This is a genomic window from Methylobacterium sp. WL64 (assembly GCF_008039945.1).
Taxonomy (GTDB): Bacteria; Pseudomonadota; Alphaproteobacteria; order Rhizobiales; family Beijerinckiaceae; genus Methylobacterium.
Genome location: NZ_VRVA01000042.1, coordinates 1 through 41,598 on the forward strand (window position 1 = coordinate 1; position 41,598 = coordinate 41,598).

The window sequence follows — 41,598 nt, forward strand, 5'->3', positions numbered from 1 at the left end:
TCCCCGTCCCGTTCCCCTCCCGACCCCGTCGCAACGCCGCAGGCGGGATAGCTTTCGCGACTGCGGTGGTTTGCGGGACGACAGCATGGGGGCAGAATGGACGCCACCAGTCCTAGACTGGCGCCCGAGACCGCGCCAAAGACCGAGACCGGGCCGAAAACCTCGACCGCTCAGGCGCATCAGGCGGAGTTGACCCTGCGCGGCATCGTGCTCGGGGCCGCCATCACGATCGTCTTCATGGCGGCCAACCTCTACATGGGGTTGAAGACCGGGATGACGTTCTCGTCCTCGATCCCGGCCGCAATGCTGTCGATGGGCGCGTTCCGGCTGATGGGCGGCGCCGGCATCCTCGAGAACAACATCGTCCAGACCCAGGCCTCGGCGGCCGGCACCCTGTGCAACGTGATCCTGGTCCTGCCGGGTCTCGTCCTGATCGGGCATTGGCACGGCTTCCCGTTCTGGCAGACCACGGCGGTCTGCGCCCTGGGCGGCCTGCTCGGCGTGGCGTTCTCGATCCCGTTGCGGCGGGCGCTGGTCTCGGGCAGCGACCTGCCCTACCCGGAGGGCATCGCCGCAGCCGAGGTGCTCAAGACCGGCCACGAGGAGGAGGGCGGCCACGGCCTGCGCGACCTGCTGGCCGCCGCCGGGGCGGCCGGAATCGTCGGGCTCGCCACCACGGGGCTGAAGCTCCTGGGCGAGGGGCTCTCCGGCGCGATCAGCCTCGGGGGCGCCGCCTTCCGCACCGGGACCGGGTTCTCCCTGGCGCTGGTCGGCGTCGGCTATCTCGTGGGCATCGGGGCGTGCCTCGCGCTGCTGACCGGCGTGCTGATCGCCTGGGGCATCGCCGTCCCGATCCTGACCGCGCTCTCGCCCGATCCGGGCAAGACCGCCGGGCAGGCCGCCGAGGCGGTCTGGTCGGAGCAGGTACGCCTGATGGGGGCCGGGATCATCGCGGTGGGCGGCCTGTGGACGGTGGCCTCGCTCGCCCGCCCGATCGCGGCCAGCATCCGCACGGCCCTGTCGTCGGCCGGCGGCGGCCTCGGCGCCGACCACCCGCGCGAGGAGCGGGACCTGCCGATCACCTGGGTCGCGGGCGGGGCGCTGGCCCTGTGCGTGCCGCTGGCGCTGCTGTTTGCCGACTTCGCTCAGCCGGCCGGGCTGGGCGGCACGCTGATCGTCTTCGCGGTCGCGGCGACGCTGTTCATGGTGCTGTTCGGCTTCCTCATGGCCGCCGCCTGCGGCTACCTCGCGGGCCTGCTCGGCTCCTCGTCGAGCCCGATCTCCGGGATCGGGATCCTCACCACCATGGCGACCGCGCTGCTGCTGCCGCTGCTGCTGGGCCACGCGACCGGCCCCGAGGGCGACCGGTTCGTCACCGGCATGGCGCTGCTGCTCACCGCCGTCATCGTGACGACCGCGTCGATCGCCAACGACAACCTGCAGGACCTCAAGACCGGACAGGTGGTGGGTGCCACCCCGTGGCACCAGCAGGTCGCGCTGGTCATCGGCGTCGGGGTCGGCGCCCTGGTGATCGCGCCGCTGCTGTCGCTGCTCTACCAGGCCTACGGCTTCGTCGGCGCACCCTCGCGGGAGGGGCTCGACCCGGCGAGCGCCCTGCCGGCGCCTCAGGCCGCCCTGATGACCCAGATCGCGCAGGGCATCACGCACGGCGCGCTGCCCTGGACCATGGTGCTGATCGGCGCCGGGCTCGGCATCGTCCTGGTGGCGGCCGAGGCGTGGCTGAAGCGCCGCAACCTCACCTTCCCGGCGCTCACCGTGGGGATCGGCATGTACCTGCCGCTCTCCGTCGAGGTGACGATCGCCATCGGCGGCATCCTGGGCTGGCTCGCCGAGCGCCGCCTGCGCCGCCGGGTCCGGGGCGACCGGCGGGATACCGTGCTCGCCGCCGCCCGCCGCCGGGGCGTGCTCCTGGCCTCGGGGTTCCTGGTCGGGGAAAGCTGCGTCGGCGTGCTGCTGGCCGGCGCCGACCTCATCGCCGGGCACAGCGCGGCGCTGGCGATCATGGGGCCGGGCTTCGCCGCCACGGCGACCTGGCTGGGGCTGGCGGTGTTCCTGGGGGGGCTGGGCCTCTATTTCCGGCTGGTGTCCACGGCCGATGACGACGCGCCCGGGACCGCCGCCCGCTCCTCGGCCGTGTCATGACGGCGGCGGCATCCGAAATCCGCTCGTTTCCGCTCAGCGCCGGGATCCTGTTCGGGCTGGGGCTCGGCGGCTTCTTCGACGGGATCGTGCTGCACCAGATCCTGCAATGGCACCACATGGTGAGCAGCTGGTACCCGATCGATTCGATCCCGAACCTCGAGCTCAACACCCGCTGGGACGGGATCTTCCACAGCGCCACCTACGTGTTCGTGGTGCTCGGGCTGTTCATCCTGTGGCGCGCCGCCCACCGGGAGCACCTGGCCTGGTCGAACAGGTTGCTGGCCGGCTCGCTGCTGATCGGCTGGGGCCTGTTCAACCTCGTCGAGGGCGTGATCGACCACGAGATCCTCGGCGCCCACCACGTCAACGAGACGATGCCCCGGGACCAGTGGATCTTCTGGGATGTCGGGTTCCTGGTCTGGGGCGTCGCCATGCTGGTCGCCGGCTGGCTGCTGGTCCGGGCGGGCCGCCGGGAGGGGGCGGCGTGAGGCGTCGGCGCAGTGCTCTGACGACCCGGGCCCGGCCGTCCCTGGTTCCCTGGCTCGTGCTCGGGGCCGGCCTGGTCCTGGCGACGATGCCGGCCTGGCGGCCGCTGGTGTTCGGCACCGCACTCACCCTCGACGACCTGCTGAGCCTGCGCTGCCTGTCCGGCTGAGCCTCAGGCGCCGGCCTCGCCGAGCAGGGTCTGGACGAAGCGGCGGGTGCGCGGGTCGGCGGGCCGGGCGAACAGCTCGGCCGGCGGTCCCTGCTCCACCAGCGCGCCGCCGTCGAGGAACACCACCGTGTCGGCGACCCGCCGGGCGAGGCGCAGGTCGTGGGTCGCCATCAGCATGGTCATGCCCTCGCGGGCGAGGCCGGCCAGCACGTCCACCACCTCGGCGGCGAGTTCGGGATCGAGGGCGGAGGTCGGCTCGTCGCACAGCAGCAGGCGCGGGGAGGGGGCGAGCGCCCGGGCGATCGCCACCCGCTGCTGCTGGCCGCCCGACAGGCTCGCCGGCCACGCCTCGGCCTTGTGGGCGAGGCCGACCCGCGCCAGCAATTCCAGCGCCCGGACCCGGGCCGCGGCCCGGGGCCATTTGCCGACCGTGATCAGCCCCTCGGTGATGTTCTCGATCACCGTGCGGTGGGGAAACAGCTGGAAGTTCTGGAACACCATGCCGGTCTGGCGCCGCACCGCCAGCAGGTCCCGCCGGGCCGGCGCCGTGCCGGGCCGGAAGGTGAGGCGCTGGTCGCCGAGCACCAGCGTGCCGGCCTGCGGGATCTCGAGCAGGTTCACGCAGCGCAGCAGGGTCGACTTGCCCGAGCCCGACGGGCCGATCAGCGCGGTGACCTTCCCCTCCGGGACCGTCAGGTCGATGCCGCGCAGGATCGGGGTGTCGCCGAAGCGCTTCTCGATGGCCTGGAGGGCGATCACGCGCGCGCCTCCAGGTAGCCGCCGTAGCGCCCGAGGCGCCGCTCCAGCCCGCCCTGCAGCCAGGACAGGCCCGAGCACAGCACGAGGTAGATCAGCGCCGCCTCGGCGTAGAGGATCAGCGGCTCGTAGGTCACCGCCACGATGCGCTGGGCCGCCTGGAACATCTCCGGCACGGTGATCGCGGCGGCGAGCGAGGTGTCCTTCACGAGCGCGATGAAGCTGTTGGACAGGGACGGCACCGCCACCCGCCCCGCCTGGGGCAGGATCGTGCGGCGCAGGGCCTGGGCGGGGGTCATCCCGGTGGCGTAGGCGGCCTCCCACTGGCCCTTCGGGATCGACGCGATGGCGGCGCGCACGATCTCGGACGCGTAGGCGCCGACGTTGAGCGTGAAGCCGATCACCGCGGCCGGGAAGGCGTCGATCAGGATGCCGGCGCTCGGCAGGCCGTAGAAGATCACGAACAGCTGCACCAGCAGCGGCGTGCCCCGGAAGATCCAGACATAGGTCCAGGCGAGCGCCGCCACCGGGCGCGGGCCGAACAGGCGCGCGAGCGCCACCGCCAGGCCGAGGCTCAGCCCGAGCCCGAAGGCGATGAGCGTCAGCGGCACGGTGAACCGGAGACAGGCTCCGAGCAGCGGCCCGAGCGACTGGAGCATGAGGTCGAGCCAGTGCGGCACGGGACGGTGTTTCCTGCGGGATCGGGCGACGGTCTATACGGGTTTGCGCCGCGGATCGCGCGGGGGATTTTTCGGGTCGGTTTCGGATCGCCCGCGCCTGTCGGGGGAATACGGTTCGGTGACCGAACCCGCCCGGCGGGGGCTGACGGGCTCACACCTGTCCGGACAAGGCGCGGGTCCGCTCTCCCGTGCGGGCTACGATGTTCGGACATCGTAGCCGGATGAAGCGACGGCTGGACCCAGGCGCGTCTCCCTCCCCCGCAAAGGGGGGAGAGAGGGGGCGTGTCTGCCTCGAAAGGGACTTCTCTTCCCGCCGCCGACGGTCCGAATTGCGATGTGCGAACATCGTAGCCCGGTGAGGGCGCGTGTTCAGCCGCGCCCTTCAGGCGATGACCCGCCTATCGAGACACGTCCGCCCCGAAATATTTCTGCGCGATCGCCGCGTAGCTGCCGTCGGCCTTGATCTCGGCCAGCGCCTTGTCGAGGGCGGCCTTCAGGTCGGGGTTGTTCTTGCGCAGGAGGATGCCGGACGCGTCGGCGTCGTCCTTCTGGGCGACGATCTTCACGGGGGCGTTCGGCTTCTGCTTGTGGAAGTCGAGGAAGGACAGGTTGTCGTTGATGGTCGCGTCGGCGCGGCCGGTGATGACCAGCTGGATCGACTGGTCGAACCCGTCGGTGCCGACCAATTCGGCCCCGGATTCGGTGGCGAGCCGCGCGAAGTTGCTGCTCAGGCTCTGGGCGGATTTCTTGCCCTTGAGGTCGGCGAACCCCTTGATCGTGCCGGTGTCGGCGCGGGTGATCAGCACCGCCCGGGAGCGGATATAGGGCTCGGAGAAATCGAACTTCGCCTGGCGCTCCTTGGTGATGCCGACCTGGTTGATCACCACGTCGTAGCGCTTGGCGTCGAGCCCGGCGATCAGGCCGTCCCACTTGCCTTCGAGGAATTGCGGCGCGACGCCGAGTTTGTCCGCCACCTTGCGGCCGATCTCCACGTCGAACCCGGCCAGCGCCCCGGAGGCGTCGTGGAAGGAGAACGGCGCGTAGGTCCCCTCGGTGCCGATCCGCAGGGTCTTGGCGGCTCGGATCGCGTCGAGGTCGTCGGCCCGCGCGGAGACGCCGAGGAGCAGGGCGGCCGCGGCGAAGACGGCCGCGCGGGCGGCGGGGACAAGACGCATCACGACGAACTCCAGAGCGAAAGCGTTGAAACCACGGACCCGGATCCCCGCCGCCCGTCCGGCAAGATCGTCCAGGACGGTTCTGTCGCGACACGCGGATTGGAAAACCGGGGTGGCTCGTCGCCGCTTCGTCGCCGACCGGGCCGGGCCGAGAGCCCTATACCAAGCGGGGCGCGCGGCGCCTACGCCGAGTCGGGGCGGCTCCGTCGCCTGAAAGCAGAGTCTTCCAGTGGGCCGCACGGTTCCAGGTGTTTGGTTCTTCGGGGGGCGCGCCGCCCCGGACGGCCCGGATCGGCGGGAACACGGGGCCTCGACGGCGCAAGACCTTGATCGACTGATGTTCTCGGATCCCGGACCCCGCCGCGCGGCTCCCGCATGACCGGGTGATGATCAATCCCATGCGCTGTGGGTAGGGAATAAGATTTCTTGCGGCCGGACCGGGTTGTCGCCGTCGCCCAAGGCTTGCGCGGCCGGCCCGGGCACATCGCAAACAGAGCGCGGCTTTTGTCGAGCCGGCGCCGGGACGGGCGTTGATCTTGGATGATCCTTCGGCACAGTGCCGGCGTGGTGTCGATCCGGGGCTGGCCTCTCGTCCCGGTGGCGGCACGCAATGGTCTATCGCTGTGAGCCGGGGGCCGCCTCGGCGGAGGATCGCGCATGAGCTCGCCTGCCCAGCCCTACCGGGGCGTCTTCCCGGTCGCCCCCACGGTGTTCGACGCCGCGGGCGCCCTCGATCTCGACGGACAGCGCCGGGCGATCGACTTCATGATCGAGGCCGGGAGCCACGGGATCTGCATCCTGGCCAACTTCTCCGAGCAGTTCGTCCTCACCGACGCCGAGCGCGAGACCGTGATGGACGCGGTGCTCGACCACGTCGCCGGCCGGGTGCCGGTGATCGTGACGACCACGCACTTCGCCACCCAGGTCTGCGCCGAGCGCTCGCGCCGGGCGCAAGAGGCGGGGGCCGCCATGGTGATGGTCATGCCGCCCTATCACGGCGCCACGATCCGGGTGCCGGACATCGGCGTCTACGACTTCTTCCGCGGCGTCTCGGACGCGATCGCGATCCCGATCATGATCCAGGACGCGCCGGTGGCCGGCACGCCGCTCTCGGCCGCGTTCCTGGCCCGCATGGCCCGGGAGATCGAGCACGTCTCCTACTTCAAGATCGAGACCCCCGGAGCCGCCGGCAAGCTGCGCGAGCTGATCGCGCAGGGCGGCGACGCGGTAATCGGCCCCTGGGACGGCGAGGAGGCGATCACCCTGATGGCCGACCTCGATGCCGGCGCCACCGGGGCGATGACCGGCGGCGCCTATCCGGACGGCATCCGCCAGATCACCGACGCCTACGCGGCCGGCCGCCGGAGCGAGGCGCTCGACGCCTATGCGCGCTGGCTGCCGCTGATCAACCACGAGAACCGGCAATGCGGCCTGTTGGCCTGCAAGGCGCTGATGGCAGAGGGCGGCGTCATCGCCCACGAGACCGCCCGCCTGCCGCTCCAGCCGCTCCACCCGGATACCCGCACGGCGCTGATCGAATTGGCCCGGCGCAACGATGCGCTGGTGCTGCGCTGGGGGCGGTGAGGGTTATTTGCTAGCGGCGGGCCGCGGTCCGACGGACGCGCGGCTTTCCCTCCCCCCTCTGCGGGGGAGGGTGGCCCGCGAAGCGGGTCGGGAGAGGGGAGCGACGCGGCCGGAGAAAGCTCTGGCTCGCACGCCCGCTCTGCCTCTTCCGGACACCGGGTTCCCCTCTCCCGACCCCTGCTGATGCAGGGGCCACCCTCCCCCGCAGAGGGGGGAGGGTGGATGCGGTGGTTCAGGCGCCTAAGGCCGAACCCCGTCCCAACACCCCCGACAACCGCCGCACCGCCTCCCGCGCCAAGTCCGGGCTGATGGCGAAGCAGATGCGGATCAGGCCCTCGCCCGCGGGGCCGAAGGCGGTGCCCGGGGCGACGCCGACCTTGGCGTCGCGCAGCAGTCGGAACGCCAGGTCGAGGCTCGGCTCGTCGCCGGCGATCCGGGGCATGAGGTAGAAGGCGCCCTCCGGCGGCGCCACCGTGACCCCGGGCAGGCGCGCCAGCCCCTCCACCAGGATCCCCCTCGCCTCGGCGCAGCGGTCGACCATCGTGCGGATGAAGCCGTCGCCCTCGTCGAGCGCCGCGACGCAGGCGTGCTGGATGAAGGTCGGGATCGAGGTGGTGCTGTACTGGCCGAGCTTGGCGAAGGTCGGCGCCAGGCCCCGGGGGAAGATCACCCAGCCGGCGCGCCAGCCGGTCATCGCCCAGTTCTTCGAGAAGGTGTTGGTCACGATCAGCCGGTCGTCCTCCGTGCAGATCTGCAGGAAGGACGGCGCGATCTGGTTGCCGTAGGTGAAGTGTGCGTAGACCTCGTCCGACAGGATCCACAGGCCGCGCGCGCGGGCGAGGTCGCGAAGCGCCGTCATCTCCGAAAGCGGCATGGTCCAGCCCGTGGGGTTCGAGGGCGAGTTGACCATGATCACCCGGGTGCGCGGCGTCAGCGCCGCCACGATGTCGGCGAGCGGCAGCGTGAAGCGCCCGTCCGGCTGGATCCGGTAGGGCACCGTCACCGGCACCCCGCCGGTGATGCGGACCGCCTCGGCGAGGTTCGGCCAGGCCGGGGAAGGGATGATGATCTCGTCGCCCGGCTCCAGCAGCGCCTGCGCGGCCTGCATGATCGCGTTCATGCCGCCGGCCGTGACAGCGAACCTGTCCGCCGGGACGTCCACCCCCCAGTGCCGGGCGTGGTAGGTGCCGAGCGCCGCCCGCAGGGCCGGCAGGCCGAGCGAGGTGGTGTAGCGGGTGTGCCCGGCCTGCATCGCCCGGTGCGCCGCCTCGACGATGAACGGCGGCGTCGGCAGGTCGCCCTCGCCGATCCAGAGCTTGACCACGTCCGGGTCGTCCCGGCCGCGATCCGCCACCAGGCCGATCTGGCTCGTGCCGATGCCGCGGATGCGCTCCGAGAGCGCGGCGGACAGGTCGAGGGGCATGTCGAGGGCGGCGGCAGCGGGTTCGAGCATGGAGCGAGGGGTCTCCTGGTGTCCGGGGAGCGGCGCAGCGCGGCGCGCGGGTGGGCACCCGACTTGCAAGCGCCCGGCCGTTTTGGGGAATCGCGCCGAGCCTGCCGCGTCGGAGCGCGCGCGTCCAGGCCCGGCGTCGCCGCGATGGCTGTCCTGTCATGATCGACATTTCAGAAATTTCTGAAAATGCTATAAGCCGAGTCGCAGATCCCGAGCCGGGAGACCCATCGTGCTCGACACCCTCGATCCCCTGATTCTCGCCCGCATCCAGTTCGGCTTCACGGTGGCGTTCCACATCGTGTTCCCGGCCTTCTCGATCGGGCTGGCGAGCTTTCTGGCCGTGCTGGAGGGCCTGTGGCTCGCCACCGGCCGGCAGGTCTTCATGGACCTGTTCAAGTACTGGCTGAAGATCTTCGCCATCGCGTTCGCCATGGGCGTCGTCTCCGGCCTGGTGATGTCCTACCAGTTCGGCACCAACTGGTCGGTCTTCTCCGACAAGACCGGCCCGGTGCTCGGCCCGATGATGGCCTACGAGGTGCTGTCGGCCTTCTTCCTGGAGGCGGGCTTCCTGGGGGTGATGCTGTTCGGCATGCGCAAGGTCGGCCCACGCCTGCACTTCGCCGCGACCCTGATGGTGGCGTTCGGGACCTTCTTCTCGGCGTTCTGGATCCTGTCGGTGAACTCGTGGATGCAGACGCCGGCGGGGTACGGCACCAACGCCGAGGGCCAGTTCGTGCCGCTGGACTGGTGGGCGATCGTGTTCAACCCGTCCTTCCCGTACCGGCTCGTCCACATGGTGCTGGCGGCCTACCTGACCACCGCGCTCGTGGTCGGCGCGGTCGGCGCCTGGCACCTGCTGCGCGACCGGGCCAACCCGGCGGCCCGGACGATGTTCTCGATGGCGATGTGGATGGCCGCCCTGGTGGCGCCGGCCCAGATCCTCGCCGGCGACGCCCACGGCCTCAACACGCTGGAGCACCAGCCCGCCAAGGTCATGGCCATGGAGGGCCACTTCCAGAGCCATCCGGACGGGGCGCCCCTGGTGCTGTTCGGCCTGCCCGACCAGGAGGCCGGCACGGTCCGCTACGCGGTGGAGATCCCGAAGCTGTCCTCGCTGGTGCTCAAGCACAGCCTGGACGCGCCGCTGGCCGGCCTCGACAGCCTGCCCCGGACGGACTGGCCGCCGGTGCCGATCGTGTTCTGGTCGTTCCGCATCATGGTCGGGCTCGGCATGCTGATGCTGCTTCTCGGGGCCCTGAGCCTGCTCGCGCGCTGGCGCGGGGCGCTCTACCGGTGGAGCCCGCTGCATCGCTTCGCGCTCGCCATGGGCCCGGCGGGCTTCGTGGCGGTGCTGGCCGGCTGGATCACCACCGAGGTCGGGCGCCAGCCCTACACGGTCTACGGCCTGCTGCGGACCGCCCAATCCGCCTCGCCGCTCCACGGCCCGGCCGTGGCCGCCTCGCTCACCGCCTTCGTGGTGATCTATTTTTCCGTCTTCGCCATGGGGGTTCTGTACATCCTGCGCCTGATGGCCCAGCCGCCCCATGCCGGCGAGACCGGAATCGAGCCCGGCACGCCGATCCGCACCGCGGGCATCACCCCCGCCCCGGCGGTCGATCCCGACCGCCACCTCCAGCCGGCCGCGTGAGGCACCAGCCATGGTCTACAGCGTCGATCTCACCGTGATCTGGGCGTTCGTGATCGCCTTCGCGGTCTTCGCCTACATCGTCATGGACGGCTTCGATCTCGGCATCGGGATCCTGTTCCCGGCCCTGCGGCCCGGGCCGGAGCGCGACACCGCGATGAACTCGGTCGCCCCGGTCTGGGACGGCAACGAGACCTGGCTGGTGCTGGGCGGCGGCGGGCTGTTCGCGGCCTTCCCGCTGGCCTACGCGGTGATCCTGCCGGCGCTCTACGCGCCGATCATCGCCATGCTGCTCGGGCTGATCTTCCGGGGCGTGGCGTTTGAGTTCCGCTGGCGCGATCCCGGCCACCGGGCGGCCTGGGATGTCGCCTTCACGGGCGGCTCGCTGGTGGCGGCGCTCGCCCAGGGGATCGCGCTCGGCGCGCTGCTGCAGGGCATCGCGGTCGAGGGCCGGGCCTATGCCGGCGGCTGGTGGGACTGGCTGACGCCGTTCAGCCTGCTGGTCGGCGCGAGCCTGGTGATCGCGTACGCGCTCCTCGGGGCGACCTGGCTGGTGATGCGCACGGAGGGGCTGCTCCAGCTCCAGGCCCGCCGCCTGGCCCTGCGCCTCACCGTCGCCACGGTGGCGGCGATCGCCCTGGTCAGCGCCGCGACGCCGTTCCTGCAGGGCCGCTACTTCGAGCGCTGGCTGGCGATGCCGAACGTGCTCGTCACCGCGCAGGTGCCGCTGCTCGTGGCGCTGGCCGCCGTCGCCCTGTGGCGGACCCTGCGGGGCTGCGGCGAGCGGGCCCCGTTCCTGATCGCGCTCGGCCTGTTCGCCCTCTCGTTCCTGGGGCTGGGGATCAGCATCTTCCCCGACGTGGTGCCGGGCCGGATCACGATCTGGCAGGCCGCCGCCCCCGCGTCGAGCCAGATGTTCATGCTGGTCGGCGCCTCGGTCCTGATCCCGATCATCCTGATCTACACCGCGTATTCGTACTGGGTGTTCCGCGGCAAGGTCGACGCGCACGGGTATCACTGATGGAGCCTGCGCCCCCGCCGCCCCTGTGGACGCGCCTCGCCTGGTTCGTCGCGCTCTGGGCCGGGAGCATCCTCGGCCTCGGGGCCGTCGCGACGCTCCTCCGGTTCTGGCTCAAGAGCTGATAAGCCGGCCTCACGCCTCCATCGAACGCGCTCGCCTCCGTCGAACCGGTCTCCACGTCGGCGGCGCGCGCTCCGAACCCCCGCCTCGAACCCCCGCCCGCTTTGGGGGCTCACCGTCCGACGGATCGCCGCCGTGCACCTGCCTCCCCTGGTCCAGACCTTCGTGCTGCATTTCGGCGAGATGGGGTCTCGCTGGGGCATCAACCGGACCGTGGGGCAGATCTACGCCCTGCTGTTCGTGGCCGAGCGCCCGCTCAACGCCGACGAGATGGTGGAGCGGCTGGGCGTCTCCCGCTCCAACGTCAGCATGGGGCTCAAGGAGCTGCAGGCCTGGAACCTGGTACGGCTGCTGCACGTGCCCGGCGACCGGCGGGACTATTTCGCCACCCCGGAGGACATCTGGCAGATCGTCCGCACCCTGGTCGAGGAGCGCAAGAAGCGCGAGATCGACCCGACCCTGACCCTGCTGCGCGAGCTTCTGATGCAGGAGGCCGAATCCGAGGTCGAGCGCCACGCGCAAGGCCGGCTCCGGGAGATGCACGACCTGTTCGAGCTCTTCGCGGGCTGGTACGCCGACGTCCGCCGCCTCGACACCGAGCGCCTGGTGCAACTCCTCACCCTCGGCGCCAAGGTGCAGAAGGTGCTGGCCATGAAGGACCGCCTGACCGGCCTCCCCGGCCGCCTCGGGGGGCGGGGCGGCCGGGTGGAGTGAGGGGGCGTTCCGAGCGGAGCCTGAAGGGTCCCGCGCTCGGCGAACGGTGCGCCGCGAGGGCACGGCAGGCGATACGGGAGCGGTATCGCAATCCCTCGGGAGCGGGCTGTACCGCCGCATAGCGAGCTGCCGCCTGCCGCGCGCTCGCGTGATCCCCGCCGCGCGTAGGCCTGTTCAGAACCGGACCGTGAAGGCGCCCTTTGCGGCGTGGTCCTGGGCTCTGGCGCCGATCTGGCCGGTGTAGGACACGCCGAGCGAGGCCGCCGGGGTGAGCAGCACCGACAGGCCGGCCTCGGCGACCAGGGCGTCGCGGTCGATCGGCAGGCCCGCGCTCACGAACCGGGCGCCGGTGCCCCGGAACGCCAGCACCGCGCTCGGCACGACGTCGCCGAAGGTGCGCCGGTAGCCGGCGAGCGCGTGCACCGACACCGGCAGCGCCGCCTCCGGATCGAGCTGGCCTTCCGCGCGCACCCCCGCGGTCGCGCTCGGCAGCAGGCTGGCGCGGGCCGCGCCCATGAGCGCGGCCGCCCCGCCCTGCTCGGCGAAGCGGTCGCGCCCCAGCGCCACGGCGCCCGCGCCCACGAACGGCTCCAGCACCGTGCCGGCGCCGAGCGCCATCCGGTAGCCGGCCTCGCCAAAACCCTGGACGCTGCGCCCGCCGGTGCGCGCGCTCGGCGTGTCGGTCAGGCCCGGGAACGCCACCACCCGGCGCAGCCGCGCCGGCTCGTCGGCCGCCAGCGCGCCGAACCGCACCACCGCCGGACCCGCCTCCAGGCTGCCGTAGATGCCGCCGAACGTGCTCGCCAGCGTCCCGGTCTGGACCTGGCCGGGGCTGGCGAGATCGGTCTCGACATGGCCGCCGACCACGCCGAGCCGCAGCCCGCCGAGGCCGAGCGCGTCCAGGCGCGCGTCCACGCCCATCACGAAGCCGGCGCTCCGGCGCGACAGGGCGGCGGCGTTGGCGTCGGCCCGGACGTGGCCGAGGCTGCCCAGCCCCTGGCCCCACAGGCTCACGACCCGCGGGTCGAACACCCGCGCCGGGACCGCCACCGGCTCCACCGGCTCCCCGGGCCGGTCGGCGGTGTAGGCGGCCGGCAGGGCGCCGTAATCGCGCGCCTCGGAGGCGCCCCAGCGCAGCCGGTCGAACACCGCCTCGCGGCTGAGCCCGGCCACCGCGAAGGCGGTGGAGGCCAGCCCAGCATGGCCGTCGCCCGCCAGCCCGGCGAACGCCGCCCGGGCCTGGGGCGCCGACAGGGTCGCGACCGCGTCGTACAGGGTCGAGCCCACCGCCCCGGCCTGCACGGCGGCGGCCGCCGCGCGCTGGTTGCGGGTGTGCGCCACCGCGGCGAAGTCGAGGTCGTTGCGCGCGAGCGTCAGGGTCACGGCGTTCGGCTCGTAGCCGAGGAACGGGGTCAGGAACGCGAAGCTGCTCGACACCCCGGCGAACCGGCCCTGGACGCCGCCGGCGGCGCTCAGGATGGTGTAGCGGGTGCGCGGGGCCCAAGCGCCGGCGCCGGCCACCGCCTCGACCCGGGCGCCCGCCACCGTGGCGCTGCCGCCGACCGCGACGCGGTCGGCGCGGCCGTCGGCGGTGGCGTCGACCCGGTAGACCGAGCCGGGCGCCAGGGTGAGGCTGCCGGCGACGGTGATGCGCCCGAGGGGGCTCGATCCGGTACCGGGGCTGAGGAGGCTGCCGGCGCCGAGGCTCAGGCTGCCGAACCAGCCGTCGCCGGTGAGCCGGCTGCCCGAACCGACCGTGAGCGCGGCGTTGGGCAGGGCGCCGGTGACCGCGAGGTCGCCGCCCAGCACGCTGATCGGCCCCGAGAGGGTGTTGAGCCCGGACAGCGTCAGGGTGCCGGCGCCGACCTTGGTCAGGCTGGTCGGGCTGCCGCCGTCGACGATCTGCCCGGCATAGTCGGACGCGCTGCCGTCGGTGCCGACGGTGAGCCGGCCGTTGCCGAGCGTGGCGGTGGCGGTGGTGCCGGCGAGCGAGCCGACGGTGAGGGCGGTGCCGCCGAGGTCGAACGCGCCGTCGTTGGCGAGCCGGGTGATGCCGGTGGTGGGGCCGGTGAGCGCGATCACCGCGCCGGGGGCGTTGCTCACCGGCCCGGCGAGCACGCCGGCGGCCTGGACGGCGCCGGTGTTGGTGAGCCCGCCGGTGAGGCTGCCGGTGGTGACCAGGGTGCCGGCGTTGGCGAACGGGGCCGAGACGGTGGTGAAGCGGCCGGTGTTGATCAGGGTGCCGCCCGGGGCGTTGACCGCGTCGGCGGTGTAGGCGCCGGCGTTGACCAGGCGGCCGGTGTTGAGGAGGTCGTCGACGACGCTGGCCTGGGCCGCGACGGTGAGCAGGCCGGCATTGGCGACGCGGCCGGCGACGAGGCGGCCGCCGTCGGCGATCGCGACGGTGCCGGCGTTGTCGAGGCCGCCGGCCAGGGCGTAGCGGCCGGAGATGGTCAGGCTGGCGCCGGCGGCGTTGGCGAAGCCGGCATCCGAGGAGACCGGCCCGGTGACGGCGAGCTGCCCGGCGTTGCGGATGGCGCCGTCGAGCGTGCCCCCGGTGGCGGTGAGGCTGCCGGTGTTGGTGATCCCGCCCGCGATCGTGCCGCTGGTGAGCGCGGAGCCGGCGTTGGTGAGGCCGCCCGTGAGGCTGCCGGCATGGGTGAGCGTGGTGCCGGCCAGGGTGACCACCGGCGAGACCAAGCTGGCGCTGGCGGTGAGGTTGAGCCCGCCGGCGGCCACGGTGGTCAGGCCGGTGAAGCTGTGGGCCCCGGTGAGCGTGAGGGTGCCCGCGCCGCGCTGGACCAGGTCGCCGGTGCCCGAGACGGTGCCCGCGAAGGTGACGGCGTCGGCGCGGTCGAACGCCAGGGTGCCGGCGTTGGCGACGTCGCCGACGAGGCTGCCCGTGGTGCCGCCGGCGCCGACCTGCAGGGTCCCGGCCGCGATGGTGGTGCCGCCGGTGTAGCTGTTGGCGCCCGCCAGGGTGAGCGTGCCGGCGCCGGCCTTGGTCAGTCCGCCGGTGCCGTCGAGGGTCCCGGCGAAGGTGGTGGAGGAGCCGTCGCCGCCGGCGGTGAGGCGGGCGGATCCGAGCGCGACGCGGCCCTGACCGGCGAGCGAGCCGACGGTCTCGCCGTCGGCGAGCGCCAGGGTGGCGCCGGCGCCGATGAGCACCGCGCTGCGGTCGCCGATGGCCTGGCCGCCGCGGGCCAGGAGGGTGCCGGCCGCGATGGTGGTGGCGCCCGCGTAGGTGTTGGTGCCCGAGAGCGCGAGGGTTCCGGCGCCGAGCTTGGCCAGGCCGCCGGCTCCGGTGAGCGATTGGGTGAGGGTGAAGGTGTTGGCCGGGTCGGCGATGTCGAGCCCGCCGCCGCCGTTCGCCCAGGTGATCGGGCGTGAGGTGGCGGTGAAGCCGGTGCCGGTCACCTGCAGGACGCCGCCGTCGAAGCTGAGCGGGGCGGCGGCGGCGCCGAGGCTGGCGTCGCGGGCGACCGAGAGCGTGCCGCCGGCCAGGGTGGTGCCGCCGGAATAGGTGTTGGTGCCGGTGAGCGTGAGCGTGCCGCCGCCGCGCTTGATCAGGCTGCCGCGGGTCGGGATCGACGCGAAGGAGGCGACTCGCGTGGTCTCAACCTGGACCTCGGTCTGCCAATCTGTGGCGATACCGGCGGCGACCTTGGTGAAGTCGGCGCGGCTCAGCCCCACGATATAGCGGGCCAAGCGGTTGCCGATGTTGACGCGCGCGTAAGCTAAGTTCGGATCGGAGAGCGGCCAGGCCCAGCCGATCCCGTTCGTCTCGACGAAGGCGGTCACGACTTTGCTGCCGACGGGGCTCGCGTCGCTCGCCTTGAGGGCGTCGAGGATGGCCGGCAGACTGCCGCTGCGGAACGCCTCGACGACGCCGACGAGGGCGGACCAGGTCTCCGGCAGGGAGGCCTGCAGGGCGGGAAGCGTGAGCTTCGGATCCATGGCGGCCTTGCGCGCCGGCCAAGCCGCGGCCTCGGCGTCGTTCTCCTGCTTGCGCTGGATCAGCGCGTCCTCGGAGATGTCGTTGGACCACGTGTCGCTGGTGCCGGTGGGAAGGTTGGCAGCGACGGGACCGAGGAACTGCCCAGGTCCTTTCATGGCCTTGTTCAGGTCGATCACGCCCCAGCCCCAGATCGCGTTGGGAGCGTTGGGGTTGGCGTCCGCGACGCCGTCGACCGCATTGCGATGGTAGGCGGTGGTGAGCAGGACGTCGCGGTTCTGCTGGTTGGTCATGTACGGGTAGCGCTGCATGATCACCGCGAGCGCGCCGGTGGCATGCGGCGCGGCCATCGAGGTGCCGCTTACCGTCGTATAGCCAGTCTGGTGCCGAGCATTGACACCCCATTGGCTGGGGTTCCATGCGGCACCCTGCGTATAGGGAGGTGTCGCACTAGTTATCCCACTTCCTGGCGCCACAACGTACCAATATTTATCGACGCCGGCTTTGTTTGAGTACCAAGCAATAGATAGACTGTTTGGATCATATTTATTTCTGTCAGATTGCTGCAACGCTCCAACGGCTAACCAGCGGCTTTCCAGCGCCGGCCTAAAGTAGGGTAACGAGGCTCGAATATCAGAATTTGTGAAGGATGTATTTCCTGCGATCACAACTTGTATAACATTATATCTCTGCGTAACCTCGTCCATTGCGTCGAGGAGAGATTTCCCCCCTGCAAACGTCGCGTAGGCACGCATCATTCCGGCTGTCGTATTATAGTTGTCTTGTAGAGGCGGGTCGCCCCAGGATGTATTTATAGCGCGGGCTCCCGTAAGTGCCACAGATTCGTAAGCGTTTTTAAAATAACTGTAATCGATATTAAAGCCATGCCTTGTGAAATCGATTGTGGCTGTGTCAGCAACATAAACTTTGGCATCGAACGCAACGCCGTGCATTCCAACGCCGTCGCGGGAAGCCGCGATCGTGCCGCTCACATGCGTTCCATGCGGATCGTTGTAGACGGGGTTGTACGTGCCCGGAACGGTGTAAGGCTGCCCCTTCGTAAAGGTATTCCACGATGGTGAATTGGCTTGCGGTCGCCCGTAAACATCCATGAGGTAGAAGCCGCTCGACCCGAATGTTCCTGTCAATGTGACAGGTTTGACCCGGCCATCCGCGAATTCAGGGTGTGCATTGTAGATACCTGAATCGACCACCCCGACGGTGACGCCCAGGCCGGTATAGCCCGCCGCGTAGGCATCGGCCGCATGGATCGCCTCCAAGCCCCAATCCGCCCGGTACTCCGTCGTGCGCCAGCTCGCCGGGTCGGTGCTGGCCAAGCTCTGGGCGAGGGCATGGTGCGAGACCGAGGCACCCAAGGCCGTGAGACCGAGGGTTGAACGGTATAGTGCAGTCGCGATCAAGCGCCGACACTTAGATCCGTTCCGTGAAGTGCTATCGACGTACGTGTGTCTACGCATCTTGACCGCTCAGTGTCCGGTGCAAAAGGGAAACAACGTCGCTTATTTTCCGCCGCAGATCGTCTTTGTCGAAAGTTAAGGCGTTAAAATGAGCGAATCCACGCAAGTTAGTTTCGAAAAAAACGGATGCAAGTGGAGCGTTGTTTTCGAAAAAGGTGCGACGCGTGATCAATTGCCGTATTGATACAGAATGATCGTCGAAATTTATTTGGTATGTCGCGAATGGTGTCGCCGGCAAAATTTATAAATTGGCATGCTTATTGCTTGTATCTGCGGGCATGGCGGGGCGCGCCGGGCGCTTCCGTCCGTTGAACAGATGCGGTTTTCGAGCGCCGTGTGACCCGAATGCCACGGCGTGGCGCACCGGTGGGCGGGCGATGCATGTGCGCGTGCCGGGGCAACCCGATGGCTCCCGCTGCTGGACGGCGGCACGGGACCGCTCGGCGGACAACGCGAGGGGGCCGCTCCGACGATCCGGCAGCCGTCGGCATGACGAAACACGGTCGCGGTGTGAGGCCCGGAGCGCGGAAGCGCCCCAATCGGCAACGCGTCGAGCATGGGTCAGCCGGGGGCTGGCGCCGTCACGGCGTCCGTAGCGCCCGAAGAGGGGCCAGGGCGGCGAGCGCCGACATGAAGACCGGCATCGGGTCGGTCGAAGGTTCTGCCCTGGTCGCGGTGTCGCCGACGAGCCCCGCTTCAGCCTGCGATCAGATGCGGCACGAACCGTGCCCGGTCCGTGGTGATGCGGCGTGGCCCCTCGCGCAGACAGAGGCCGGAGGGCTCGTCCCCGACGATCCAACTGCCGACGAGCGCGTGGCGGCCATCGAAGGCGGGGAGTTCCGCCAGCGCCTGCCGCACGAAGCCTTCGCGTCCGTAGGGGCCCGCGTCGCGCTCCAGGAGCACGCCGTCGCGCACGAGCAGGATGTTGGCGCCCTCGCGCGAGACGAGCGGTTTCTTCGCGAAGGAGGTGCCCAGGGCCGCCTTGCCGGGATCGTCCTCGAAGTAGGTCGGAAGCAGGTTCGGGTGGCCGGGCGCCATCGCCCACAGATGGGCGAGCAGGCCCTTGTTGGAGAGCACGGCCTTCCACGGCGGTTCGACGAAGCGGGTGGGCGAAGCGCCGATTGCCGGGCCGAACGCGTCGGCGAGCAGCCATTCCCAGGGGTAGAGCTTGAACAGGGCGGCCAGCGGCCGGCCTGCGGCGTCGAGGAACCGCCCGTCCTCGGACAGGCCGACCGCCTCCAGCGGCACGAACGGCGCCGCGAGCCCGGCCTGCACGGCGCAATCCTGCAGGTAGGCCACCGTGCCCCTGTCCTCCGGCGCGTCGGGATAGCACGTGAACGCCAGGGTGCCGGGGAGCCCCATGGCGGCGAGGCGGGCGATCAGCCGCTCGTGGAGCGCGTTGAACTGGTCCGCCCCCGCGGGCAGGCGTCCCTGCGCGAGACCGTCCTCCAGCCAGAGCCACTGGAACACGGCGCTCTCGTAGAGGGCGGTCGGCGTGTCGGCGTTGTATTCGAGGAGCTTGGCCGGTCCGGTGCCAGCCCCGCCGTAACAGAAGTCCATCCGCCCGTAGAGGGAAGGGTCGCGCCGCCGGAAACTGTCCGCGATGGCGTCCCAGGCGTGCTCGGGGATCGCCAGGGAGGCGAGGATCGCACCGTCCGACACGGCCCGGTCGGCGAAGGCGAGGCACAGGGCGTGGAGCTCGCGCGTGGGCGCCTCGATGTCGTCCTCGACCTCGGCCAGGGTGAAGGCGTAGTAGGCGCTCTCGTCCCAGTAGGGTTCGTCGTCGAAGGTGTGGAAGGCGAAGCCGGCCCGCGCCGCATGATCGCGCCAATCGGGACGCTCCGGGATGGGCACGCGGCGCATCAGCCGCCTCCGAACCCGCCCGAGCGGCTGCCGGCCGAAGCGATCGCCCGCCCGGTCCCACCGAACCCGCCCTGGGACACCATCCGCGGTGCGGACGCCAGCGTGCGCGCCACGCTGGACGCGACGCGGGTCGCCGGACGGCCCGCTGCGGCGTAGACCCGGCCGCCCGAACCGGTGCAGTAGCCGCCTCCGCCGCGGCTGCCTCCGCCGGCCGCCTGGGTCTCCTCCACGTGCCGGTAGAGCGGCTGGGCCGGCAGGCCTTGTTCCAGCGTGCGCCCGATCATGTAGCCGGCCATCAGGGGCACGAAAGAGCCGGCTGCGTCCGGAGCGACCGTCTCTCCCGCCACGCAGCCGTCCGGACCGTGATGCGCCCGGCACGCCTCCGCGGTGGGGTAGCGCGGCGCTGTCGTGGAATAGGCGGCCTGGGCGGCCGCATAATCGGTCGTGCAGGCCTCCTCCGTGCGAAGCCCCTGGCCGATGCAGGCGGAAAGGCTGTCGTACACCAGGGCGTCCTCCTCCTTCTGGGAGGGATCCAGCCAGCCCAGTCCGAGCGCCGCCGCTCCGGCCCCGGTGACCAGGACGAGGGAGATCGCGGCCGAGCGCTTGCGCCGGCGGCTCTCGCCAGGGTCTTCTGCGGGCCCGACCGTGCGCGCGTCCGCCATCTCAGGCGGTCATCGAGGCGGCATTCACGAGGCCGCCCGCGAAGGACGCCGCGCCGAGGAGCACCGCGGCGGCCATCCGCCCGTCCTCGATGCGCCGCGACAGATCCGGCACCGCGAGGCGCACGAGCCAGTAGATCAGGATCTGCACGACGAGGGCGACGAGGCCCCAGACGATGCAATCGAGGATGGACTGGGCGTTGTAGATCGCCACCGAGAGCGGCAACGCGAAGCCGACGAGGCTGAAGCCCAGCGCCACCGCGGCCGCGGCCACGTCCCGCCGGATCAGCGCGAGCTCATTGTGGGCGGTGGCGAGCGTGTAGACGAGAAGGTAGAGGCCGATCAGTCCCCCAGCCGTCACGAGGTAGAGCAGGAAGGCGGGCAGACCCGAGATGGAGGTCATGCCCAAAGCCCTTCGGCGGGACCCGGCGCGGACCAGGGTGATGCGTCGGTCGGGTCGCCCATGGAGCCGTATCCGTCGAGGTTTCGCTCAGCCGCTCCGCAGGGCGTAGCATGCAGGCAGGAACGGTCACAATCGCGGGGCGGCAACCGCGGCTATGGGGCTGGACGATCGGCAGCGCGGCGTGTTCCCCGCCCACGCCGCCAAGTCAGACCGATGCGGACGCCGCCCCAAACCACACCCGCCACCAGCGTGAGCGCCATCAAGGGCAGCATCGCGACGACGACCCAGCCCATGAGCGCCATCAGCGTCAGGGGTAGACCGAGATCGATCCCGGCGATCACGCACGGATGGACGTCGTTCTCGCTCAACGTGCAGCCGGCCCCATTGCCCACGGCCAACGCGATGGCAAACGGTAGGGCGGGCAGCCAGACGGCGAGGCCGAGGCCGATCAGGACGCGGTCCACACTGCGCATCACAAGCATCGCCTCGCGACGGGTCGAACCGGAACCGAGCCGCCCGGCGGGATCGGCTTCACGCTGATGGGCGCGGACTTCGCAGGCCGGATGGCTGGCTTAGAGCAGACGCGGGCTTACCCCGCTGCCCCCTCCACGCCCCCTCCACGGCTTCTCAGCGCGGAGGGGTGAGATCCGGTAGCCATCCCGCACCCGCACCCTCGTCGGGAGGGCACGCGTCGTGACGGTGCGCCGGCACGGAACCGGCGCGCGAGCCGATTGACGGCGGGTACGAGGGTCACCGGCGCTTCGTCAGGCTGAAGATCGCGAAACCGGCCAATGCGGCGAGGCCCAGGGCGAAGGAGCGGTTGCCGTGCACGAAGTCGGCCGCCTGTTCCCCGGCCTGCCGGAGGTCGTTGCCCAGCGGCGATCCGGTCAAGATACGCTCGGCCCGTGCCTTGTTCTCTTCGCGCGTGTTGATCGAGACCTCAAACCCGTCGCCATGCCGCTCGATGTCGATGCTGTTGCGGGCAAACCCGGCACGGGCCAGGCGGTCTCGCGCCGATCGAGCGGCCTTCAGGGAAGGGACCGTTACCGAAGCCAGGGTGCTGTCCATCATCATGTTCTCCACGCAGCGCGGCGTACCGCGTCGGTGCCGACCGCGCTCTTCGGAAAGCAAACCCCCTGCGGCCGTTCAGGTTCGCGACGCCGCGACCCGGTGTCGAAGCCAAGCCGCAGGTGCCGCGCCCCGAGGGCCCACCGGAGGCCGGCACGCACCGCGAAGCCCGCGCGGGAGGCTCGCAGCCCGCCGATCTGATGCGGGTCTCGACGCGCCCGGCCCACGCCGCGCGCCCGATACGGATGAGCCCGGCGGCGGCCCGGAGTTCGCCCGGCCTCGCGCCGAGGCGCGTCGCTCCCTGGCACCGCGGGTGCAATCCGGGCCGCGTCTCGAAACAGATCGGGGGCCGCCCCAGGTGGACGCAAGACCGTATCCGGACGGATCGAACGCCGTGTCGAATCGCTGCCTTACGGTTTGCGGCCGAGCGGGATCGGAAGAGCATGGAGGCGGCGCGTCCGTCCCGGTCTGGGGCCAACACCCACCCGATCCGGACAGGTCCGGGTTCCTGGACGAGGCTGCGGCCAACCCGGGCCTGGCGCTCCGCCTGCGGGTGGCTCCGCACGGTGAACACGCCCGGATGGCCGCGCCGTCCGGTCCCTGGCAGACCATCGCGGTCTCGGCCGGGCTGCCTGCTGGCCGTCTCGCCGCCACCGCGCGCCGACAGGCCGACGTCCGGCGCTGGCTTCCGCGGCCACGTGGAAGAGATCCCGGATCCGGCCCCGGAAGGCCCCCCCCGCTGCTCGCCCGGGCTCGCTCATCCGCCAGAGCCGAAACCGTGAGCTGGCGAACCGGGAGGCCGATGTATCCCTGAAACCACAGCGTGTGTAACGTTATTGCATTCTGTCGTTGAGGCATTGACCCCCGGGGGCGCGGTGGCGAGTATCGGGCGGCCAAGGTTCCCGCGGGCTTCGGTCCGCGGGCGAAGATGGGAATTCGGTGCGCTCGTACGGGCAAGGCCGAAGCTGCCCCCGCAACTGTAAGCGGTGAGTCCCTGCCGCCCGTGGTCACTGATGCGTCGCATCGGGAAGACCAGGCCGGGATCGTGACCCGCGAGCCAGGAGACCTGCCTCGGCGCGACGACGACCCTCGGGCGGGGTGCCCCGGCGGAACGCAGGGACGGCGCGGCCCCGTGGGCCCGTCGCCCGCACGCGCTCACGCTGAAGCCTCCGGCTCGACAACCATGAGTGTGCCGGTGCCAGTCCGCCCGAAGCCGACCACGACCCATCCCTCCGCGAAAGCCCGGGGCCCGCGGAGCCGTTCCCGGTCTCCCTTCCGCCGCCAGAGCCCGCGTGTCGCCCTCGCGGCGATCCTGACGGCGGGCTCGCCGGCCGGCGAGACGCGGGCGCAGGAGAGCATCGCCCTGGAGGAGGTCTCGGTCGAGCATGTCGGCGGCAGCCCAGCCCCCGGTACGACGGCCGCGTCGGACAGCATCGGCCTGATCGGGCCGACGCCGGGCTACGGTGCGACCCGGGCCGTCAGCGCGACCCGGACCCCGACCCGGCAGATCGACGTGCCGCAGGTGGTCACCGTCGCCCCCCGGGAGGTGATCAGCGACCTCGCCGCCACCCGCGTCGATCGCGTGTTCAACTACCTCCCCGGCGTCGCGCAGCAGAACAATTTCGGCGGCCTGAGCCTGTTCAGCTACGCCATCCGCGGGGTGACGACCTCGGAGATCTACAAGAACGGTTTCCCGCTCAATCGCGGCACGCCCCCGCCGCCCGACGCCCAGAACATCGAGCGGATCGAGGTGCTGAAGGGCCCCGGCGCCGGACTGGTCGGGCGCAGCGATCCGGGCGGGCTGGTGAACCTCATCACCAAGCAGCCCACCGCCCAGCGCTTCGTCGAGATGGGCACCCAGATCGATTCGTTCGGGCTGACGCGCGGGACGGTCGATGCCGGCGGCGCGCTCAACGAGGATGGCACGGTCCTGTACCGGTTCAACCTCGCGGCCCAGGGCGCCGGCAGCTTCCGGGACTTCGTCAACAGCGACCGGCTGCTCGTGGCGCCGGTGATCAGCTGGCAGGTGACGCCGGATACCCGCGTCACGGTCGAGACCGAGTTCGTCAAGAACCGCATCGTGTTCGACCGCGGGGTGATCGCGATCAACAAGCAGCTCGGCTTCCTGCCGATCTCACGCTTCCTGGGGGAGCCGGGCCAGAGCACCTATCAGACCAACAACACCCTGCAGGTGCGCGTCGATCATCGCTTCGACGACGCCTGGCAGATGCGGCTCGCGACCTACCTCAACACGGGCGACCTGGCGGGCGAGTCGGCCGAGGTCCGTTCGCTCGCCGCCGACAACCGCACCGTGGCGCGCGACCGCAACGTGCGCGACTACCGCTGGGACGTGGCGATCGGGCAGGCCGAACTGCTCGGGCGCTTCGACACGGCCGGGATCGGCCACACGGTGCTGCTTGGGCTGGACCGCGAGAGCACCGACAGCCGGACGCAGTACTTCCGCTCGAATTTCCGCACGAGCCCCTTCGCGCTCGACATCTACGCGCCCGTCTACGGGCAGGCGCTGCCGCCGATCACCATCCCGCGCAACAACCTGGAGCGGGTCACCAACACCGGCCTCTACGCGCAGGACGAGATCGTCCTCACCCCGGAATGGCGGGCGCTCGTGGGGATGCGGGTGGACATCTTCGAGCAGTCCTTCCGGGAGCGGGCCCCGCGCAGCCAGGTCGATCAATCGCGCGTGGCGGCCTCGCCGCGGGCCGGCCTCGTCTACCGCCCGATCCCGGAATTCGCGCTCTACACCAATGTCGGCACGAGCTTCCGCCCGAATATCGGCCCCGACGCCGCGGCGGTGACGCGCGGCACGCCGCTCGCACCCGAGACCGGCCTCGGTTACGAGGTCGGCGTGAAGTCCGAGCTGTTCGACGGCAACCTCCTGCTGACGGCGGCCGCCTTCCGGGTCGAGCGCGAGAACGTGCTCACCCCCGATCCCAACAACAGCGGCTTCTCGATCGCGGCGGGCGCCGTGCGCAGCCAGGGGTTCGAGGTGACCGCGCAAGGTCAGTTGACCCCCGAACTGAAGGTGCTGGCCGGATACGTCTTCGCCGACGCGGTGGTGAAGAAGGACAACGTGCTGCCGGTGGGCGCGCCGCTGATCAACGTGCCGCGCCACTCGGGCAGCCTGCTCGCGGTCTACGAACCGCAGGGCGGCGACTGGAAGGGCCTCGGCGTCGGCGGCGGCGTGCGCGGCGTCGGCGAGCGGGCAGGGGATGCCGCGGGCTCGGGCTTCGTCCTGCCGGCCTATGTCGCGGTGGACGCCCTGGCCTATTACCGCTTCGACAACGTCCGCTTGGCCCTCAACGTCGAGAACATCTTCGACACGCAGTACTACGAGAGCTCGCTCAACGTGTTCCGCGTGTATCCGGGCTCGCCGCGGCGCTTCACCGGCTCGTTCACGGTTCGGTTCTGATGGCCCGCAGGGCCGAGGAGCCCGTCGCGCCGCCGGATCCCCTGCGCCCGGGGGATGCCGGCTGCCGCGCCCCATCCCCGCGTCGATCGCACCGCATCGGCTCGATCGACGCCCTGCGCGGCCTCGTGATGCTGCTGATGGTGGTCGATCACGTGCGCGAGTTCGTCTACCTGCACGCCCAGGTTCGCGACCCGATGGATCTCGGCGTGACCCCGGCCGGCCTCGCCTGGACGCGGATCGCCTCGCATCTCTGTGCCCCGGTCTTCATCCTGCTGACCGGCCTGTCGGCGAGCCTGTACGGCCGGACGCATGGCGGGCGGTCGGCGACCGCCGCCTTCCTGCTGAAGCGCGGCCTGCTCCTGATCGTGCTGGAAGTGACCCTCGTCAGCTTCGCCTGGACCGCCAGCCTGCCGCCGCCCATCCTGTACCTGCAGGTGATCTGGGCGATCGGCATCGGCATGATCGCCCTCGCGGGCCTGCTCTGGCTCCCGCCGGTGGCGCTGCTGGACGTCGCGCTGGCGATCATGCTCGGGCACAACGCCCTCGACGGGATCGCCGTCGCGCCGGACCAGGCAGGCTACGCCCTGTGGTCGATCCTGCACCAGCGCGGGCTGATCCCCCTGCCATGGGGCGCGGCCCGGACCTCGTACCCGGTCCTGCCCTGGATCGGGGTCATCGCGGCCGGCTACGCGCTGGGACCGTGGTTTTGCGGCGCCGTGCCGGCGAAGGACCGGCAGCGCCGGCTGGTCGTTCTCGGCGGGGTCGCGCTCGCGGCCTTCGTCGTCCTGCGCGGCCTGAACGGTTACGGGGATCCCGTACCCTGGCAGTCCCGCGCGACGATGGTCGACACCGTTCTGGCCTTCCTCAACCTGACCAAGTATCCGCCCTCCGCCGACTTCCTCCTGGCCACGCTCGGCCTCGGGCTCGTTCTGCTGGCGCTGTTCGAGGGCCTCCCGGCGGCGATGTCGGGTTGGCTGCAGGTCTTCGGCGGTGCGCCGCTGTTCTTCTATCTCCTGCACCTGCTGCTGTTGCGCGCCCTGCAGACCGCCGCGGCCGCGCTCGGTCTCGTCGCGTCCTCGGGGCGGATCGAGGTCGGCTCCCCCGCGCTGATCTGGCTGATGGCCGCCGCGCTCTCGCTGCCCCTCTACGCGGCCTGTCACGGGATGATCGGGCTCAAGCGCCGCGCGTCCTGGCCCGGCCTGCGTTACCTGTGACGAGGCACAAGGAACGCAAGCCCGCAGCAGCGTCGCCGCCTTGCGGTCACGGCTCCCCCCCGACGTGCGGGACACGATGCCACCAACCGTGCGCTTGCTCGTATCGGTGCGCGAACCGGAGAAGCATCCCCTCGGCGAAGGGCCGGGCGGCGATTTGCAGGCCGATCGGCAGGCCGCGCCGGTCGAAGCCGCAGGGCAGCGCGATGGCGGGCAGCCCCGTCAGATTGAACGGGTAGGTGAGGCGCCAGGACGCCGCCAGCACGCTCTCCTGCCGGCCCGCGAGCGCCACGGTCGCCTCGTCGGTCCGCCACGCGGTCAGCGGCGAGGCCGGAGTGACGATCACGTCCGCGTCGTCCAGCGTGGCGGCCATCTCGGCCATGATCAGCCCCCGGGCCTGCTCGGCCCGCAGGTAGTCCGGACCGGTCACGAACCGGCCCATCTCGACGAGGTCGCGGACGTCGTCGGCGAAGCCCGCCACGTGGCCCTGCGCGAGGCTGCGGTCGTGATAGGCCGTGGAGGACGCCAGCTCGATGGCGTAGATGGCGCCGAGCCCGTAACGCAGGGCGGGCACCGTGACGTCCCGGACCGTGCAGCCCTGACCGGCGAAGAAGCGGATCGCATCCTCGACCGCCGCGGCGACGTCCTCGTCGACCGCCTCGAAGAAATGGTTGCGGATCACCGCCACCCGCAATCCGCCGACCGGCCCGTCGAGCCCGGCCGTGTAATCCGGCACGGGCACGGAGGCGGCGGCAGGGTCGGCCGGATCGGGGCCCGCCAGGACCTGGAGCAGGAGCGCCGCGTCGGCCACCGTCAGGGTGAGCGGCCCGGCATGGTCGAGGGACCAGGAATGCGGGACGATCCCCGTGCGGCCGATCCGCCCATAGGTCGGCTTGAGGCCCACGACGCCGCAGAGGGCCGCCGGGATCCGGATCGAGCCGCCGGTATCCGAGCCGAGCGCCGCCGGACACAGCCGGGCTGCCACCGCCGCCCCCGATCCGCCGCTGGATCCGCCGGGCACCCGCGCGAGGTCCCAGGGGTTGCGCGTCGGCGGCGTGACCATGCCCCAGGCGAATTCGTGCATGCGCAGCTTGCCTAGGATCACGGCGCCGGCCGCCCGCAGCCTTGCGACGCAATGGCCGTCCTCCCGCGGGAAGGTCAGGGCGTCGACCGAGGTGCCAGCCCGGGTCGGCAGGTCGGCGGTCGTGTAATTGTCCTTGATGCCGATCGGGATGCCGTGGAGCGGCCCGCGCGGCCCCGTCCGGGCGATCTCCTCGTCCGCCGCGCGCGCCGCGTCGAGGGCGGCCGAGGACAGGCACACGAAGCTCTGGAGGTCGCCGTCGAGGCGCCCGATCCGGTCGAGGTAAGCCCCGACGAGCGCGACGCTTGAGAGCTCCCGCGCCGCTATCCGCCGGGCGAGCTCCGTGATCGGCAGGGACCAGATGGCGTCAGTCATGGGGCACCCGGCGATAGGGGAGGCTCGGGTCGAAGACGACCGGGGGATGGACCGCCGCGAGGTCGAGGTCGCGCAGGGTCCGGATCTCGGCCAGGACCGGCGCGAACTGCGCATGCAGGTGCGCGACCCGTGCGGCCGCCTCCGGGGGCAGGCCGACGATGTCGTGCAGCGGGTCCAGCGCGCCCGCGGCCGCCGCACCGGGCCGCTCGCCGGGAGACCGAAGGAGCATCGCGGCGACATCCTCCGGCAACGCGCCGGCCGGCCCCTCCCGCCGCGGCATCCCGGCCACGAAGGGCACGAGCTGCCGCCGGGCCACGGCGAGGACGCGGCGCAGCTCGGCCACGGGGGCGGCATGCTCGTCGACGCGCAGGTCGAGGCACGGATAATCCTCGCGGGCGACGATCTTGAGCGCCGCCGATTGCTTGCCGCGCCGATCGCCGCCCGCGTCCTCGCCGGCTTCGAGGACGCGCATCAGCCGTTCGTCGAGGTCGCAGGCGGCGCTGCCGGCGAAGGCCTCGGCCATGGCGTCGATCACCCCGGGGGCGGCCAGCATGTTGCCCTGCACGGCGTATCCGGCTCCGGTGCGGTGCCCGGCCTGCGCCGTGCAGCCGGCACCGGTCCAGGCGGCGGCCGCGCCGCCCGCATCCACCAGCCCGATCTGGCGCAGGTCTGGCCGGTCGTCGGTCTCGAGCGCGGCCGCGAGGGCCGCGTCCGCTTGCTGCCCCCCGGCGAGCCCGTCGAGGATGCGCAGGGCGAGGTAGGGGTTCACCCAGGATTGGGTGGTGACGGCCCCGATCCCCGCCCGGATGTACGGGCAGAGGCCGCCCACGGCCGGTACGGCGCTCGCCACCGCGACGCCGAGCTGCCCGGTCCGGGGACACCGGGCGGCGATGGAGAAGGTGTTGAGTTCCATCATGCCTCACACCGCGAGGTGGTCGATGACGCGGGCCTGCGCATCCGGGCCCTTGGCCGAGCCGCTGTCGACGATCTCGCCGAGCTTGAGCACGGCGTAGCGGTCGGCGAGGCCCAGCGCGAAGGCGACGTGCTGCTCCACCACCAGCATGGACAGGCCCGAGGCCCGCTCCGCCAGGAGCACGGCGCGCAGGCGCTCGACCATCGAGGGCTGCACGCCCTCGGAGATCTCGTCGATCAGGAGCAGGCGCGGGCGCAGCATCAGGGCGCGGCCGAGGATCAGCATCTTCTGCTCGCCCCCGGAGAGCGTGCCGGCGCGCTGGGCGAGCCGGTCCTTCAGGAACGGGAAATGGCCGAACAGGCGCTCCAGCGCCTCCGGCAGGTGCCGGTCGGACGGCACCGCGAGGCGCAGGTTGTCGCGGATCGACAGGTCCTGGAACAGCGGCTGCTCCTGGGGGGCGTAGCCGACGCCGAGCGCCACGAGCTTGGCGGGGGACAGCCCGGAGAGCCCCTGTCCGGCGATGGTGATCCTGCCCCCGCGCAGGGCCACCATCCCGAGGATGGTCTTCAGCAGCGTGGTCTTGCCCATGCCGTTCTTGCCGAGGAGGGCGACGATCTCGCCCGCTCCCACCGCCAGGGACACGCCCTTCACGATCGAGACGGCGCCGTAGCCGCTCGCTACGGCATCGAGGTCGAGGGCGGCCCCCGACGGCGCGGTGCGTTGCGCGGCCTCAACCATGGGCGCCTCCCGAATAGATGGTGCGGACCAGCTCGGAGCCGACGACCGCGTCCACGGTGCCGTCGAGAACCAGGCGGCCCTGGTGCAGCACCACGATCCGGGACGAGATCTCCCGCACGAAGTCGAGGTCGTGCTCGACCAGGACGGCGGCGATCCGGCGCCCGGCGGTCAGCGCCTTGAGGACGGTCCCGATGGTAGTGCGCTCCGCCTTGGTCAGGCCGGCGGTGGGCTCGTCGAGCAGGATCAGCCGTGGCTCCAGCGCCACCACCATGGCGAGTTCCAGGGCCTGCTTCTGGCCATGGGACAGGAGGCGCGCGGGCTGCGTCAGCAGGCGGTCGAGGCCGGTCATCCGCAGCACGTCGAGGGCCGCCTGCGGCAGGCCCAGCGTCGGAGCCCGGCCGACCGGGTTCAGCCCGTCGTGAGGGGCCCGCGCGAGCCGCAGGCAATCGGCCACCGACAGGCTCTCGAAGACGCTCGCCACCTGGAACTTGCGGCCGACCCCGAGCCCGACGATCCGGTTCGGCGTCAGGCCGGAAATCGCCGTGCCGCCGATGGCGATGGCGCCGGTGAACGGCTCGGTGCCGTCGCTGAGGCAGCGCATCAGCGTGGTCTTTCCGGCGCCGTTGGGGCCCACGAGGCTGACGAGTTCGCCCGCCCGGATCTCCAGGTCGATGCCTTCGAGCACGGTCAGGCTGCCATAGGCTTTGGCCAGGCCTTCCACCTTGAGGATCGGCGCATCCGTCGCGATCGCGGCGGCGGTGGCGTCCCGCGCCACCAGGGCGGGGGCGGCGGGCTCCGTCCGGCCGAGCGGCAGCGCCCGCCACAGCCGGCCGGCGAGGTCGGCGAGCCCGCCCGGCAGCAGGATGATGATCGCCACGAAGGCCGTCCCCAGCAGGAGCTGCCAGAGGAAGGGCAGGTCGCCGGAGAGGTTCGCCGCGAGGTAGTCGATGGCGATCGTGCCCAGCACCGGGCCGAGCAGCGTGCCGCGGCCGCCGAGCGCCACCCAGATCACCAGTTCGGTGCCGAACAGGAAGCCGGCATTCTCGGGGGCGACCACGCCGGACGCGTTGGCGAACAGGAACCCTGCGAGCCCGGCCACGGCGGCCAGCGCCGCGGTCAGGAGGATCTGCAGGCGCCGGGGGTTGAGGCCGAGATAGGCGCAGCGCGCCTCGTTGTCGCGCAACGCCACGAGGGCGCGCCCGGCATCCGACCGCACCAGGATCCAGGCCGCCAGCGTGACGGCGATCAGGAACAGGGCCGTGAGGCGGAAATAGCCCTCGCTCTCGAAGGGCAGCACGTCGAACCCGACGAGGCCGCTGCTGGAGCCGGTCCACTCGCCGCCCGAATAGATGAGCTGCGTCACGACGATCGGGACGACCAGCGAGATCACCGAGGCGTAGAGCGGCGTCGAGCGGTGATAGAAGGACAGCCACCCGACCGCGAGGCCGAGCAGGGCCGGCGCCGCGACCGCGGTGGCGATGCCGGCCGCAATCCCGAGCGGGGTCGCCCCGTAGGCGCCCAGGATCATGGCGGCGGCGTAGGCGCCAACGCCGAAGAAGGCGGCCTGGCCGAAGGTCAGGATGCCGGCAAAGCCCCAGAGCAGGTCCACCGTGACGGCGAGCACCGCGTAGATCATCGAGCGGGTCAGCACGTTGACCGCGAAGGTGTCGAGGAACGCCGGCGCGATCCAGAGGGCCGAGGCCGCCACCGCCGCGACCACGAGGGGCGCCGTCCGGGCGAGGCGTCGACCGGAGAGGGCGGCGCGCTCCGTGGCGGGGATCGTGTCAAGCACGGGAGAAACCTTTCGGGCTGACGCGCAGGACGAGGGCCGCGAGCACCGCCACGGCGATGCTGCCCAGGATCGGGCTGACGAAGGTGCTGATCAGGACCTGCGCGGCTCCGAAGACGAGGCAGGCCGCCGCGAGCGCCAGGAAGGACGCGTCGGCGACCATCACCAGCATGAAGGCGCCGATCAGCCAGCTCACCCCCATGTTGGGATCGACGCTGGTCAGCGGAGTCAGGAGGACGCCCGCCAGCGCCGCGAGGCCCGCGCCGATCATGAACACCACCAGGCGCACCCGCCCGGTATCGATGCCGAGGCTGCGGGCCAGGGTCTCGTTCATGATCACGGCCCGGGCCGACAGGCCGAGCCGCGTCCGCTCGATGGTGAGGGCGAACAGGATCCCGATCGCGAGGGCGATGCCGAGGGCCACGAGCCGGTAGGCGGAATAGTCGACGCCGAGGAATGCGACGGTGCCCGAGAACAGGTTCGGGGTGAGCTGGACGTCGCGGCCGAAGGCCAGGGTGATGAGCTGGCCGAGCACGATCCCGAGCCCCCAGGTGGCGAGGATCGCGTCCAGCGGCCTGCGGTAGAGGGGGCGGATGATGAAGTGCTCCGCCAGGCCGCCGAGGCCCGCGCCGACCACGAAGGCCAGCGGCAGCGCCGCCCAGGGATTGAGCCCGAGCCTGGCCGTCACCACGGCGCAGTAGGCGCCGATCGTCAGCCACGCCCCGTGGGCGAAATTGATGATCTTGAGGACGCCGAAGATCGCGAGGAGGCCGATCGAGACCACGAACAGGATCGCCGCGGTGGTCAGGATGTCGAGGATGAGCAGCATCGCAGCTTCCGGATGGGCCGGCGTCGTCGCGCGGCGTAAGCGGATCGGCCCGACGGCCGATCCCGGACGCTCCCTCCCCCGGGAGGGAGGGAGAGGCGCATCACGTCACGGCAGCTTCGGGCACTGCTCCCCGGGGTCGACATCCTTGAAGGTGCCCGCGACCTTGACCGATCCGTCCGCCTGGATCTGGCCGAGATACATGGTCAGGGGTGCGTGGTGCTGCTTGCTCATGCGGATCGTGCCCCGCGGCCCGGTCACGCTCACGGTGGGCAGGGCCTCGAGCACCTTCGCGGTCTCGGTCCCCCCCGCCTTCTCGACGGCGGCCTTGTAGAGGTAGATCGCCTCGTATTCCGGCACCGAGAGATCGTTGGGCGTCCGCAGCTCGGCGCCGAACTTCTTCTTCATGGCGGCCAGGAAGGTCTTGTTCTCCGGGCTGTCGATCCCGGTCACGTAGGAGGCCGACAGGTAGACGCCCTCGGCGTCGGCGCCCATGCTCTTGGCGGTGCCCTCGTCCAGCGCGAGGTTGGCGAAGGGCAGCGACACGCCGGCGCCGCGCAGCTGCTTGGTGAGCGTGACGTTCGGCGCGCCGCCGGCGGTCGAGGTGACCAGCGCGTCGGGCTTGGCCTCCTTCAGCTTGGAGATGATCGCGGTCCAGTCGCTGCCGTCCATCGGCAGGTATTCCTCGCCCACCACCTTGCCGCCGGTCTTCTCGGCGTAGGTCTTGGCGAAGCCGAGCATGCCGCGCCCGAACGCGTAGTCGCTGCCGATGAGGAAGTAGGTCTTGGCGCCCTTGGCCTTGAAGGCGTCGATCACCGGTGGCACCTGCTGCTCCGGCACCCAGGCATCCACGAACATGTTCTTGTTGCAGGAATGCCCCTCGTAGAATGAGGTGTAGATGTACGGCACGCGGCCCTTGGTGACGGCGGGCAGGCCGGCGTTGCGGGCCGCGCTCGTCTCCATGGAGATCAGAACGTCGACCTTCTTCTGGTAGATCAGGCCGTCGAAGGCCTTCTGGGCGCCGGCCGCGCCGGAGGCGTCGTCGGCCACCTCAAGGACGAGCTTCCGGCCGAGCACGCCGCCGCCCGCATTGATTTCTTCGACCGCGAGTTCGGCCGACTGCACCACCGATGGCGCGACGACGCTGTTGGCCCCCGACAGGCCGATCGGCACGCCGATGACGATGGGCTTTTCGTCGGCGGCCTGCGCAGCCGAGGCCGCGAGCACGAGCGCAGCGGCCGTGCCGATGAGAGAACGTGTCACCATGAATGGGCTCCTGGGAAAGACGCGGTGGCGGCGGGGTCAGCCGTAGATGTCGGTGCGGCGGTCACGCAGGAGGGAATTGAACGCGTTCAAATCCTTGCGGCCGGCTTCGTCGAGATCGACCACGGCCGAGAGGGTCTCGGTCCGGTCGCGGCTCGCCGGGCCGGCCAGCGGCCAGCCCTTGGGGCCGATGATCAGGCTCTGCCCCTCGAAGGGCTGGCCGCGCTCGGTGCCGACCCGGTCGGCGCAGGCGATGAAGACGCCGTTCGCGTGAGCAGCGGCCCGGTGCAGGGTGTTGGCCATGGCGGCCTCGCCCGCGGGCTGGTCGGGCATCGGCACCCAGTTGGTCGGGATGCAGACGATCTCGGCGCCCGCGAGGGCGAGCTGCCGGAAGGTTTCGGGGAACCAGCCATCATAGCAGATCGCGATCCCGATCTTGCCGAGCGCCGTGTCGAAGACCGGGAAACCGAGGTCGCCCTTGGCGAAGAACACGTTCTCCTGGTCCCAGAGATGCGCCTTCCGGTAGGTGCCGATATAGCCCTGCGGCCCGACGATCACGGCGGCGTTGTAGAGGACGCCGTCCCCGCGCTCGGCGATGCCGGCCACGATGTGGACGCCGAGTTCCGCCGCGAGCGCCGTCCAGGCCCGGGCCGTCGGCCCGTCCGGCACCGGCTCGGCGAGGGCGGCCGCCTCCGCGTCGGATTCGAATACGTAGCCGGTGCTGGCGAGCTCGGGCAGGACGATCAGCCGGCTGCCCTCCGCCACGGCGGCGCGGATGAGATCGGACGCCTGCGCGATATTGGCCGCGACGGCACCGAATTGCGGTTCGAACTGGATGCAGGACACCCGTAACGGCGGGCGTGCGGGATCGTTCGCTTGGATCATGATGGCTCCAAAACGCAAAAAGCCCCTGGGCGCGGACGTCATCCGCGGACCAGAGGCTCCAAAGCCGAGATGTCATGCAGCAATGCTGCTGCGGGGCAACCTTGCCCGATAAGACTACGATACGCGCCTGAAGACGGGTCGCAAGGTGATATTTGCGGCAGGTTGCTGCATTCAGGTCTTTTCCGCCAACGCGATGCGCAAGCCGAGGCCGCTCATCGCCTCGTGGGCCGAGACGACGCTCTCGGCCACGCTCGCCATCGGCACGCGGGACGCGGTGGCACGGTCCCGAAGCATCTTGTAGGCGGCCTCCTCGTCGATCCGGTTGAGCTCCACGAGCAGCCGGACCGCCTTCTCGACGGTGCGGCGGCCCTTCATGGTCTCCTCCAGCCGGTTGATCTTGCTGATCAACCGGCCCTCGTAGCCGCGCCGATAGCGGGCCAGGGCAAACTGGGTCAGCACCCCGCGCGGGTGCAGCGGCTTGTTCAGCACCCCGTGCGCGTTGACGTCGGCGATCGCCTTCAGCGACGTCGGGCTCTCGTAGGCCACGATGGCGATGACGGCGGGCTCGATCTCCTCGATCGACGGCAGGAGGTGCATCACCTGCGCGTCGTCGAGCTGGATGAACAGCGTGTCGATGTCCGGCGGTAAGGCCGCCGGCGGCGGCCAGGCGAGGGAGACCGCGCAGCCGAGGCGCCGGAGTTGCTCCAGAAGCGCGGCGCCCTCCTCGTCGCTGGGATGGATGACCAGGGCTCTCGCCCGCCTCAGGTCGTCCAGGATCCTGCGGGCGGGCGCCGTCACGCGGCCATCCCCTCGTCCAGGCAGTTCGTCTCGAACCGGGACCAGGCGAGGTACGGATCGGGCCGCACCGGTCGGCGCGCCCGCCAGACGACGTCGAACTGCCCGTCGGCGCGGGCGACGCCGATGCCGGGGGTGAGCCAGACGTGCCGCGTCTCGCCATCGAAGGCGAGTTCGCCTTCCGGTGCCGCGAGGCGCTGCCGCAGAGCCGCGGCGCCGAGGCGCTCGGCATCGAGGGTGCCGGCCTCCGCCAGGGCGCGGGCGAAGAGATGCACCTGCGCGTAGGCGGTCTCAGACCACATGCTGGTCGGGCGCTCAGACCCGAACCGGGTCTGGAAGGCGGTGACGAAGCGCCGGTTCTCCTCGCCCACGAGGGCCGCGAAATACGAGGCTGCCAGGACGTGGCTGCTGCACAGGTCCGGGCCGATCGCCCGGATCTGGCCCTCCGCCAGGGTCAGGCTGGCGATCGGGCAGCGCCGCCGGTCGATCCCCGATGCGGCGTAGGCCCGGTAGAGCCGCTCGGCGCCGCGCCCGACCACGGTCGAGAACACCGCGTCCGGCGCCGCGTGGCGGATCTCGGCGATCATGTCGACATGGGCCGCATCGTCGGCGTCGAGGGGGGCGTAGAGTTCGCCGACGATGGTCCCGCCCTTGGTCTCGACCAGATCGCGCATCACCCGGTTCGACTCGCGCGGGTAGATGTAGTCGGACCCGATCAGGAAGATCCGGGGGCCATGCTCCTGGAGGAGGTAGTCTGCCAACGCGAAGACGTTCTGGTTGAGGGTCGCACCCGTGTAGATGATGTTCTCCGAATACTCGAAGCCCTCGTAGATCGACGGGTACCAGAGCAGGCCGTTGTGCCGCTCGACGGTGGACAGGACCGACTTGCGGCTGGCCGAGAGCGAGCATCCGAAGATCACCTCGGCCCCGTCCTCGGCGAGCATCCGTCGGGCATAGGACCGATACGCATCGTTGTCGCCGGCCGGATCGTAGCAGATCGGTTCGATCGGCCGCCCGAGCACGCCGCCGGCCGTGTTGATCTCCTCGATCGCCAGGGCCGTGCCGAGGAAGTGCTCGGTCTCGGTGATGCCGCTAACCCCGCTGCGTGAGAACAGGACGCCGACCCGCCATGTCGCTTCGTCCTTGCCTGCCATGGCATCCCCACCCGTGCTGAAGGCCGCCCGCCGGGCGACCGCGCGCGCCCCGTCCTAACGCAGTCGCGACAGCCTTGGAAACCAAGGCGCCGGGGCGACAGGTGCGCGGGGGGCGGGACCGGGAGGCGGGATATGGCGCTCCTGCACGGCCGAAGCCATCCCGTGCAGGAGCGCGGCCCCATCGGCCACGCTATCCGTGGTGGGGCAGCCGACCGCGAACCGATTTTACCGTGCGACCACCGCGTGGGGGCGATCAGGGCATCCCGGCCACCAGGGTGCGGGCGCTGGTCGGCCCGCCACCGGGCGCTGCCATGGGGTCGTTCACGGCGTGAGCGCGCGCCGGTAGATGGCGATCAGGGATTGCGCGGCGAACTCGATGTGACGGCGCAGGTGGTCGGCCGCCCGGTCGAACCGGCCGGCCTCGCACAGGGCGAGGATTTCCCGGTGCTCCCGGTCGGCGCGGGCGACGTCGCCGGAGGCCGAGAGCTGCAGCCGGGTCGGGCGGTCGCAATCCTGCAGCAGGCTGGCCACGATGGTCAGCGAGCGCGGGCGACCGGCATGCCGCAGCAGGTCGAGATGGAAGCGCTGGTTCAGCTCGCCCCAGCGCAGGATCTCGCCGGCCTCCAGGGCGGTGCCGTATTCCTCGGTGAGGTCGCGCAGGCCCTGGAGGTCCTGCTCCGACAGGCGCGGCGCCGAGAGGGCCAGCAGTTCCGGCTCGAGCCGGACGCGCAGGGCGAAGATGTCCTCGACCTCCTCCACCGACAGGCCCGAGACCACGGCCCCGCGATGCGGCATGATCTTGATCAGGCCGGTGGCTTCGAGCTGCAGCAGCGCCTCGCGGATCGGGATCCGGCTGATCCCGAACTCCTCGGCGAGCGCGTCCTGGCGCAGCTGCGTGCCGGCCGGAAACTCGCCGGTCAGGATCCTCTGGCGCAGGGATTCCGCGACGGCCGCGGCCACGGTCTTGTGGCGCAGGCGGTCAGGCACGGAGCGAGAGGGCACCGCAGTCAGCATCGGGGCCTCGACCGGACGGAGCTCACGGGCACAAGCCGGGCGCGCGGTTGGCGCGGATGCCGGACGCGGGCGGGCGTGCGGCGCTGGGGATTCTCGATCGGTGTCCTCATCGGGCGACGCGGCCCTGCGCGACGGATGCCCTGACCCGCAGGACGGTTCCAACGTCGGTCGACACCGCATCCCTCCCATGACGCCCGGGGATCGGTCCGATCGACGCCGGAAGCAGACGCGCGTCGATCGATTCGGGTCCCGGCCATCCCTGGAAAGGTCGGGTCATCAAGAGTTTTGATCTCGTCAGATACAATCGTGCGAGTCAAGAAACTTTGTATAAAATCATTCAACGTGTAGCAGCCGTCGGGACATGGTCGGATTGCGGTTGTCCCGCGCTCTTGCCGGACCGGCATTCAACCACGTTAGAATTTCAGCCCCGCAGGCCTGCGATGGCCGGTCGTGCCGCCCATGGCGGCGGCCTTATCCCGGCGCCGGACCGGCCCAGGGCGCCTGGGCGAGCGTCTGGCCGAGATAGCCCAGCAGCGCGGTGATCCGGGCCGGCCGCGGGTCGCCGGGGGGCGTCACGAGGTGGAGCGCGATCGGGGGCGGCGACCAGCCTGGCAGGACCCGCTCGAGCCGCCCGGCCTCCAGGTCGTCCCAGATCATGAAGTCCGGCTGCAGGGCGAGGCCGAGCCCGGCCCGGAGCGCCGGGGCCAGCGCCTCGGCGTTGTTCGCCCGCAGCTGTCCGCCGGGCACGATCACGGCCTCCGCGCCGGCCGCGTCGATGAAGCGCCAGCGGTCGGGGGTCGGCAGGTAGGCGTAGCCCAGGCAGGCGTGGCGGGCGAGGTCGTCCGGATGTCCGGGCCGCCCGTGCCGGTCGAGATACGCCGGCGTCGCCACCAGCGAGCGCCGGATCGCGCAGAGCCGCCGGGCCCGTAGGGAGGAATCCGGCAGCGCCGCGATCCGCAGGCCGATGTCGAAGCCGCCGCCGACGAGATCCACCACCGCGTCCGACAGGTGCAGGTCCACCGAGACCGCCGGGTGCTGCCGCAGGAAATCCGGCAACAGCGGCGCCACGTGCATCACCCCGAAGGTCATCGGGGCTGCGAGGCGGACCAGGCCGCGCGGCTCCGCGGCGCCCGCCACGGCCTGCGCCTCCGCGGCCTCGCCCTCCGCCAGGATCCGGGCGGCGCCGGCCTTGGCGGCGTGGCCGGCCTCCGTCAGGGCGAGCTTGCGCGAGGTGCGGTTGAACAGCCGCGCGCCGATCCGGGCCTCCAGCCGGCCCACCGCCTTCGAGACGGTGCCCTTCGACAGGCCGAGGTCATCCGCAGCCCGGCCGAACGAGCCCACCTCCACCACCTTGGCGAAGACCGCCCAGGCCTCGAAATCGGGGAGCCGCATGGGTCTCATTCCGGAAACGATGGGTTTCCAGCGTTTCTATTTTCGGATCCGATGGCAAGGGCCAGATTGCCGTCATCGACACACGTCCACCGCGCTTCTCGCGGCGGCCTCTCGGGAGACAGCGTCATGGTGCAGTCCGGCCTCCACCACGTCACGGCCTTTTCCGGCCCGGCAATGCGCAACCTCGACTTCCACACCCGCGTGCTCGGACAGCGGCTGGTGAAGAAGACCGTCAACTTCGACGATCCGGGCACCTACCACCTGTATTACGGCGACGCGTCCGGGCAGCCCGGCACGATCCTGACCTTCTTTCCGATCGCGCACGCGGCCCCCGGCCGGGTCGGGATCGGCGAGACGCAGGAGACCGCGTTCCGGGTGCCCCGGGGCTCGATCGGCTGGTGGACCCACCGGCTGATCGAGAAGGCCGTCGCCCACGAGCCGCTGGTCCAGGTGTTCGGTGCGCCGACCCTGCGCTTCCGGGATCCCGACGGGATGATGCTGGCGCTGGTGGGCGTCGACGGCGCGGAAGCGGAGCCCGCCTGGGCCTCGGCCGAGGTGCCGGCCGAGCACGCGATCCGCGGCCTGCACGGGGTGACGCTCCTCCTGGAGACGGCACAGGGAACGGCCGCGATCCTCACGGAGGTGCTGGGCCTGCGCGAGGAGGCCCGCGAGGGCAACCTGATCCGGTTCGCCGGCAGCGCGGCGCTCGGCGGCTTCGTGACACTCCGGGCGGTGGGCGGCTTCCTGCCCGGCCGGCAGGGGGCGGGCTCGGTCCACCACATCGCGTTCCGGGCGGCCGACGACGCCGCGCAGGCCGCGATGGCGGAAAAACTCGCCGGGCTCGGCCTCCAGGTCACCGAGCAGCGGGACCGCCAGTACTTCCGGTCGGTCTACTTCCGCGAGCCCGGCGGCGTGCTGTTCGAGATCGCCACCGATGCCCCCGGCTTCGCCATCGACGAGCCGGCGGAATCCCTCGGCACCGCCCTGAAGCTGCCCGCCGGGCTGGAGCCGCACCGGGCCCAGATCGAGGCGGTGCTGCCGAAGGTCGCCTGACCAAAACCTCCGCTCCGGACGAACGGAGCGGAGGCGCCAACCATGCCACCCGTGAGGTCGCCATGACCCAAGATGCCCTCGGCTTGATCCACCTGTTCGAACCCGGCGCGGCCGACGCCCCGCCGCTGCTGCTCCTGCACGGGACCGGTGGCAACGAGCACGATCTCCTGCCGCTCGGCCGGATCGTGGCCCCGGGCGCCGCCCTGCTGTCGCCCCGCGGGGCGGTGACGGAGAACGGCATGCCGCGGTTCTTCCGGCGCCTGGCCGAGGGTGTGTTCGACGAGGCCGACCTGCGCCTCCGCACCGCGGAGCTCGCCGCCTTCGTGGCCGCGGCGCGGAAGCGCTACGGGCTCGCCGCCCCCGTGGCGCTCGGCTTCTCCAACGGTGCCAACATCGCCGCCGCGCTGCTGATGCTGGCGCCTGAGGTGCTGGCCGGCGCCGTGCTGATCCGCCCGATGGTGCCGCTCTCCGAGCCGCCCGTCGCCGACCTGGCGGGCAAGCCGGTGCTGATGCTCTCCGGGGCGATGGATCCGATCGTCCCCGCCGAGAACGCCGGCCGGCTGGCCCACCAGCTCACAGCGGCCGGCGCCGCGGTGGCGCACCGGGTCGTGCCGGTCGGCCACGGCCTGTCCCAGGCCGATGTCGGCCTCGCGGCGGACTGGATCCGCGGCCTCGCCCGACCGGGCGCGGCCTGATCCGCGCCAACGTCCCCACCTTGAACCGGAGTATCGCCATGGCTTCCCCGATCGCCCCCGCCGCCGCCGCCGTCGCCGCCCTCTTGCCGGTATCCGGCCGGCTCCTGATGAGCGCCCTGTTCCTGGTGAGCGGGGTCGGCAAGCTCGCCGCCCCGGAGGCGACGCTCGCCACCATCCGGGCCGCCGGCCTGCCGCTGCCGGAGGTCTCGTTCGCGGCTGCCGCCCTGGTGGAGGTCCTGGGCGGCCTGCTGCTGATCCTCGGCTACCGGACCCGGCTCGTCGCCCTCGGGCTCGCCGGGTTCGCGGTGGCCACCGCCCTGACCTTCCACACGGCGCTGGCAGACCCGAACCAGATGTTCCATTTCCTGAAGAACCTCGCCGTGGCGGGCGGCTTGCTTCAGGTCGCGGCCTTCGGGGCCGGCCCGTTCAGCCTCGACGCCCGGCAGGGCCGGATCTGACCGGGCGCCGTCACCAGCACAGGGACCAGGAATGACCACGACCGACGCGCCGCTCGCCCTCGGGATCATCGGCGCGGGCATCATGGGCGAGCGCCTGATCGCCGCCCTCCACGGGGCGCCGGATTCGCCGGTTCGGGTCGCCGCCCTGTGGGATCCGTCGCCGGAGGCCCTGGCCCGGGTCGGCGCGGCTTTCCCGGCGGTGCCGCGGGTTAACGACGCCGCCGCGGTCGTAGCGGCGAGCGCCTGCGTGTACGTCGCCTCGCCGCCGGCCTCGCATCTCGGCTACGCCCGGGCCGCGCTGGCCGCTGGCCGGACCGTGTTCTGCGAGAAGCCCCTGGCGGTCGACCTCGCCGAGGCCCGCGCCTTCGTGGCGTCCGCGGGGGCGGCCGGGGCGGTGAACTTCCCGTTCGCCTCCTCGCCCGGCGTGGCGGCGCTGCAGCGCTGGATCGCCGACGGCGCGGTCGGGACGCCCCGGCGGCTCACCATCGCGGTGGCCTTCGCTCGCTGGCCGCGCCCCTGGCAGGCCGACGCGGCGCGCTGGCTCGACGCCCGGGCCGAGGGCGGCTTCACCCGCGAGGTGGTCTCGCACTTCCTGTTCCTCAGCCACCGCCTGTGCGGGCCGCTCCACGGGCTCGCCGGCACGGTCTCGTTCCCGGAACCCGGCCGCTCCGAACGGGCGATCGACGTGACGCTCACGGCGGGCGACGTCCCGGTCACGCTCACCGGCCGGGTCGGCGGGGTCGCGGAGGACGACCGCAACACCTGGACGCTCGAAGGCGATGCCGGCGCGATCCGCCTGCGCGACTGGGCCATCGCCGAGCGCCGCGCCCCGGACGGGACCTTCATCCCGGCCCCCGACGCGCTGCCCAACGCGGAGGTTCGCCCGATCGCGCTGCGCCGCCAGCTCGACGGCGTCGCCCGCATGACCCGCGGCGAACCCCACCATCTCGCCACCCTCGCGGAAGCGCTCGCCGTGCAGGAGGTGGTGGAGGGGATTCTGGCGCTGTGAGGTTTTGGAGGTCGGCGGGCCGAGATGTTCCGACTCGCTGCCGGATGAGGGCTCAGGCCAACCCCGGGCACCTCTCCCTCCCCCCTCTGCGGGGGAGGGTGGGCCGGCCGTCAGGCCGGGTCGGG

35 protein-coding genes and 1 riboswitch are annotated in these 41,598 nt (G+C 71.5%); of the genes, 14 read left to right on the top strand and 21 right to left on the bottom strand.

Going from position 1 to position 41,598, the window contains the following annotated elements; genetic code table 11:
* The first annotated feature begins 96 nt into the window (after positions 1 to 96).
* Genes FV242_RS17750 through FV242_RS34635 form a run of 3 tightly spaced genes read left to right on the top strand, consistent with a single transcriptional unit; the run spans position 97 to position 2,818 of the window.
* Positions 97 to 2,163, top strand: coding sequence for an OPT family oligopeptide transporter (locus tag FV242_RS17750; RefSeq protein WP_147939843.1), 2,067 nt, complete (start codon positions 97 to 99; stop codon positions 2,161 to 2,163).
* On the top strand, positions 2,160 to 2,651 hold the full coding sequence (locus tag FV242_RS17755; RefSeq protein ID WP_147910405.1) for a DUF2243 domain-containing protein: 492 nt from the start codon (positions 2,160 to 2,162) through the stop codon (positions 2,649 to 2,651). The genes FV242_RS17750 and FV242_RS17755 overlap by 4 nt, the downstream gene beginning before the upstream one ends.
* A complete protein-coding gene (locus FV242_RS34635; protein ID WP_187278470.1) occupies positions 2,648 to 2,818 on the top strand; it encodes a hypothetical protein in 171 nt (56 codons plus the stop codon). The genes FV242_RS17755 and FV242_RS34635 overlap by 4 nt, the downstream gene beginning before the upstream one ends.
* A 3-nt stretch (positions 2,819 to 2,821) precedes the next feature.
* Here FV242_RS34635 and FV242_RS17760 read toward each other — a convergent pair whose 3' ends face one another.
* The 3 genes from FV242_RS17760 to FV242_RS17770 all read right to left on the bottom strand — a co-directional run bounded on the left by FV242_RS17760 (position 2,822) and on the right by FV242_RS17770 (position 5,429).
* Positions 2,822 to 3,577, bottom strand: a complete 756-nt coding sequence (locus FV242_RS17760) for an amino acid ABC transporter ATP-binding protein (protein ID WP_147939844.1) — start codon at positions 3,575 to 3,577, stop codon at positions 2,822 to 2,824.
* Positions 3,574 to 4,254: an amino acid ABC transporter permease gene (locus tag FV242_RS17765; protein WP_147939845.1), complete on the bottom strand. Its 681-nt coding sequence runs from the start codon at positions 4,252 to 4,254 to the stop codon at positions 3,574 to 3,576. Before FV242_RS17765 ends, FV242_RS17760 begins: the two co-directional genes overlap by 4 nt.
* A gap of 398 nt (positions 4,255 to 4,652) precedes the next feature.
* The gene (locus FV242_RS17770; RefSeq protein WP_147939864.1) at positions 4,653 to 5,429 is read right to left on the bottom strand and encodes an amino acid ABC transporter substrate-binding protein; all 777 of its coding nucleotides are present in this window, start codon (positions 5,427 to 5,429) and stop codon (positions 4,653 to 4,655) included.
* Positions 5,430 to 6,086: 657 nt separating this feature from the next.
* On the opposite strand from FV242_RS17770, the gene FV242_RS17775 reads away from it, so the two are divergent.
* A complete protein-coding gene (locus tag FV242_RS17775; RefSeq protein ID WP_147939846.1) occupies positions 6,087 to 7,013 on the top strand; it encodes a dihydrodipicolinate synthase family protein in 927 nt (308 codons plus the stop codon).
* 232 nt (positions 7,014 to 7,245) lie between these two features.
* Here FV242_RS17775 and FV242_RS17780 read toward each other — a convergent pair whose 3' ends face one another.
* Positions 7,246 to 8,466 carry a pyridoxal phosphate-dependent aminotransferase gene (locus FV242_RS17780; protein ID WP_147939847.1) on the bottom strand — a complete coding sequence of 407 codons (1,221 nt, stop codon included), beginning with the start codon at positions 8,464 to 8,466 and terminating at the stop codon, positions 7,246 to 7,248.
* 229 nt (positions 8,467 to 8,695) lie between these two features.
* Between FV242_RS17780 and FV242_RS17785 the strand changes: the two genes are divergently transcribed.
* The 4 genes from FV242_RS17785 to FV242_RS17800 all read left to right on the top strand — a co-directional run bounded on the left by FV242_RS17785 (position 8,696) and on the right by FV242_RS17800 (position 11,966).
* Positions 8,696 to 10,114, top strand: coding sequence for a cytochrome ubiquinol oxidase subunit I (locus tag FV242_RS17785; RefSeq protein WP_147939848.1), 1,419 nt, complete (start codon positions 8,696 to 8,698; stop codon positions 10,112 to 10,114).
* A 10-nt stretch (positions 10,115 to 10,124) separates the two neighbouring features.
* Positions 10,125 to 11,132, top strand: a complete 1,008-nt coding sequence (cydB, locus tag FV242_RS17790) for a cytochrome d ubiquinol oxidase subunit II (protein ID WP_147939849.1) — start codon at positions 10,125 to 10,127, stop codon at positions 11,130 to 11,132.
* A complete protein-coding gene (locus FV242_RS17795) occupies positions 11,132 to 11,254 on the top strand; it encodes a DUF2474 domain-containing protein (RefSeq protein ID WP_147939850.1) in 123 nt (40 codons plus the stop codon). Before cydB ends, FV242_RS17795 begins: the two co-directional genes overlap by 1 nt.
* 133 nt (positions 11,255 to 11,387) lie before the next feature.
* Positions 11,388 to 11,966, top strand: a complete 579-nt coding sequence (locus FV242_RS17800; RefSeq protein ID WP_147856216.1) for a GbsR/MarR family transcriptional regulator — start codon at positions 11,388 to 11,390, stop codon at positions 11,964 to 11,966.
* Positions 11,967 to 12,140: 174 nt separating this feature from the next.
* Here the strand turns inward: FV242_RS17800 and FV242_RS36100 are convergent, their stop codons facing one another.
* From FV242_RS36100 to FV242_RS17830, 6 genes are all read right to left on the bottom strand, one after another.
* Positions 12,141 to 17,399 (bottom strand): autotransporter domain-containing protein, encoded by a 5,259-nt coding sequence (locus tag FV242_RS36100; RefSeq protein WP_147939851.1) that lies wholly within the window; start codon positions 17,397 to 17,399, stop codon positions 12,141 to 12,143.
* A gap of 696 nt (positions 17,400 to 18,095) precedes the next feature.
* Positions 18,096 to 19,262, bottom strand: coding sequence for a glutathionylspermidine synthase family protein (locus FV242_RS17810; protein WP_147939852.1), 1,167 nt, complete (start codon positions 19,260 to 19,262; stop codon positions 18,096 to 18,098).
* Complete coding sequence (locus tag FV242_RS17815; RefSeq protein ID WP_147939853.1) at positions 19,262 to 19,924, bottom strand: DUF1190 domain-containing protein; 663 nt, start codon at positions 19,922 to 19,924, stop codon at positions 19,262 to 19,264. Before FV242_RS17815 ends, FV242_RS17810 begins: the two co-directional genes overlap by 1 nt.
* Position 19,925: 1 nt before the next feature.
* Entirely contained in the window at positions 19,926 to 20,324 is a 399-nt protein-coding gene (locus tag FV242_RS17820) for a DUF350 domain-containing protein (protein WP_147909894.1), read from the bottom strand.
* Positions 20,325 to 20,476: 152 nt separating this feature from the next.
* The gene (locus FV242_RS17825; RefSeq protein ID WP_147909893.1) at positions 20,477 to 20,797 is read right to left on the bottom strand and encodes a hypothetical protein; all 321 of its coding nucleotides are present in this window, start codon (positions 20,795 to 20,797) and stop codon (positions 20,477 to 20,479) included.
* A 277-nt stretch (positions 20,798 to 21,074) separates the two neighbouring features.
* Complete coding sequence (locus FV242_RS17830) at positions 21,075 to 21,395, bottom strand: hypothetical protein (protein ID WP_147909892.1); 321 nt, start codon at positions 21,393 to 21,395, stop codon at positions 21,075 to 21,077.
* Positions 21,396 to 22,271: 876 nt separating this feature from the next.
* A riboswitch (cobalamin riboswitch) is annotated at positions 22,272 to 22,481 on the top strand.
* Positions 22,482 to 22,587: 106 nt separating this feature from the next.
* Between FV242_RS17830 and FV242_RS17835 the strand changes: the two genes are divergently transcribed.
* On the top strand, positions 22,588 to 24,822 hold the full coding sequence (locus FV242_RS17835; protein ID WP_246692757.1) for a TonB-dependent siderophore receptor: 2,235 nt from the start codon (positions 22,588 to 22,590) through the stop codon (positions 24,820 to 24,822).
* Complete coding sequence (locus tag FV242_RS17840) at positions 24,822 to 26,036, top strand: DUF1624 domain-containing protein (protein WP_147939854.1); 1,215 nt, start codon at positions 24,822 to 24,824, stop codon at positions 26,034 to 26,036. The genes FV242_RS17835 and FV242_RS17840 overlap by 1 nt, the downstream gene beginning before the upstream one ends.
* Positions 26,037 to 26,082: 46 nt before the next feature.
* Here FV242_RS17840 and FV242_RS17845 read toward each other — a convergent pair whose 3' ends face one another.
* The 11 genes from FV242_RS17845 to FV242_RS17895 form a co-directional block, all read right to left on the bottom strand.
* On the bottom strand, positions 26,083 to 27,489 hold the full coding sequence (locus FV242_RS17845; protein ID WP_147939855.1) for an amidase: 1,407 nt from the start codon (positions 27,487 to 27,489) through the stop codon (positions 26,083 to 26,085).
* Entirely contained in the window at positions 27,482 to 28,405 is a 924-nt protein-coding gene (locus tag FV242_RS17850; RefSeq protein WP_147939856.1) for a DUF1028 domain-containing protein, read from the bottom strand. Before FV242_RS17850 ends, FV242_RS17845 begins: the two co-directional genes overlap by 8 nt.
* Positions 28,406 to 28,408: 3 nt before the next feature.
* Positions 28,409 to 29,140 carry an ABC transporter ATP-binding protein gene (locus tag FV242_RS17855; RefSeq protein WP_147939857.1) on the bottom strand — a complete coding sequence of 244 codons (732 nt, stop codon included), beginning with the start codon at positions 29,138 to 29,140 and terminating at the stop codon, positions 28,409 to 28,411.
* A complete protein-coding gene (locus FV242_RS17860) occupies positions 29,133 to 30,932 on the bottom strand; it encodes an ATP-binding cassette domain-containing protein (RefSeq protein ID WP_147939858.1) in 1,800 nt (599 codons plus the stop codon). Before FV242_RS17860 ends, FV242_RS17855 begins: the two co-directional genes overlap by 8 nt.
* Positions 30,925 to 31,758: a branched-chain amino acid ABC transporter permease gene (locus FV242_RS17865; RefSeq protein WP_147909886.1), complete on the bottom strand. Its 834-nt coding sequence runs from the start codon at positions 31,756 to 31,758 to the stop codon at positions 30,925 to 30,927. Before FV242_RS17865 ends, FV242_RS17860 begins: the two co-directional genes overlap by 8 nt.
* A gap of 105 nt (positions 31,759 to 31,863) precedes the next feature.
* Positions 31,864 to 33,021 carry a substrate-binding protein gene (locus FV242_RS17870; protein ID WP_187278469.1) on the bottom strand — a complete coding sequence of 386 codons (1,158 nt, stop codon included), beginning with the start codon at positions 33,019 to 33,021 and terminating at the stop codon, positions 31,864 to 31,866.
* Between the two features lie 36 nt (positions 33,022 to 33,057).
* Entirely contained in the window at positions 33,058 to 33,903 is an 846-nt protein-coding gene (locus FV242_RS17875; protein ID WP_147939859.1) for a nitrilase family protein, read from the bottom strand.
* Between the two features lie 171 nt (positions 33,904 to 34,074).
* Positions 34,075 to 34,701, bottom strand: coding sequence for an ANTAR domain-containing response regulator (locus tag FV242_RS17880; RefSeq protein WP_147909883.1), 627 nt, complete (start codon positions 34,699 to 34,701; stop codon positions 34,075 to 34,077).
* Complete coding sequence (locus tag FV242_RS17885) at positions 34,698 to 35,852, bottom strand: transporter substrate-binding domain-containing protein (protein ID WP_147939860.1); 1,155 nt, start codon at positions 35,850 to 35,852, stop codon at positions 34,698 to 34,700. Before FV242_RS17885 ends, FV242_RS17880 begins: the two co-directional genes overlap by 4 nt.
* A gap of 321 nt (positions 35,853 to 36,173) precedes the next feature.
* A complete protein-coding gene (locus tag FV242_RS17890) occupies positions 36,174 to 36,866 on the bottom strand; it encodes a GntR family transcriptional regulator (RefSeq protein WP_147910915.1) in 693 nt (230 codons plus the stop codon).
* 471 nt (positions 36,867 to 37,337) lie between these two features.
* Complete coding sequence (locus tag FV242_RS17895) at positions 37,338 to 38,258, bottom strand: LysR family transcriptional regulator (protein ID WP_147910916.1); 921 nt, start codon at positions 38,256 to 38,258, stop codon at positions 37,338 to 37,340.
* A 126-nt stretch (positions 38,259 to 38,384) separates the two neighbouring features.
* On the opposite strand from FV242_RS17895, the gene FV242_RS17900 reads away from it, so the two are divergent.
* The 4 genes from FV242_RS17900 to FV242_RS17915 all read left to right on the top strand — a co-directional run bounded on the left by FV242_RS17900 (position 38,385) and on the right by FV242_RS17915 (position 41,473).
* Complete coding sequence (locus FV242_RS17900; RefSeq protein WP_147910917.1) at positions 38,385 to 39,311, top strand: ring-cleaving dioxygenase; 927 nt, start codon at positions 38,385 to 38,387, stop codon at positions 39,309 to 39,311.
* A gap of 62 nt (positions 39,312 to 39,373) precedes the next feature.
* Positions 39,374 to 40,006, top strand: a complete 633-nt coding sequence (locus FV242_RS17905; protein ID WP_147939861.1) for an alpha/beta hydrolase — start codon at positions 39,374 to 39,376, stop codon at positions 40,004 to 40,006.
* Positions 40,007 to 40,044: 38 nt separating this feature from the next.
* A complete protein-coding gene (locus tag FV242_RS17910; protein ID WP_147939862.1) occupies positions 40,045 to 40,464 on the top strand; it encodes a DoxX family protein in 420 nt (139 codons plus the stop codon).
* 31 nt (positions 40,465 to 40,495) lie between these two features.
* A complete protein-coding gene (locus FV242_RS17915; protein WP_147939863.1) occupies positions 40,496 to 41,473 on the top strand; it encodes a Gfo/Idh/MocA family protein in 978 nt (325 codons plus the stop codon).
* Positions 41,474 to 41,598 lie beyond the last annotated feature (125 nt).

Coding starts and splice junctions, on each gene's coding strand:
- FV242_RS17750 (WP_147939843.1), top strand. CDS start 97: ATGGACGCCACCAGTCCTAGACTGGCGCCCGAGACCGCGCCAAAGACC.
- FV242_RS17755 (WP_147910405.1), top strand. CDS start 2,160: ATGACGGCGGCGGCATCCGAAATCCGCTCGTTTCCGCTCAGCGCCGGG.
- FV242_RS17770 (WP_147939864.1), bottom strand. CDS start 5,429: ATGCGTCTTGTCCCCGCCGCCCGCGCGGCCGTCTTCGCCGCGGCCGCC.
- FV242_RS17775 (WP_147939846.1), top strand. CDS start 6,087: ATGAGCTCGCCTGCCCAGCCCTACCGGGGCGTCTTCCCGGTCGCCCCC.
- FV242_RS17780 (WP_147939847.1), bottom strand. CDS start 8,466: ATGCTCGAACCCGCTGCCGCCGCCCTCGACATGCCCCTCGACCTGTCC.
- cydB (WP_147939849.1), top strand. CDS start 10,125: ATGGTCTACAGCGTCGATCTCACCGTGATCTGGGCGTTCGTGATCGCC.
- FV242_RS17795 (WP_147939850.1), top strand. CDS start 11,132: ATGGAGCCTGCGCCCCCGCCGCCCCTGTGGACGCGCCTCGCCTGGTTC.
- FV242_RS36100 (WP_147939851.1), bottom strand. CDS start 17,399: ATGCGTAGACACACGTACGTCGATAGCACTTCACGGAACGGATCTAAG.
- FV242_RS17810 (WP_147939852.1), bottom strand. CDS start 19,262: ATGCGCCGCGTGCCCATCCCGGAGCGTCCCGATTGGCGCGATCATGCG.
- FV242_RS17815 (WP_147939853.1), bottom strand. CDS start 19,924: ATGGCGGACGCGCGCACGGTCGGGCCCGCAGAAGACCCTGGCGAGAGC.
- FV242_RS17820 (WP_147909894.1), bottom strand. CDS start 20,324: ATGACCTCCATCTCGGGTCTGCCCGCCTTCCTGCTCTACCTCGTGACG.
- FV242_RS17825 (WP_147909893.1), bottom strand. CDS start 20,797: ATGCGCAGTGTGGACCGCGTCCTGATCGGCCTCGGCCTCGCCGTCTGG.
- FV242_RS17830 (WP_147909892.1), bottom strand. CDS start 21,395: ATGATGGACAGCACCCTGGCTTCGGTAACGGTCCCTTCCCTGAAGGCC.
- FV242_RS17840 (WP_147939854.1), top strand. CDS start 24,822: ATGGCCCGCAGGGCCGAGGAGCCCGTCGCGCCGCCGGATCCCCTGCGC.
- FV242_RS17845 (WP_147939855.1), bottom strand. CDS start 27,489: ATGACTGACGCCATCTGGTCCCTGCCGATCACGGAGCTCGCCCGGCGG.
- FV242_RS17850 (WP_147939856.1), bottom strand. CDS start 28,405: ATGATGGAACTCAACACCTTCTCCATCGCCGCCCGGTGTCCCCGGACC.
- FV242_RS17855 (WP_147939857.1), bottom strand. CDS start 29,140: ATGGTTGAGGCCGCGCAACGCACCGCGCCGTCGGGGGCCGCCCTCGAC.
- FV242_RS17865 (WP_147909886.1), bottom strand. CDS start 31,758: ATGCTGCTCATCCTCGACATCCTGACCACCGCGGCGATCCTGTTCGTG.
- FV242_RS17870 (WP_187278469.1), bottom strand. CDS start 33,021: ATGGTGACACGTTCTCTCATCGGCACGGCCGCTGCGCTCGTGCTCGCG.
- FV242_RS17875 (WP_147939859.1), bottom strand. CDS start 33,903: ATGATCCAAGCGAACGATCCCGCACGCCCGCCGTTACGGGTGTCCTGC.
- FV242_RS17885 (WP_147939860.1), bottom strand. CDS start 35,852: ATGGCAGGCAAGGACGAAGCGACATGGCGGGTCGGCGTCCTGTTCTCA.
- FV242_RS17890 (WP_147910915.1), bottom strand. CDS start 36,866: ATGCTGACTGCGGTGCCCTCTCGCTCCGTGCCTGACCGCCTGCGCCAC.
- FV242_RS17895 (WP_147910916.1), bottom strand. CDS start 38,258: ATGCGGCTCCCCGATTTCGAGGCCTGGGCGGTCTTCGCCAAGGTGGTG.
- FV242_RS17900 (WP_147910917.1), top strand. CDS start 38,385: ATGGTGCAGTCCGGCCTCCACCACGTCACGGCCTTTTCCGGCCCGGCA.
- FV242_RS17905 (WP_147939861.1), top strand. CDS start 39,374: ATGACCCAAGATGCCCTCGGCTTGATCCACCTGTTCGAACCCGGCGCG.
- FV242_RS17910 (WP_147939862.1), top strand. CDS start 40,045: ATGGCTTCCCCGATCGCCCCCGCCGCCGCCGCCGTCGCCGCCCTCTTG.
- FV242_RS17915 (WP_147939863.1), top strand. CDS start 40,496: ATGACCACGACCGACGCGCCGCTCGCCCTCGGGATCATCGGCGCGGGC.